This window comes from Nitratireductor lacus, assembly GCF_056431025.1.
On sequence record NZ_JBWKMB010000005.1, the window covers coordinates 138,260 to 193,317 of the forward strand.

58 protein-coding genes, 1 tRNA gene and 1 riboswitch (1 of these 60 cut by a window edge) are annotated in these 55,058 nt (G+C 60.9%); of the genes, 34 read left to right on the top strand and 25 right to left on the bottom strand.

Going from position 1 to position 55,058, the window contains the following annotated elements:
* Positions 1–10, bottom strand: the start of a protein-coding gene (gene gloB / locus AC07E3_RS06090; RefSeq protein WP_478360629.1) for a hydroxyacylglutathione hydrolase. It extends 758 nt beyond the left edge of the window; only the first 10 of its 768 coding nucleotides appear in the window; it begins with the start codon at positions 8–10; its stop codon lies beyond the left edge, outside the window.
* A gap of 104 nt (positions 11–114) precedes the next feature.
* Between gloB and AC07E3_RS06095 the strand changes: the two genes are divergently transcribed.
* From AC07E3_RS06095 to AC07E3_RS06105, 3 genes are all read left to right on the top strand, one after another.
* The gene (locus tag AC07E3_RS06095; RefSeq protein ID WP_007010108.1) at positions 115–879 is read left to right on the top strand and encodes a class I SAM-dependent methyltransferase; all 765 of its coding nucleotides are present in this window, start codon (positions 115–117) and stop codon (positions 877–879) included.
* A 3-nt stretch (positions 880–882) separates the two neighbouring features.
* On the top strand, positions 883–1,950 hold the full coding sequence (locus AC07E3_RS06100) for an NAD(P)H-dependent flavin oxidoreductase (protein ID WP_478360631.1): 1,068 nt from the start codon (positions 883–885) through the stop codon (positions 1,948–1,950).
* An 82-nt stretch (positions 1,951–2,032) separates the two neighbouring features.
* A complete protein-coding gene (locus AC07E3_RS06105) occupies positions 2,033–2,359 on the top strand; it encodes a DUF1330 domain-containing protein (protein WP_478360633.1) in 327 nt (108 codons plus the stop codon).
* Positions 2,360–2,390: 31 nt separating this feature from the next.
* Here the strand turns inward: AC07E3_RS06105 and AC07E3_RS06110 are convergent, their stop codons facing one another.
* On the bottom strand, positions 2,391–3,350 hold the full coding sequence (locus AC07E3_RS06110) for an omptin family outer membrane protease (RefSeq protein WP_336070384.1): 960 nt from the start codon (positions 3,348–3,350) through the stop codon (positions 2,391–2,393).
* A 189-nt stretch (positions 3,351–3,539) separates the two neighbouring features.
* Positions 3,540–4,460, bottom strand: coding sequence for a homoserine O-acetyltransferase MetA (gene metA, locus AC07E3_RS06115; RefSeq protein ID WP_336070386.1), 921 nt, complete (start codon positions 4,458–4,460; stop codon positions 3,540–3,542).
* Positions 4,461–4,513: 53 nt separating this feature from the next.
* Positions 4,514–4,591: riboswitch (SAM riboswitch) on the bottom strand.
* 118 nt (positions 4,592–4,709) lie between these two features.
* On the opposite strand from metA, the gene hisC reads away from it, so the two are divergent.
* Entirely contained in the window at positions 4,710–5,810 is a 1,101-nt protein-coding gene (hisC, locus tag AC07E3_RS06120) for a histidinol-phosphate transaminase (protein WP_478360635.1), read from the top strand.
* Between the two features lie 3 nt (positions 5,811–5,813).
* Complete coding sequence (locus AC07E3_RS06125; RefSeq protein WP_478360637.1) at positions 5,814–6,749, top strand: prephenate/arogenate dehydrogenase family protein; 936 nt, start codon at positions 5,814–5,816, stop codon at positions 6,747–6,749.
* A gap of 3 nt (positions 6,750–6,752) precedes the next feature.
* On the opposite strand, the gene AC07E3_RS06130 is transcribed toward AC07E3_RS06125, so the two are convergent.
* Positions 6,753–7,748, bottom strand: coding sequence for a DUF2125 domain-containing protein (locus AC07E3_RS06130; protein WP_478360639.1), 996 nt, complete (start codon positions 7,746–7,748; stop codon positions 6,753–6,755).
* Positions 7,749–7,823: 75 nt separating this feature from the next.
* On the opposite strand from AC07E3_RS06130, the gene AC07E3_RS06135 reads away from it, so the two are divergent.
* Positions 7,824–8,357, top strand: coding sequence for a gamma-glutamylcyclotransferase (locus tag AC07E3_RS06135; protein WP_336070392.1), 534 nt, complete (start codon positions 7,824–7,826; stop codon positions 8,355–8,357).
* 18 nt (positions 8,358–8,375) lie between these two features.
* Here the strand turns inward: AC07E3_RS06135 and AC07E3_RS06140 are convergent, their stop codons facing one another.
* From AC07E3_RS06140 to ftsE, 4 genes are all read right to left on the bottom strand, one after another.
* Entirely contained in the window at positions 8,376–9,164 is a 789-nt protein-coding gene (locus AC07E3_RS06140) for a lysophospholipid acyltransferase family protein (protein WP_336070393.1), read from the bottom strand.
* Between the two features lie 70 nt (positions 9,165–9,234).
* Entirely contained in the window at positions 9,235–9,882 is a 648-nt protein-coding gene (locus AC07E3_RS06145; RefSeq protein WP_336070395.1) for a YdcF family protein, read from the bottom strand.
* Positions 9,883–10,032: 150 nt separating this feature from the next.
* Complete coding sequence (locus AC07E3_RS06150; protein WP_007010098.1) at positions 10,033–11,022, bottom strand: cell division protein FtsX; 990 nt, start codon at positions 11,020–11,022, stop codon at positions 10,033–10,035.
* Complete coding sequence (gene ftsE, locus AC07E3_RS06155) at positions 11,015–11,674, bottom strand: cell division ATP-binding protein FtsE (protein WP_007010097.1); 660 nt, start codon at positions 11,672–11,674, stop codon at positions 11,015–11,017. Before ftsE ends, AC07E3_RS06150 begins: the two co-directional genes overlap by 8 nt.
* A 152-nt stretch (positions 11,675–11,826) precedes the next feature.
* Here ftsE and AC07E3_RS06160 point away from each other — a divergent pair, with 152 nt between their 5' ends.
* From AC07E3_RS06160 to AC07E3_RS06170, 3 genes are all read left to right on the top strand, one after another.
* Positions 11,827–12,459, top strand: a complete 633-nt coding sequence (locus tag AC07E3_RS06160) for a hypothetical protein (RefSeq protein ID WP_478360642.1) — start codon at positions 11,827–11,829, stop codon at positions 12,457–12,459.
* Between the two features lie 66 nt (positions 12,460–12,525).
* Positions 12,526–13,068 (top strand): hypoxanthine phosphoribosyltransferase, encoded by a 543-nt coding sequence (hpt, locus tag AC07E3_RS06165; protein WP_007010095.1) that lies wholly within the window; start codon positions 12,526–12,528, stop codon positions 13,066–13,068.
* 71 nt (positions 13,069–13,139) lie between these two features.
* Positions 13,140–13,505, top strand: a complete 366-nt coding sequence (locus tag AC07E3_RS06170) for a response regulator (protein WP_336070399.1) — start codon at positions 13,140–13,142, stop codon at positions 13,503–13,505.
* Between the two features lie 23 nt (positions 13,506–13,528).
* Here the strand turns inward: AC07E3_RS06170 and AC07E3_RS06175 are convergent, their stop codons facing one another.
* The 4 genes from AC07E3_RS06175 to argH all read right to left on the bottom strand — a co-directional run bounded on the left by AC07E3_RS06175 (position 13,529) and on the right by argH (position 19,220).
* Positions 13,529–16,090, bottom strand: a complete 2,562-nt coding sequence (locus AC07E3_RS06175; RefSeq protein WP_478360644.1) for a TIGR02302 family protein — start codon at positions 16,088–16,090, stop codon at positions 13,529–13,531.
* A 122-nt stretch (positions 16,091–16,212) separates the two neighbouring features.
* A complete protein-coding gene (gene lysA / locus AC07E3_RS06180; RefSeq protein ID WP_478360646.1) occupies positions 16,213–17,484 on the bottom strand; it encodes a diaminopimelate decarboxylase in 1,272 nt (423 codons plus the stop codon).
* Positions 17,485–17,558: 74 nt separating this feature from the next.
* Complete coding sequence (gene lptM, locus AC07E3_RS06185) at positions 17,559–17,762, bottom strand: LPS translocon maturation chaperone LptM (protein WP_007010092.1); 204 nt, start codon at positions 17,760–17,762, stop codon at positions 17,559–17,561.
* Between the two features lie 36 nt (positions 17,763–17,798).
* Positions 17,799–19,220: an argininosuccinate lyase gene (argH, locus tag AC07E3_RS06190; protein ID WP_336070405.1), complete on the bottom strand. Its 1,422-nt coding sequence runs from the start codon at positions 19,218–19,220 to the stop codon at positions 17,799–17,801.
* A 32-nt stretch (positions 19,221–19,252) separates the two neighbouring features.
* Here argH and tlpA point away from each other — a divergent pair, with 32 nt between their 5' ends.
* On the top strand, positions 19,253–19,933 hold the full coding sequence (gene tlpA / locus AC07E3_RS06195) for a thiol:disulfide interchange protein TlpA (protein WP_478360648.1): 681 nt from the start codon (positions 19,253–19,255) through the stop codon (positions 19,931–19,933).
* Positions 19,934–19,996: 63 nt separating this feature from the next.
* Here the strand turns inward: tlpA and AC07E3_RS06200 are convergent, their stop codons facing one another.
* Positions 19,997–20,353 (bottom strand): 6-pyruvoyl trahydropterin synthase family protein, encoded by a 357-nt coding sequence (locus AC07E3_RS06200; RefSeq protein ID WP_478360650.1) that lies wholly within the window; start codon positions 20,351–20,353, stop codon positions 19,997–19,999.
* Between the two features lie 272 nt (positions 20,354–20,625).
* Here AC07E3_RS06200 and AC07E3_RS06205 point away from each other — a divergent pair, with 272 nt between their 5' ends.
* The gene (locus AC07E3_RS06205; RefSeq protein WP_336070410.1) at positions 20,626–21,153 is read left to right on the top strand and encodes a putative pterin-binding protein; all 528 of its coding nucleotides are present in this window, start codon (positions 20,626–20,628) and stop codon (positions 21,151–21,153) included.
* Between the two features lie 44 nt (positions 21,154–21,197).
* Positions 21,198–23,594, top strand: a complete 2,397-nt coding sequence (locus AC07E3_RS06210; RefSeq protein WP_478360653.1) for a putative bifunctional diguanylate cyclase/phosphodiesterase — start codon at positions 21,198–21,200, stop codon at positions 23,592–23,594.
* Between the two features lie 37 nt (positions 23,595–23,631).
* On the opposite strand, the gene AC07E3_RS06215 is transcribed toward AC07E3_RS06210, so the two are convergent.
* Together AC07E3_RS06215 and AC07E3_RS06220 are read right to left on the bottom strand one after the other, a co-directional pair.
* Positions 23,632–25,257 carry an AMP-binding protein gene (locus AC07E3_RS06215; RefSeq protein WP_478360655.1) on the bottom strand — a complete coding sequence of 542 codons (1,626 nt, stop codon included), beginning with the start codon at positions 25,255–25,257 and terminating at the stop codon, positions 23,632–23,634.
* Positions 25,258–25,306: 49 nt separating this feature from the next.
* Positions 25,307–25,391 (bottom strand) — tRNA-Leu (locus AC07E3_RS06220).
* Positions 25,392–25,548: 157 nt separating this feature from the next.
* Between AC07E3_RS06220 and AC07E3_RS06225 the strand changes: the two genes are divergently transcribed.
* Entirely contained in the window at positions 25,549–26,130 is a 582-nt protein-coding gene (locus tag AC07E3_RS06225; RefSeq protein ID WP_065818218.1) for a YqaA family protein, read from the top strand.
* Between the two features lie 9 nt (positions 26,131–26,139).
* Positions 26,140–26,646, top strand: a complete 507-nt coding sequence (locus tag AC07E3_RS06230; protein WP_336070415.1) for a disulfide bond formation protein B — start codon at positions 26,140–26,142, stop codon at positions 26,644–26,646.
* 156 nt (positions 26,647–26,802) lie between these two features.
* Here the strand turns inward: AC07E3_RS06230 and AC07E3_RS06235 are convergent, their stop codons facing one another.
* Positions 26,803–27,360: an HNH endonuclease gene (locus tag AC07E3_RS06235; protein ID WP_065818220.1), complete on the bottom strand. Its 558-nt coding sequence runs from the start codon at positions 27,358–27,360 to the stop codon at positions 26,803–26,805.
* Between the two features lie 132 nt (positions 27,361–27,492).
* Positions 27,493–28,137 carry a DNA-3-methyladenine glycosylase family protein gene (locus tag AC07E3_RS06240; protein ID WP_478360657.1) on the bottom strand — a complete coding sequence of 215 codons (645 nt, stop codon included), beginning with the start codon at positions 28,135–28,137 and terminating at the stop codon, positions 27,493–27,495.
* A gap of 88 nt (positions 28,138–28,225) precedes the next feature.
* On the opposite strand from AC07E3_RS06240, the gene gluQRS reads away from it, so the two are divergent.
* Positions 28,226–29,104 (top strand): tRNA glutamyl-Q(34) synthetase GluQRS, encoded by an 879-nt coding sequence (gene gluQRS / locus AC07E3_RS06245; protein ID WP_478360659.1) that lies wholly within the window; start codon positions 28,226–28,228, stop codon positions 29,102–29,104.
* Here gluQRS and AC07E3_RS06250 read toward each other — a convergent pair.
* Positions 29,101–29,391, bottom strand: a complete 291-nt coding sequence (locus AC07E3_RS06250) for a hypothetical protein (protein ID WP_065818222.1) — start codon at positions 29,389–29,391, stop codon at positions 29,101–29,103. The genes gluQRS and AC07E3_RS06250 overlap by 4 nt on opposite strands.
* A gap of 133 nt (positions 29,392–29,524) precedes the next feature.
* On the opposite strand from AC07E3_RS06250, the gene AC07E3_RS06255 reads away from it, so the two are divergent.
* Positions 29,525–30,430 (top strand): DMT family transporter, encoded by a 906-nt coding sequence (locus AC07E3_RS06255; RefSeq protein ID WP_478360661.1) that lies wholly within the window; start codon positions 29,525–29,527, stop codon positions 30,428–30,430.
* On the opposite strand, the gene AC07E3_RS06260 is transcribed toward AC07E3_RS06255, so the two are convergent.
* Entirely contained in the window at positions 30,394–31,248 is an 855-nt protein-coding gene (locus AC07E3_RS06260; protein WP_336070421.1) for a YihY/virulence factor BrkB family protein, read from the bottom strand. The genes AC07E3_RS06255 and AC07E3_RS06260 overlap by 37 nt on opposite strands.
* A gap of 99 nt (positions 31,249–31,347) precedes the next feature.
* On the opposite strand from AC07E3_RS06260, the gene AC07E3_RS06265 reads away from it, so the two are divergent.
* The 7 genes from AC07E3_RS06265 to AC07E3_RS06295 all read left to right on the top strand — a co-directional run bounded on the left by AC07E3_RS06265 (position 31,348) and on the right by AC07E3_RS06295 (position 36,769).
* Positions 31,348–32,181: an SDR family oxidoreductase gene (locus AC07E3_RS06265; RefSeq protein ID WP_478360663.1), complete on the top strand. Its 834-nt coding sequence runs from the start codon at positions 31,348–31,350 to the stop codon at positions 32,179–32,181.
* Positions 32,182–32,200: 19 nt separating this feature from the next.
* Positions 32,201–32,401 carry a twin transmembrane helix small protein gene (locus AC07E3_RS06270; RefSeq protein ID WP_007008808.1) on the top strand — a complete coding sequence of 67 codons (201 nt, stop codon included), beginning with the start codon at positions 32,201–32,203 and terminating at the stop codon, positions 32,399–32,401.
* 8 nt (positions 32,402–32,409) lie between these two features.
* Entirely contained in the window at positions 32,410–32,991 is a 582-nt protein-coding gene (locus AC07E3_RS06275; protein ID WP_478360665.1) for a cob(I)yrinic acid a,c-diamide adenosyltransferase, read from the top strand.
* Positions 32,992–33,031: 40 nt separating this feature from the next.
* A complete protein-coding gene (locus AC07E3_RS06280) occupies positions 33,032–33,799 on the top strand; it encodes a rhomboid family intramembrane serine protease (protein ID WP_478360667.1) in 768 nt (255 codons plus the stop codon).
* Between the two features lie 187 nt (positions 33,800–33,986).
* Positions 33,987–34,736 (top strand): electron transfer flavoprotein subunit beta/FixA family protein, encoded by a 750-nt coding sequence (locus AC07E3_RS06285; protein WP_478360669.1) that lies wholly within the window; start codon positions 33,987–33,989, stop codon positions 34,734–34,736.
* A 19-nt stretch (positions 34,737–34,755) separates the two neighbouring features.
* Positions 34,756–35,685 (top strand): electron transfer flavoprotein subunit alpha/FixB family protein, encoded by a 930-nt coding sequence (locus AC07E3_RS06290; protein WP_478360671.1) that lies wholly within the window; start codon positions 34,756–34,758, stop codon positions 35,683–35,685.
* A 202-nt stretch (positions 35,686–35,887) separates the two neighbouring features.
* The gene (locus AC07E3_RS06295; RefSeq protein WP_336070434.1) at positions 35,888–36,769 is read left to right on the top strand and encodes a 3-hydroxybutyryl-CoA dehydrogenase; all 882 of its coding nucleotides are present in this window, start codon (positions 35,888–35,890) and stop codon (positions 36,767–36,769) included.
* 9 nt (positions 36,770–36,778) lie between these two features.
* On the opposite strand, the gene AC07E3_RS06300 is transcribed toward AC07E3_RS06295, so the two are convergent.
* From AC07E3_RS06300 to secA, 4 genes are all read right to left on the bottom strand, one after another.
* Positions 36,779–39,064, bottom strand: a complete 2,286-nt coding sequence (locus AC07E3_RS06300) for an acyl-CoA dehydrogenase (RefSeq protein ID WP_478360673.1) — start codon at positions 39,062–39,064, stop codon at positions 36,779–36,781.
* Positions 39,065–39,150: 86 nt separating this feature from the next.
* On the bottom strand, positions 39,151–40,338 hold the full coding sequence (locus AC07E3_RS06305) for a GNAT family N-acetyltransferase (RefSeq protein ID WP_478360713.1): 1,188 nt from the start codon (positions 40,336–40,338) through the stop codon (positions 39,151–39,153).
* Between the two features lie 74 nt (positions 40,339–40,412).
* Entirely contained in the window at positions 40,413–41,825 is a 1,413-nt protein-coding gene (locus AC07E3_RS06310) for a lipopolysaccharide biosynthesis protein (RefSeq protein ID WP_336070440.1), read from the bottom strand.
* 253 nt (positions 41,826–42,078) lie between these two features.
* The gene (gene secA / locus AC07E3_RS06315) at positions 42,079–44,808 is read right to left on the bottom strand and encodes a preprotein translocase subunit SecA (protein ID WP_478360676.1); all 2,730 of its coding nucleotides are present in this window, start codon (positions 44,806–44,808) and stop codon (positions 42,079–42,081) included.
* A 244-nt stretch (positions 44,809–45,052) separates the two neighbouring features.
* Here secA and AC07E3_RS06320 point away from each other — a divergent pair, with 244 nt between their 5' ends.
* From AC07E3_RS06320 to AC07E3_RS06345, 6 genes are all read left to right on the top strand, one after another.
* Positions 45,053–45,964, top strand: coding sequence for a peptidylprolyl isomerase (locus tag AC07E3_RS06320; RefSeq protein WP_336070442.1), 912 nt, complete (start codon positions 45,053–45,055; stop codon positions 45,962–45,964).
* Positions 45,965–46,144: 180 nt separating this feature from the next.
* Complete coding sequence (gene argJ, locus AC07E3_RS06325; RefSeq protein ID WP_336070443.1) at positions 46,145–47,386, top strand: bifunctional glutamate N-acetyltransferase/amino-acid acetyltransferase ArgJ; 1,242 nt, start codon at positions 46,145–46,147, stop codon at positions 47,384–47,386.
* A gap of 3 nt (positions 47,387–47,389) precedes the next feature.
* Positions 47,390–48,193: a GNAT family N-acetyltransferase gene (locus AC07E3_RS06330; RefSeq protein WP_081784697.1), complete on the top strand. Its 804-nt coding sequence runs from the start codon at positions 47,390–47,392 to the stop codon at positions 48,191–48,193.
* Entirely contained in the window at positions 48,190–48,603 is a 414-nt protein-coding gene (locus AC07E3_RS06335; RefSeq protein ID WP_065818234.1) for a (deoxy)nucleoside triphosphate pyrophosphohydrolase, read from the top strand. Before AC07E3_RS06330 ends, AC07E3_RS06335 begins: the two co-directional genes overlap by 4 nt.
* A gap of 103 nt (positions 48,604–48,706) precedes the next feature.
* Positions 48,707–49,027, top strand: coding sequence for a hypothetical protein (locus AC07E3_RS06340; protein WP_065818235.1), 321 nt, complete (start codon positions 48,707–48,709; stop codon positions 49,025–49,027).
* Between the two features lie 76 nt (positions 49,028–49,103).
* On the top strand, positions 49,104–49,271 hold the full coding sequence (locus AC07E3_RS06345) for a Flp family type IVb pilin (protein ID WP_065818236.1): 168 nt from the start codon (positions 49,104–49,106) through the stop codon (positions 49,269–49,271).
* A 20-nt stretch (positions 49,272–49,291) separates the two neighbouring features.
* Here AC07E3_RS06345 and AC07E3_RS06350 read toward each other — a convergent pair whose 3' ends face one another.
* Positions 49,292–50,161 carry a methyltransferase domain-containing protein gene (locus AC07E3_RS06350; protein ID WP_223005296.1) on the bottom strand — a complete coding sequence of 290 codons (870 nt, stop codon included), beginning with the start codon at positions 50,159–50,161 and terminating at the stop codon, positions 49,292–49,294.
* Positions 50,162–50,286: 125 nt separating this feature from the next.
* Between AC07E3_RS06350 and AC07E3_RS06355 the strand changes: the two genes are divergently transcribed.
* The 4 genes from AC07E3_RS06355 to AC07E3_RS06370 are packed head-to-tail and all read left to right on the top strand — an operon-like array spanning position 50,287 to position 52,606.
* Positions 50,287–51,030, top strand: a complete 744-nt coding sequence (locus AC07E3_RS06355; RefSeq protein ID WP_478360715.1) for a ComF family protein — start codon at positions 50,287–50,289, stop codon at positions 51,028–51,030.
* Positions 51,031–51,057: 27 nt separating this feature from the next.
* On the top strand, positions 51,058–51,324 hold the full coding sequence (gene grxC, locus AC07E3_RS06360; RefSeq protein ID WP_025030550.1) for a glutaredoxin 3: 267 nt from the start codon (positions 51,058–51,060) through the stop codon (positions 51,322–51,324).
* Positions 51,321–52,184, top strand: coding sequence for a carbon-nitrogen hydrolase family protein (locus tag AC07E3_RS06365; protein ID WP_478360681.1), 864 nt, complete (start codon positions 51,321–51,323; stop codon positions 52,182–52,184). Before grxC ends, AC07E3_RS06365 begins: the two co-directional genes overlap by 4 nt.
* On the top strand, positions 52,181–52,606 hold the full coding sequence (locus tag AC07E3_RS06370) for a DUF1178 family protein (protein WP_336070450.1): 426 nt from the start codon (positions 52,181–52,183) through the stop codon (positions 52,604–52,606). Before AC07E3_RS06365 ends, AC07E3_RS06370 begins: the two co-directional genes overlap by 4 nt.
* Before the next feature lie 6 nt (positions 52,607–52,612).
* Here the strand turns inward: AC07E3_RS06370 and ubiG are convergent, their stop codons facing one another.
* The gene (gene ubiG / locus AC07E3_RS06375) at positions 52,613–53,362 is read right to left on the bottom strand and encodes a bifunctional 2-polyprenyl-6-hydroxyphenol methylase/3-demethylubiquinol 3-O-methyltransferase UbiG (RefSeq protein WP_336070451.1); all 750 of its coding nucleotides are present in this window, start codon (positions 53,360–53,362) and stop codon (positions 52,613–52,615) included.
* 396 nt (positions 53,363–53,758) lie between these two features.
* On the opposite strand from ubiG, the gene AC07E3_RS06380 reads away from it, so the two are divergent.
* On the top strand, positions 53,759–55,033 hold the full coding sequence (locus AC07E3_RS06380; RefSeq protein WP_478360684.1) for an aspartate kinase: 1,275 nt from the start codon (positions 53,759–53,761) through the stop codon (positions 55,031–55,033).
* Positions 55,034–55,058 lie beyond the last annotated feature (25 nt).

Consider the following 55,058-nt stretch of genomic DNA (forward strand, 5'->3'; position numbering starts at 1 on the left):
TCAAGGCCATGAATCTCTCCGTTGTCGGCTGGACGATAGGGCGAGGGCGGCGGCTTGTCACGCCGGGTGCGACAATTCTTGCCGGTGTCGTGGAAGGGGGGTACCGTCGCAGCCATGATTTCGGACATTGTTGCGCTTCGCGCTTTCTATTCTTCCCTGCTTGGTCGCCTGGCCGAGCGCTCCCTTGCGATGGCGCTGTCGTCCATCTGGTCGAAGAGCACCAGCGAACGGCTGGTAGGCCTTGGCTACACATTGCCCTGGCTCGACCGTTTCGGCGCAGATGCGGAGCGCGCATTTGCCTTCATGCCGGCCATGCAGGGGGCGGTGCCGTGGCCGGCGGGGCAAGCCTCAACCACAGCACTGGTGTTCGAGGAGGAACTGCCACTCCCCGACTCCTCCGTTGACCGGGTTCTCATGGTTCATGCGCTGGAGCACACGGAAAATCCGCAGCAGGCTCTGCTGGAGATATGGCGTGTTCTTGCGCCCGGTGGCCGCCTCGTGATCGCAGTGCCGAACCGGCGCGGCATGTGGGCGCGTTTCGAAAACACCCCCTTTGGTACCGGCCGGCCCTATTCCCGCACGCAGCTTGCCGAGGCGCTGCGCGAAGCGAACTTTACAGCGACGGCCTGGGGCGATGCCCTGCATTTTCCACCCTCCGAACGCCGTTTTGTCTTACGCCTTCATCAGTTGCTGGAACAGGCCGGACGGCGCTTCTGGCCGATTTTCGCCGGCGTTCTGGTGGTGGAGGCTGAAAAGCGTCTTTACCAGGGGCTGCCGGTGACAGCCCGCGCATCGCGTCGTGTCTTCGTGCCGGTGCTTTCACCGCAGGGCGCAACACGCGTCGGCGCCCTCAGGCGCAATCAGGAAAGGGAGTGCTGATCAATGGCGATGGATACCCGGATTACCGAACTTTTTGGCATTGAGCTTCCGATCCTGCTTGCGCCGATGGCGGGGTCTGCCGGATCGGAACTGGCGATTGCAGTCTGTGAGGCGGGCGGGCTCGGCGCGCTGCCCTGCGCCCTGCTGACGCCGGAAAAGATCCGGACGGAAATGGGCATTATACGTCAGCGCACCGACAGGCCGGTCAATCTGAATTTCTTCTGCCATGTGCCACCCAAGCCCGATGCGGAGCGGGAAGCGGCGTGGCGTGAGCGCCTGCGGCCCTATTATTCCGAGTTTGGAATCGATCCGGATGCCGCACCTCCCGGGGCTGGGCGCAATCCTTTCAACGAAGAAAGCTGTGCCATCGTGGAAGAATTCCGGCCGGAGGTGGTGAGCTTCCATTTTGGCCTGCCGGACGGTGCGCTGATGCAGCGCGTTCATGCGACAGGCGCGAAGATCATAGCTTCCGCAACGACCGTCGCCGAGGCGCGCTTTCTCGAAGAGAATGGCTGCGACGCGATCATCGCCCAGGGGGCGGAAGCCGGCGGGCATCGAGGCGTATTTCTCGAGCCGGACATTGCCACACAGCCCGGCACACTGGCGCTGGTGCCGCAGGTGGTAGATGCCGTTTCCGTACCGGTCATTGCTGCGGGCGGAATCTCGGACGGCCGCGCGGTTGCCGCATGTTTCATGCTTGGGGCATCCGCCGTTCAGGTGGGGACGGCCTATCTGCAATCGCCGGAAGCGCTCACCAGCCCTGGCCACCGGGACGCGCTTGCGCTTGCACGGGACGATCGCACGGTTCTCACCAACGTGTTCACAGGACGTCCGGCTCGGGGGCTCCTCAACCGTTTCGTCAGCGAGGTGGGGCCGATGAGCGACAGGGCTCCAGCATTTCCGCTGGCCACAGCGGCGGTGGGGCCATTGCGTGCCGCTGCCGAGAAGGCGGGGGTGAGTGATTTTTCGCCGCTCTGGGCGGGGCAGGCAGCACCTCTTGCCGTCTCGATGCCGGCGGGTGAACTGACCGTCAAACTGGCCCGTGATGCCGAAACGCTTCTTCGAGGATAGCGTTTACCTCAGAAGTAGTTGGTTTCATTCGGAAGGCGCTGCAATGTGCTCTCAAACAGTGTTTGAGAGAAGGACTTCGCACATGCCAGCCTACGCCATCGGTCATCTTCGCAATGTCGTCGTGGGCCCGGCCATCGTCGAGTATCTGGAGCGTATCGATGAAACGCTCGAGCCGTTCGGCGGGCATTTCATCATCCACGGTGCGCTGCCGGACGTGAAGGAAGGAAACTGGGAGGGCGACCTGATCGTGATCGCCTTTCCAGATCGCGGGAAGGCCGATGCCTGGTATGCCTCGCCGGCCTATCAGACCATCAAGACCCTGCGCAGCGATAACTCAGATGGTGAGATCCTGTTGATCGACGGTGTCGACGCCGACCACAGGGCAAGCGATATTCTGTCTGCAGCATGAGGGCGACGAAGCTCGTCTGCCCGGAAGCGCCTCAGAACTTCATCTTGAAGCCGCCGGAGATCGTGACGGCGCGGAACTCGAGGCCGCCACCATCCTGAAGTGCCCCAACCGGTGCGCCGGAAGAGATTTTGTAGATGCGCATATCGCCGACTTTATCGAAGTGTTGCTCGAAACTTCCGGCGACAAACAGATTGGCGTTTTTGGTGAGATTGTAATCTACCCGGCCGGAGAGAGAAACGAACGGCAGGGTGCCAAAGTCGCCTTCGAAGCGCAGATCGCGTGTCCAGTGATGATCTTCATCTTCGACTTTGAAGTTGAGACCACCACGTGCCTGGAGGGAGAAGGTCCAGCCTTTGTGCCTTGCGGTGGCTTCCGCCCCCAGGAAGACGCCTGGAAACTTCTGCTGATAGGATATGCCACGCTCACTGTCGCGGAAGTTTCCTATATCGTCACGGAAACCATCTTCGCTATAGACAAATGAACCGCCAAAAGCAGTCCATTTGACATCCGTGTATTTGAAGCCTCCATGCAGATTGAGGGTCAGCGAATCCCTGATCTCAAAATCCCGCCCGAGTGCGATATCGCCAGTGAAATAATGGTTTAACTCGGTGTCGGGGTGAACTGAACGATCGCTCCAGTCGTTGAAGGCGTAGCTGGGCGCTGCATCGAGCCAGTCATAGTCCTCCATTCGGCTTTTTCCGGATAAGCCCACTGTTGCGCTTGCTGCAAGCGTCCACGGGCCGGCAAAACGCGCATGCAAACTACCGGTCAGCACAGGCGTTTCGCTCTCCCAGAAAAGCGCGCTGATGCGATTTCCAGCAGGGTCGTACACGATCTCCTCAGCACGGAGAAATGTGTAGCCCACGCCTCCGATGAAGGTGACTTCACGGTCGTGCGATACCAACTCCAACCTGTCCGGAATTGAGAGGTCTGCTGCGAGCGCCAATGTTGGTAGAATTGAAAATATCGCTGAAATGAAAAACTTGCGCATTGGTTGCAATTCACTTTCAAAATTAAGAGCCGCTAAAAAAACGTAAATGAAATCACTTCTATATAATTTTTAGTGCATTCTTGTTTTATGCAATAATAAGTTGTGTTTCGAACTGTCACTCTTTTTCGACCCGCTGTTTTTATCGGGCGTTTGGCAACATGCCTGGCGAAAGGAGCGGATGTGCGTCTACTAGCGTTGACCGATCTGTTCAAGCTCATAAGGCGTCGACTGATAGACCTGGTTGATCCAGTTGCCGAAGAGCAGGTGCGCGTGTGAGCGCCAGCGGTTGAGAGGCGGGCGGCTGGGATCGTTGTCCGGGTAGTAGCCGTGCGGTACGGCAACCTTGGTCCCCGTTGCAACATCGCGGTCGTATTCCTCCTTGAGCGAGGTGGAATCATATTCGATGTGATTGAACATATAGAGCCGATTGCCCGCTTCTTCTGTCAGAAGACAGGGGCCGGTGACATCCGATTCCATGAGCACTTGAAGGCCACGGTCGGCGGGAATGTCTGAAGAGCGAACTTCGGTCCACCGTGACACCGGGATGGCGAAATCGTCTGAGAAACCGGCCAGGAACGGCGAGGCGGGCGCGTTGTTGCGGTGCCGGAAGACACCGAAAGCCTTCTTCTCGAGCGTGTATTTGGGAATGCGGTGGAAATGCCAGGCTGCCGCCATGGCGCCCCAGCAGATATAGAAGGAGGAGTGGACGTTGGTCAGCGTCCAGTCCAGAATCTGCTCCAGTTCCTTCCAGTAGGTGACTTCCTCGAACGGCAGAAGCTCAATCGGCGCACCGGTGATGATGAAGCCGTCGAACTTGCGGTCGCGCACCTCCTCCCAGGTCTGGTAGAAGGATATCAGGTGTTCTTCCGGCGTGTTCCTGGCGCGGTGGTTGCCGATGCGCACGAGGGTCAGTTCCACCTGAAGGGGCGAAGCGCCGATCAGCCGGGCAAATTGTGTCTCGGTGCGGATTTTGTTGGGCATGAGGTTGAGGAGCCCGATCTGTAGCGGGCGGACGTCCTGCCGCAGCGCTGTCTGCTCGTCCATCACGGACACACCTTCACGCACGAGAACATCGCGGGCGGGAAGCTGGTCGGGGATCTTGATCGGCATTGTTTTGCTCCAACAAAAAAGACCGGCGGCGAAATCGCGACCGGTCTCAGCAAATTCTGCTTCGCTCGGCCTTTTAGCGAATTATTTTACGTGGCTGCAAGCCGACCGGCCAAATCACCACGAGTGAAGGTCTTTATTTAGGATGGTGTTTTCTTTGCGTCAATCGCTCTCATGGGCTAAAGCAACGGACGGATTTTCTCCGCAGGGTCGAGGATCCGATTAACCGTTTCCCAAAAACAGGACCATTCAATGAGCACGTCCGTCCGTCCCGAACCGAAGCCCGGTGTCATGGATATCGCCGCCTATGTGCCCGGCCGCGAGAGCACGCCAGGTGCGACGAAGGTGTGGAAGCTCTCCTCGAACGAATCTCCGCTCGGGCCCTCACCCGCGGCTGTCGAGGCGATTTCCAGGGTTATGGGGCATCTGGAACTCTATCCGGACGGATCGGCAACCAAATTGCGTAATGCCATCGCGGAGACGCATGGGCTGAACCCGGCCAACATTCTTTGCTCCAACGGGTCCGATGAGCTTCTTGGCCTGCTCGCGCAGACCTATATCAAGCCCGGCGACGAGGCGATCTTCACGGAACACGGTTTCCTGGTCTACCGCATCCAGACGCTGGCGGCCGGTGGCACGCCGGTGGTGGTGAAGGAAGACAAGGAGCGCGCGGATGTCGATGCGATCCTTGCGGCGGTGACGGAAAAGACGCGCATCGTGTTCCTGGCCAATCCCAACAACCCGACCGGCACCTATCTGCCGGTAGACGAAGTGCGTCGCCTGCAGGCAGGCCTGCCGAAGACCGTGCTTCTGGTGCTGGATGCTGCCTATGCCGAATATGTGCGCCGCAACGATTACGAATCCGGCATCGAGCTGGTCTCCTCCAGTGAGAATGTCGTGATGACGCGCACCTTCTCCAAGATTCACGGCATGGCGGCGCTGCGCATTGGCTGGATGTATGCACCGGTGCATGTGGTTGATGCGGTGAACCGGGTGCGCGGTCCCTTCAACGTAAACGCACTGGCCATCGAGGCAGGTGCGGCGGCGATCCGCGACAAGGCGCATGTGGAACGGGCTGTTGCGCATAACGAGACCTGGAGTGCATGGCTGGTCGAGGAACTTGGCAAGCTCGGCCTCAGGGTCACGCCCAGCGTCGGCAATTTCCTGCTGATCCATTTTCCCGAGAACGGCGGCAAGTCGGCGGCTGATGCGGACGCTTTCCTTGGGACGCGCGGTTATGTTCTGCGCCGGGTCGTGCCCTATGGCTTCCCCAACGCGCTGCGTCTGACCGTCGGCCCCGAAGAGGCCAATCGCGGCGTCGTTGCCGCGCTCAAGGAATTCATGGAAAGCTGAGTTGTGCCTGAACCACTTTTTGACAAGGTCGCGCTGGTCGGCATCGGCCTGATCGGTTCGTCGCTTGCGCGGGCCGTCAGGCATGGCGGTCTTGCGACCACCATAGCCATTTCTAGTCGCAGTGAGAAGACGCTGGCCAGAGCCCGCGAACTCGGGCTGGGCGATGTCTACGAGCAGGATGCGGCCGAAGCTGTGCGGGACGCCGATCTGGTTATCGTTTCGGTTCCCGTCGGTGCTTCGGGCGCGGTGGCAAAGGTCATCGCTGCAGGGTTGAAACCCGGGGCGATCGTCACGGATGTCGGCTCGACCAAGGCGTCTGTGATTGCGCAGATGCAGCCGCATCTGCCTGACAGCGTGCATTTCATCCCGGGGCACCCGATCGCGGGTACCGAAGATTCCGGTCCGGATGCCGGTTTTGCGGATCTGTTCGAGGGGCGCTGGTGCATTCTCACGCCGCTGCCGGATACGGATGTGGACGCGCTGGCGCGTCTGTCAGCCTTCTGGGAAGGCTGTGGCGCGATGGTGGACCGGATGGATCCTGAACATCATGACATGGTGCTGGCCATCGTTTCGCACCTGCCGCACATCATCGCCTACAACATCGTGGGCACGGCGGACGATCTGGAGGCGGTCACCAAGTCGGAAGTCATCAAATACTCGGCCTCCGGTTTCCGCGATTTCACACGTCTGGCAGCCTCCGACCCGACGATGTGGCGCGATGTGTGCCTGCACAACAGCGATGCGATCCTGGAGATGCTGGCGCGCTTTTCCGAAGATCTCTCGGCTCTCCAGCGTGCAATCCGGTGGGGCGACGGGGAGAAGCTCTTCGAAATGTTCACCCGGACACGGGCGATCCGGCGGTCCATCATCGAGGCAGGTCAGGACATCGACGTGCCGGACTTTGGCCGACACGCGCTGGCGCACCCCGAAAAGTCGTAAGCCTCATCTTATGGGCGGAATGCTCCCGAGCGGCAGGAAGCCGACGAAAACGCGACCCTGGCGGATGTTCACCGGCAGGGTCGGTGCCGCACCGAGATTGGCGAGCCCGGCTGTAATTCCGGCGATCTCATCGCGCTTGTCAGGCACGATCTGGCCGACAAGCTGCGCGATTCTCTGAGGCTCGTTGACCGTCACGCGCAGTTCGGCATCGATCAGGCCGTTTTCGGCTATCCTGATCGGCCCCTTGACGGTGAGGCCCGCATTTCCGCCTGCGATCTTGAGGTTGAGGTTTTCAACGGTGCCCGAACGGCCGCGCAGCTCCGGCACGCTGGTGCTGGCCAGTGCCACACCATCATCCAGAGTGACGAGCAATTCACCGTCGATGGCCGGCATCGCGGTGCCATTTGTGAGCCCCGGATCGATGGTCAGGGTCTGCGCAATCAGGGCGATGTCCAGATCGGCCCCGTTTTGACGGGTGTGGGCCTGAATGTTGCCAGCGCGGGCTATGGGCTGACGGTTGTCATCATCAAGCGTCAGAACAACGTTCTTTGCTTCACTGGATAGACGTTCCGGCAGGCTGGCCGTGAGGCGTGCGCTGATGCGCATGTTCTCCCACTCGGCTTCAATGGCAGGGAGGTAGGGCGTTGCGATGCGGGCAGGCGCGTCCAGCTCGCCCACCGTGTGCATTGGCTGATAAACCTGTGCCGCCGAACGGAACGCGCCGGCGCTTACGGACACGCCGTTTTCGGCATCCTCGTAAAAGACGCTGCGGCAGAACAGACCTATGCGGAAAGGATAGCCGCGGGCTGTCGGCTCCTCGCAATTGGCACGCTGGTGGCCGGCGTTCAGGTCCTCGATCGCAGTGATCGTGCGCTGTTCCAGCGTGTCGGCGGCGTAGAACCAGGCGCCCGTATAGGCAAGGATCACCAAAACGATGAAAAGCGCGAAGAGAAAGAAACGGCGGCTGAAACTGCGTTTGGCGCGTTTTCTTGACGGCATGAGGTCCTCCGGTTAACCCGTTCGCCTTCAGTGATGGCGAGACGGCAACACCCTTTCAAGCATTGGGCAGGCGATATGGACGATTTTTGGGTCTTTGGCTATGGATCGCTGATGTGGCGGCCGGGTTTTGCGCATGTGGAGACCCGCAAAGCCAGACTATATGGCTATCGCCGCGCCCTGTGTATCCATTCGCATGTGCATCGTGGGACGCCGGATCGGCCGGGTCTGGTGCTGGGGCTTGACCGGGGCGGGTCGTGCCTTGGCCTTGCTTTCCGTGTGCCGGGCGAACTTGAAACGGAAGTGGTCGACTATCTGCGCGAGCGTGAACTCGTCACGAATGTCTATCTGGAGCGGCGAATCGGTATCCGTCTGGAAGACGGTGCTTCGGTAACGGCGCTGACCTATGTGGTCGACCGCAGTCACGGCCAATATGCGGGCAGCCTCGATGTCGATCATGCCGCGCGGCAGGTCAGCGCATCGGTCGGGCAATCGGGCCCGAATGTGGACTATGTGCGCAACACCGTGGAACACCTGAAAGCACTCGGCATCCGCGACCACTGGCTGGAAGCCGTGGCCGCGCGCATTGGCCAGACGGACAATGCCCTTTAAGTGACCCGGGTTTTTGTCTTAGTCTTGCAGGACGCCCAGCTCTCTCAGGCGCCTGCGGGCGGTCTCGGGAAGGGGCGGCGGGTTGGATGAGGTTGCGGCTTCCACCAGCATCTCGTCGCAGGCGGCCTCGGTTTCACCGACCAGACGTTTCTGAAATTCTTCGCGGGAGAGACCCGGTTCGATGGGCGGCAGGAAGCGGGCGCGGATGACGCCTGGATGGCGCAGGAATTTGCGCCGGGGCCAGAAGAGTCCTGCGGCGTGTGCAACCGGAACCACCGGAACACCAAGCTGGGCATAGAGTTCGACGATGCCGTATTTGTAGGCCGGCTCGGCACCCGGCGGGCGGCGCGTGCCTTCCGGATAGATGATGAGCTGCCGGTTGTTCTTCATCAGTTCATGCGCCGATTTCACGGCCTGTTTCAGCGCTTTGGTGCGGCTGCCGCGATCGATCGGAATCATGCGCATCTTGGCCACATACCAGCCGAAAAACGGAATCCAGACCAGTTCGCGTTTCAGAATGTAGAGCGCGTCGGGAATGTTCGGCAGAAAGGCGATCGTATCCCAGAACGACTGATGCTTCGGGGCAATGATACAGGGTCCGTCTGGCAGATTTTCCAGGCCCGTTATCTCCGAGCGGGCACCCGTGATCACCCTTTGCAGCCACAGGCTGGACGCGGCCCAGAATTTTGGCACGAACCAGGCCTTCTTGCGCGGCAGAAGAAAGAAAACCGGCGTCCAGAACAGCATCTGAAGGATGAGGTTCAGATAGAAGACGGCATTGAAAACGGCGGAGCGGATATAGAGCATGAACCTGGCCCGTTGGGTGTCTTGCGAGGCTCTTACATCAACCGGACGGCGAGGCAAAGCTGTGGAGGGGTCAGTCGCCGTGTGCGCTTGCTTTCGTCAGCTCCGCGGGACCGTTCATGCCAGCGTTGCGGGGAAGCGGGATAACCTCGCGAACGAGCGCACCGACATATTTCGCATACTCGGTTGCGAGCACCCGCAGCGCATCGGGTTTTGCAAGCCAGGCACCATTGTCGAGCGGTGTGTTGACCACGGGATAAGGGTAGACTTTTGAATTCGGTAGAAGGCGCTGCATCTCGAGAAGGCTGCGCGGCATGTGATAGTTGTTCGTCACGAGGATGATGCTGTCATAGGCGTTTGCCTGCACCCATTTGGCGCTTTCCTCGGCATTTCCGATCGTGTCGAGTGCTGCATGATCGATATCGACGCAACAGTCGAAAAGGGCCGCCTCGCTGCCGGTCGCGATGCGGAGGTCGTCGGCCCGCGCGACGGGATTCACGCCGCTTATCAATAGCCGTTTTCCTTTACCGGCCTTGAGCAGGTTCACGGCGGCGTCAATGCGTGACTGACCTCCTGTCAGCACGATGATGCCGTCGGCATCGTCGACATCACGCGGGGCTGAAAGGTGGCCGATATGGTCGGCAAATAACCCGAAGCCGGCAATAAAGATGAAGGCTCCGGCAACACACACCAGCAATGAAAGCCGGGCCAGACGGCGCATGCCAAAATGCCTGCCGCGTCGCGGAGGCTTTCCCGGGCCGTCGAGGCCATGCTGGCGCTCTTGCTTCATGGTGCGATGGTTAGCCGTAAATTACGGCAATGGATAGTCGGCGGGCCGTTGGTGAACAAGACAATAGCCGTTTTTGTATCGTTACATGCTGTCGGGGTGGGTGCTGTCGACACTCTTCAGATAGGACAGAACGGTGACATGCGTGGTCGCTGCCGTCAGTACGGCAATGACGATGACGATGGCACCGACCCCGATGTAACCCGAGGGACCGATGGCGAAGTTGCCGAACAGGGCGGTGGCCTGATCGGCTTCAGGCGTCGCCATGTTGCGGGAAGACCACCAGTAGAAACCAATGAAAACGAGGATCGCTCCGATCCCGCCGGCGGCGGCGCCCTTCATGCCCGCCAGCAGGAAGTGGCGTCGGAACTGAGAGGCGATGAACGGCGCTTCCGCCCCCACGAAATGCAGAACTTCGATGATGTGGCCGTTTCCGGCCATCGCGCCGCGGGTGGCAAAAATAACGGTCAGGGCGGTGGCGGAAAGCATGAGCACCAGCGCCGACATGCCGATGGTGACTGTCGTGCGCGCCATGGCGACCAGCCGGTCAACCCAGGTGCGGTGATCGTCCAGCGTCGCATTGGCGACGGTCTCCTGCAGTTCGGCGCGCATGCCGGCAAAGTCAGGGCGGGACAGAGGATCTATGGTGACGATGACGAGCCGCGGCACGGGCAGGCTGTCAATGTCGAGGCCTGTGCCGAGCCATGGTTCCAGAAGGCGGGCGGTGGCCTGCGCATCGACGATGCTGGCATCGAGCACGCCGGAATAACTGGCCGCGATGTCGCGGGCCTGGGCGAGGGCGGCGGTCATATCGAGCCCTTCCTCGGGCTTGATCTGGATGGTCGCTTCGCGGGCGATCTGCGTCTGCCAGGTTGCCGCCGTGTCGCGCACGAGGGTCACGGCGCCCAGAGTTAGGCAGGACAGGAAGGTCATGATGGCGATGACCAGAACCATGGCGCGGCCAGCCACATTGTCCGGCGGGACGATGGGCATCTGTTTGCGTGAGACAGCATCGCGCGCGCCTGAGCTGAGACGTGCGCCGAGATTTTTCAGAAGGCGCCTGGTTTCAGTCATAGATTTCCAGCCTCCCGCCGGACAACACCATGCGGCGCGCATCCACCTGGTCCATCAGGCCGAGATCGTGGGTGGCGATGACAACGGCGGTGCCAAGCCGGTTCAGTTCGATGAGCAGGCGCAACAGGCGACGGGCAAGCTGCGGATCGACATTGCCGGTCGGTTCATCTGCGAGAAGAATACGCGGCTGTTCTATAAGCGCACGGGCGATGGCTGCACGCTGCTTCTCGCCGCCCGAGAGAATGGGGGGCAGAACATGCATGCGCTCTCCGAGCCCGACCCATTTCAATAATTCGATCACGTCGCTGCGATAGGTGGCTTCCTCACGGCCGCGCACGCGCAACGGGAGTGCGACATTCTCGTAGGTCGTGAGATGGTCGAGCAGGCGGAAATCCTGAAACACGACACCGATGTTGCGGCGCAGGAGCGGCAGCTCCGTACGTGTGATCGCAGAGCGGTCCTTGCCGAAAATCGTGATCAGGCCGCGTGTCGGCTTGAGTGACATGAAGAGCAGGCGCAGCAGTGTTGTCTTGCCCGCACCCGAGGGGCCGCTCAGAAACTGGAACGAACGCTCGGGCAAATGGAAAGAGACATCGCGGAGAATCTCCGGACCCATCCCATATCTGTGGCCGACATTTTCAAATCGAATCACGAGGAACCTGCGTTCTGTGAGTGGCGGACGCTGCCTGGACGCATGCTGCCAGACCATCAACCCGCATGGTTAATAGCAAGTTAACTCTTGCTTGATATGCGTGATGTCCATGTACCCCGGAACGGTGGATCACGAAAGGACAGTCTGCCTGCATGAGGCACTCTGACAGCGCACGCCCCGTTTCGGGCGAAATCATGATGCCTGACCGGGTGCGCGCGGCGCAATCCCGGACCGTCGAGGCGTGCAATGCAGTGGATGCAGACTTCGAGACGGTCGTGTCTGCTGGAGGAGCCACCCCGGCTGCGGGATCGGCACCGGCGGTGGAAAAGGCGCTCACAGGCCTCGACATGCTGAAACCGGGACGTCGCATCCAGCCCGTGAAATCTCCTCGTGCAGGACCGTTGTTCTGGGCGTTCGGAGCGGTGATCACCGCAGGGGCTTTCTGGATATCTGGCGGTCACAGCCTTGTTCGGGGCATGGATGTTTCCAGGGTCGAAAACCCGGAACAGGTTCTCCGGCTTGTCGATGTCACATCGCGGGTGGAGCGGCAGGGGGGCAATGCCCTGCTCATCGTCGACGGTGCTGCGCTCAACGGTGGCGATGGCCTTGTCGCGCTGCCGCCGATCTCGATCAACGTTCTGACGGAAAACGGCTCGACAACACGCTATTTTTTGGGGACAAACGACCAGCATCTCGGTCCCGGCGCACGCTTTCCCTTCTCCAGCCGGCTTGTCGCGCCTAGGGAAGGGGTCAAGTCCGTCTCTGTGACGTTTCACACGTCGTAGGTCATCTGGTTTATGCGTTCCGGACAGCAAGTGCTCCCGGAAGTGCCCTGACAGGAGTTCGCCCCCATGCCTGTTGTTCGCGGCAAGGAAATCGAGGTTTTGTTTTCAGCCTCGACCATCGCCAGGCGCAATCTGGAACTCGCCAAGGATATCGCTTCGCGCGAGTATGATGATCTTCTTGTCATTTCCGTTCTCAAAGGGTCGTTTATCTTTGCGGCGGACCTGATCCGCGCCATGCACGATGTCGGCATTTCGCCGGAAGTGGAGTTCATCATGATCTCCAGTTATGGCGCCGGCACCGAAAGCGGCGAGATCAAGGTGCTGCGTGACATCGACAACGATGTCAGCGGCCGCGACGTGCTGCTCATCGATGATATTCTGGAATCGGGCAAAACCCTGAAGCACACCCGGGAACTGATGCTCTCGCGGGGCGCAAAGTCTGTTTCCATCGCGGTGCTGCTCGACAAGCATTCGCGGCGGCAGACGGAGGTCGATGCCGAGTTCGTTGGCTTCGAGTGCCCTGACTATTTCGTGGTCGGCTATGGAATGGACGTGGCCCATGCCTTTCGCGAATTGCCTTTTGTCGGTGTCGTCAAGGGCGATGCCTGAGCGGCGATATTTTAGACAAGTGAAGGCTCGTTCGTTTACCGAAGCGTAATCGGATGGGGCGAAAACAGGCCATGGCTAAGCTTTTGATCGTCGAGGACGACGAGTCCGTCCGTAATTTTACCGCCCGCGCATTGAGTGCAGCCGGTCATACCGTGGAAACCGCGGGTGACGGCCTTGAGGGGCTTGAGAAGATCAGCGCCACGGCCGGCGACTACGATCTCGTTCTTTCGGACATCCGCATGCCGGCGATGGACGGTATCGAGATGGCGCGTGCCGTGGCCGACGCGTTTCCCGGTCTCCGGCTGCTTCTGATGACCGGCTATGCGGATCAGCGTGAGCGTGCCGTGGAACTGGAAGGCACGGTCTCAGGTGTCGTGAACAAGCCATTCACGCTGAGTGAGCTGCGCCAGCGCGTTGGCGAGGCACTGGCCGCCTGAAATTTCGGGCCCGCTCCCCCGGTTCACTGCATGTCGAGCAGCCGTTCCAGATATTCTTTTTCAAGTGCGGGGCTCAGTGCATCGCCGAGGCGTTTGCGGATTGCCTCGAGAATGCGGCGCGCGCGCTGGGTGTCGATTTCATCGGGGACTTCGACAGAATCGCCGAAATCCGGGCCGGTGGTCGCCTGCGGGCGGCCGAGCGGGTCGCGTCCGTTGTTGCCCTGCCGATACCCCTGATCTCCCCCGCCCTGCTCGCCGCGCATGGCCTGCTGCAACTGGTTCATCATGTCCTGCGCGCCGCGCCGCAGTGCTTCGAGCGCGCGGCCCTGCTCACCGACGGCCTGTTCGCCTTCGCCTTCGCCAAGCGCGCCTTCGGCTTCTCCCATGGCTTCGCCGGCTTCGCCAAAGCCTTCTCCAGGTTGAATGCCGAGCCCCTCAAGTCCCTGCATGAGACTTTCCAGATCCCGCCGCAGCGTGCCCTGACCCTGTTGCAGGCCGCGCATGGCATCGGCGAACTCCTGAGGCGACATGCCCTGTGCCTCGCCAGGTTGCTGACCCTGACCTGGCTGGTCCTGTCCCTGTTCGCCCTGCTCACCCTGTTCTCCACGCTGTCCGCGCTGCATCTGGTCCATGCGGAAGGTCTCGTTCATCAGTTCCTGCTGGCGCCGCATCAGATTGCCGAGCTCGTCCATCTGCTGGCGCATCTCCGATTGCTGGTTGCCGGACTGACCCTGCTGCGAGCGCCCTGCCTGCAGATTGTTCATCATGTTCTCAAGCTGGGAGAGAAGCTCGCGGGCCTGATCGCGCGCGCCGGACTTTGCCAGTTCCTCGATCTGATCGAGCATGCGGTCCAGATCGTTCTGGCTTAGCATCTGGCCGTTCTCCGGCAGTTGCTGGGCCATGTTGGGATTTTGCTGCGCACGCTCGGCAAACTCACGCAGGAACTCCTGCATGGCGCTACGCAATTCGTCCATCAGGCGGGCGATCTCCTCGTCGCTCGCACCTTCCTCAAGCGCCTTCTTCAATGCTTCCTGTGCCTGCCGGAGGCGTTTCTCGGCGGCCGTCAGATCTCCGTCCTCGATGATGAGTGCAATTTCCCACAGGTAGTCGACGACATCGCGGAGCTGGTCGTCGGTCTGGGCTGTCTCAAGCCTTGAATGCGCAGCCGAAACACCGAGAAACTGCGACAGGTCCTTCAGCGTTTCTTCGGGCCATGTCATGACTGCATCCATCATGGCCAGCACGCGCTGTTTTCTGTTTGCGTCGAGTGCCAGTGTGCGACGCTGCTCGATGAGGGCCCTGGCGAGAGGATTGGTGAAGGTTCGCTCGGGCAGGGCGAACACCTTCGCTTCGCTTTTCGCTTCCTGCCCCGCGTCGTCAACGGCGCGCAGGATCATCTTTACCGAACTGCCGGCCCAGGGGTGTTCTGTCAGGTCGCGCGAGGTTTTCGCGGCGATTGTGCGGCCATCGCGGCGGGGCAGTGCCAGGGGCAGGTCGGGCGCTTCGTAAAGGGGGCGGGCGTTCGGGGCTTCATAGGTTTGCTGGAAGATCGCCTGTGCCTCCGCAGGGCCGTAGTCGTCTTCGATTTCATAGGCGAGTTCCAAAGCGCCATTCACAGCGCGTTTCGGCTCCCCGGCAAAGCGGATTTCCGGCGGACTGTCTGGCGTTACGGAGAAGAGCCAGCTTTCGATCTCCTGGCCGTCGCGCCTCAGGACCAGTTTTCCGTCTTCGTTCAATGTGCCGGCGAAGCGCCGGGCGGCGGTGTCTGCCGAGAGTGCCTCACTTTGTGATGCGCCTTCCGGGGCGATCGGGGTCTCCGTATCGCCTGTATCAAGGAAGGACAGGGTTTCGGTTCCCGAGCCGCCGGTCACCCGCAGAGCGAGCATACTGCCCTGCGGGACGGTGAAGCTCTCCGTCTCCCGGTTTGCCTCTGCTGTCAGATAGACCGGCGCACGACGGGTATAGGTTGGCGGGGTGACCCAGGCATCAATGCGCGGTGGGACGATTTCTGCACCGCCATGCGCCCGGAACGCATCCAGGACGCTGCCACCATAGGGGCCGGTGGAGAACGTCGCGGCGATTACCAGGAGCAGGGCGGCGGCGGCGCGCAGGCCCCACGGATCTTTTTCCGGCACCCCGGTTTTGGGCAGGTCGCCATGAAGATTGTCGAGCCTGCCAGCCATGCGTTTCTGGTGCTCTTTCCAGAGCGCTTCGGCAAAACCGTCGCGATTTCCGGCGAGCCGGTCGGACTGGACTGCGACAGGTTCATGCGCCAGCTGATTCGCACGTTCGATGCGTCTGTCGATCTCGGAAGGCCCGGGACGACGGAAACGCCGAAGGGGCCATAATGAAGCAAGGCCAAGCAGCCCAAGAACAGCGATCACGCCGTAACGGGCCGTGTCGGGCATAAGCCGGAAGAGACCCAGCCATGAAATGCTGAGGAACAGGCTGATGAGGACAAGGAGCGGCAGAATGAGCGGCCAGAGGCGCTCCAGCACCATGACGAGGCGCGTGGCAAACCGGGTGCGGGCGAGCCGGGAAAAGCGACTGCCTGTGCGCTCATGCCTTGAAGTTGTTTCAGCCATAGACGCTCTCAGCACGGTGCCGTAGCGCACGTGAATCGCGCGCCCTGTCGTTCACAAGGATAGCAGCAAACCGGGCGAAGGCGAGGCGGCACGCGAAATTGTGATCCGCGCGCCCTGCGATTTCAGTCCGTCAGCCAGTCGGGTATCGAATCAAGTTCGATAAGCTCTTCGTGGCTGGGGCGGGCCCGGATCACATGGAACCGGTCGCCGTTGACGAGCACTTCGGGCACCAGTGGGCGCGAATTATAGGTGCTTGCCTGGACGGCGCCATAGGCACCCGCAGAGCCTATGGCGATGAGATCGCCGGCCTTGAGTGCGGGAAGCCTGCGGTCCAGCGCGAGATAATCACCCGTCTCGCAGACCGGGCCGACGACGTCGGCAACCATGGTTCCCGCATCCTGCCGCGCTTCGGCAACCGGCCTGATCGAATGGAAGGCTTCATAGAGCGTGGGGCGGATGAGGTCGTTCATCGCCGCGTCCACGATGACGAAGTTCTTCGCTTCGCCTTCCTTCACATAAACCACTTCCGACACAAGGATGCCGGCATTGGCGGCGATCAGGCGGCCGGGCTCGAGCATGACCTTCAGGCCGAGTTTCTTCATGTGCTTGCGCACGACCTCGGCATAGGCGTCGGGCAGGGGCGGCTGGTCGCCATCCTCCGCGTAGGGAACGCCAAGGCCGCCGCCGAGGTCCACATGCTCGATGGCGTGGCCGTCGGCGCGCAGGGTTTCGGTCAGCTCCGTCAGCAGAGCGAAAGCATCGTCAAAGGGCTGCAGCTCGGTGATCTGGCTGCCGATATGCATGTCGATGCCGGACACTTTCAGGCCCGGAAGCTCGGCGGCCCGCGCATAGGCGGCGCGGGCGTCCTTCCAGCCGATGCCGAACTTGTTCTCCGCCTTGCCGGTGGAGATTTTCCTGTGCGTTTTTGCGTCGACATCCGGGTTGATGCGCAGCGACACATTGGCCGTCAGCCCCAGCGCGGTGGCGCGGGCCGAAAGCTGCTCGAGCTCGGGCATCGATTCGACGTTGAAGCAGAGGATGCCGGCCTTGAGTGCGAAGTCCATTTCGCGCGCGGTCTTGCCGACACCGGAAAACAGGATCTTGCCGGCCGGGACCCCGGCGGCCAGCGCGCGGCGCAGCTCGCCTTCGGAGACCACATCCATGCCTGCGCCGAGGCGGGCAAGCGTGGTCAGAACGGCCTGGTTGGAGTTCGCCTTCATGGCGTAGCAGACGAGCGCGTCGAGCCCCTCGAAAGCTTCCGAGAAGACACGGTAATGGCGCGTCAGCGTTGCCGTGGAATAGCAGTAGAACGGGGTGCCGACGGCTTCCGCAATGGCGGGCACCGACACGTCTTCGGCGTGCAGGACGCCGTCACGATACTCGAAGTGATTCACGGCAGGATACTTTCGGCTGGGCGATTGGACGCGGGGTTGCGCCGCCGCGCGGCGCAGGCCCTTTTGGCTCTGTTCTAGAGAAGACCATCGAGAATGAATGGACGATCCTCAACCGGTTTCTCCGGTGCCGGGGGCACAGGCTGGTCGTTGCGCTCGGCTTCCTTGCGTGCATCCAATGCCGCCTCGTAGGGCGAATCAAGCGGAGCCTTGCGCCCGCAGGCGGCAAGGCCAAGCGCGAGGCCGAGCATGACAAGGGTGAGCGTGCGGCGGGCCGTCATGAGCGTTCCATTCCTCGAAAGTGCGTGCGCTGCGTTTTAGCGCTTTTTGGCGGGCGTTGCATCCCGTTTCAGGCGTTTCTTCCAGTAACGGATCTGACGGCGCACTTCCGAAGGTGCCGTACCGCCATAGGAGGTGCGGCTTTTCACGGAATTGCCAACCGACAGCACCGAGAAAACGCCATCGTGAATGGCCGGGTTGATCGCCTGGAGGTCTTCCAGCGCAAGCTTCTCAAGTCCGCACTTCTTTTCCTCGGCAAGCGCCACGGCGCGGCCCGTCACGTGATGCGCCTCGCGGAACGGCAGGCCCGCTTCACGCACCAGCCAGTCGGCAAGGTCGGTGGCGGTGGAGAAACCGGCTCCGGCGGCCTTCTTCATGGCGGTCGTGTTGACCTCCATGTCGCCAACCATGCCAGTCATCGCGGCCAGCATCAGGTCGAGCGTCTCGGCAGCGTCGAAGACGGCTTCCTTGTCTTCCTGCATGTCCTTGGAATAGGCGAGCGGCAGGCCCTTCATCACCGTGAGCAGCGCGATCAGGTCACCATTGATGCGGCCGGTCTTGGCGCGGATCAGCTCGGCGGCATCCGGGTTCTTCTTCTGCGGCATGATCGAGGAGCCGGTGGAGAAGGAGTCCGACAGGCGCACGAAGCCGAACTGCGGCGTCGACCAGATGACGATTTCCTCGGCCAGCCGGGAAAGATGCGTGGCGCAGATGGCTGAGATCGACAGGAATTCAAGGGCGAAATCGCGATCCGAGACGGTATCGATCGAGTTGCGCGTCGGCTCGCGGAAGCCGAGCGCCTCCGCCGTCATGTGGCGGTCGACCGGGAAGCCGGTGCCGGCAAGTGCCGCAACGCCGATCGGGCTTTCATCCAGCCGCTCAATGGCATCGCGCACGCGCGAACGGTCGCGGCCAAACATCTCGACATAGGCCATCATGTGATGGCCGAACGTCACCGGCTGCGCCGACTGCAGATGCGTGAAGCCCGGCATCACGCTGGCGGCGTGCTCTTCGGCACGGGTGAGGAAAGCTTCGATCAGGCCGCCAAGCGCGGCATCGATGCGCTGCAGCTCTTCCTTGACCCAGAGACGGAAGTCGAGTGCCACCTGGTCATTGCGCGAGCGTGCGGTGTGCAGGCGCCCGGCAGTGGGTCCGATCAGCTCCGCCAGCCGTGCCTCGACATTCATATGGATGTCTTCAAGCTGCGCCGAGAAGGTGAACCTGCCGGCCTCGATCTCTGACAGGATCGTGTTCAGCCCGTGAACGATCTTTTTTTCGTCTTCCGCCGAAATTATGCCAGTCTTCGCCAGCATTGCGGCATGGGCCAGACTGCCGCGGATGTCCTGGGCGTAGAGCTTCTGGTCGAAACCGATGGATGCATTGATCGCCTCCATGACGGCATCGGGTCCTGAGGCAAAACGTCCACCCCACATGCGGTTGCTGGCTTGGTCTTCGCTCATCATGATAACCGGGCGCTAGTGTGGAAAGAAGAATGTCGAAGCAGAAACAAAAATTCCCGGCACTCCGTCTGGTCGTCCTGGCTGTCGCTGCGGGCGCCATCGCGGGTGCGATTGCGGTATACGTGAAGGGCGGGCTGGATGGCAACACGGCGGCGACGCCGATTGTCGCTGAAGCCGATAGCGCAACCTGCTCTGCGAAGCAGGCAAAAGCCAAAGCGTTAGGCGATGCGGCAACAGGTCATGTTGCGGCGATGCTTGCAGCCGACCCGCCGCGTTCGCTCAAAAATCTGGGCTTCAACGGGCCCGATGGAGAAGCGATGACGGTCGCCGATTTTTCGGGCCGGGTCGTGCTGATGAACCTGTGGGCCACCTGGTGCACGCCATGCCGGGAAGAAATGCCGGCGCTGGATGCACTGCAGTCAGCAAAGGGGGCGGACGCATTCGAGGTCGTGGCGGTGAATGTCGATCGTGGCGATGATGAAAAGCCCACCACCTTTCTTCAGGAGACAGGCATTGAGGCCTTGGGCTACTACCGTGATGCCTCGATGAAGATTTTCAACGATGTTAAAAGCCAGGGGCTGGCGCTCGGTTTGCCGGTCACGCTGCTGATCGATGAAGACGGATGCCTGCTGGCGCACATGAACGGGCCGGCGGAATGGGGCAGCCCGGACGCTGAGCGGCTGATCGATGCTGCTCTTGCAAAACCGGAATAAACTCAATCGGGGAGCCATGGCTCCCCGAAGCAATTTTGACCATGCGAGGACGGCAAGGGCCCGTCAGGCGGCTTTGGCCGGCTGATAAACACAGCCTTCCGCCTGTCCTTCGGCACCGCGCTTCAGCTCAACACGTTGAAGGGTAGGGGATTTCTCGGCCAGCCTGTCGTAAATCCATTTGGCCAGGTTCTCGAGCGACGGCACGGAAAGGCCTTCGATATCGTTCAGATAGGTGTGATCGAGAATCTTGTGAATCTCGTCGATCTGCTTCTCCACTTCGTACAGATTGGCAGCCCAGCCAAAGACCGGATCCGGCTCGCCGACGAGATGGACGGAGACCTTGAAGGAATGGCCGTGGAGGCCGGAATATGGCTCCAGCTTATGCGCTGCCTCGAAGGTGAATTCCTTGTACGTTTCCACTTCCTAAACCCCTAATCTGGAAATATATTTCTTGGTTCTGGGTGTTTTTTCTCCCGCGTTTCATCGCATTGGGAGAGATTTGGACTCACGACCGTTATGCGAGCCGGCCTGTCTGTTGTATAGTCCTTTGAGCATAGAGCTTTGGCACTGGCTGCGGAGCGTGTCAATCGCCAGCAGTATGTGTGTCGAGTGGCCGCGCCGTTAACCTGTTGTTGGTTAGCCGGCACTATTGTGGACTGCGTTGGAGTTTACGCCACTAAAGAGGCTGAAAAATGCACAATAAAAAACTCGCGGGAGGCTGGTTTGCGGCGGTGTCGTTGCTGCTCTTCTCGTTTGTCGCTCCTGCTTTCGCACAGGATGCCACTTTGCCGAAGCCGCAGGGGGATGTCATCCTGACGATTGACGGCAACATCGGTGCAACCAATGGCGATGGAGTTGCCGATTTCGACCTCGCAATGCTCGAGGCCCTGAAGTCCGCAAAGATCCGGACAAGCACCCCATGGTTTGATAATGCGGTCGAATTTGAAGGGGCGCTTCTTTCGGAAGTCATGGCACTGGTCAAGGCCGATGGCGACGAACTGGTCGTGACGGCACTCAACGACTATCAGGCGCCGGTACCGATAGCCGATTTTGCAGAATATGGTGCCATTCTCGCTTACAAGCGAGACGGGAATTACATGCCGATCAGCGACAAGGGGCCTCTGTTCATCATATATCCGTATGATTCCGACCCGAAACTGAACACGCAGAAGTATTTCTCGCGTTCTGTATGGCAGGTTCGACGCTTTACCGTTCGGTAAGCGTCTGACAGGCCTTGCCCATGTCGGACCCGGAGACAAGAAAAATGAGGCGCCGCACGGCATCGCGCGTGGTGCAGATGGTGCTGTCCGTCGGCATGATCGCGCTTGCCGTTGCGGCACTCTACATCTCTGTCCTGATTTTTCAGCGTCAGGAAGCGCTGACGCAGATCTTCCGCTACAACATCGCCTATAGCGCGAGCCAGGGCATGAACGAGCTTCTGCGTTTTCGCCAGAGGCTCACGGCCGTACTGGTCGAGCCACCGCAAGCCAACAGGCAGGATGTGGAACTGCGGTATCAGATCCTGAGGAGCAGGCTTAGTCTGTTCGAGCAGGGTGAGTTCATGAGTTTTGTCTCCGTGATGCCCGAAAACAGGGAAACGGTTGAACAACTGGCTTCGGCATTGCAGCAGATCGGCACGTTCATCGGTGAGATTGACAGGCCCGAGAACGCGCAGATCGCGCTTGATCTCACGGCGCCGCTGGAAAGCAAGATGGTCGCTCTCGCTTCCAAGGCCAATGAATATGGTGCGACAGCCCAGGCAAAGGATCAGGGGGAGCTTCTCAGGCTCCACTGGCTGTTCTCGGCACTGGCGCTTTCGCTTGTCATAACCGGGTTTGTGTTCATAGCCATGCTGAGATGGCAGCACCGGCTGCAGATCAGCGTTCAGCAACGGCTCAAGGCAACCAATGAGGACCTGCTGCGCACGAGTGCGGAACTCAGCGAAAGCGCGCAGGCTGCCCGTCGCGCCAACGATGAACTGATCACTCAGAACCTGCTGTTCAACACGGCCCTGAACAATATGTCTCACGGCCTTTGCATGTTCGATGCACAGGGACGGCTTATTGTCAGCAACCAGAAGATGGAAAGCATCTACGGGCTGACGCAGGAGCAGCTCAGGCTCGGCACCTCCCTGCACCAGCTTATCGGCGATATGGTGGAGGCCGGTGCCAGTGCGGAGGACGAGGCGGAACAAGTCGCGCAACTGCAATCGCGGCTGATCGAGCAGAATCGCTCCGATACGCTGACACAGGAACTGCGCGATGGAAGGACGATCCTGATTTCGCATCAGCCCATGCGCGGCGGCGGCTGGGTTGCAACTTATGAGGACATCACCGAACGCCACAAGGCGCAGGCCCAGGTCGCCTACATGGCGCGCCACGATACGCTTACTGATCTACCGAACCGTCTTATGATGCGCGAGCAGCTGGAGGAAATCCTCGCCAGCAGCAATGAACGCGGTCTTTCCACGGCGGTGATGTGCGTCGACCTGGACAATTTCAAGAGCATCAACGACACGCTTGGGCATCCCGTCGGCGACGCTTTGCTTCGTGCGGTGGCCGGTCGCATTCGAAACACCGTGCGTGAGACGGATGCGGTGGCGCGTCTCGGCGGTGACGAGTTCGTTGTCGTTCAGGGAAATGTCGAGAAGCCGGAACAGGCGAGCAGCCTTGCCAAGCGGCTGATCGATGCGCTCGACGATCCCTACATAATCGAGGGACACCAGGTTCTCACCGGAGCGAGTGTCGGTATTGCCGTTGCCGACCCTGACCACGATGCCGCGGACGATCTTCTGATGCAGGCCGATGTGGCCCTTTATCAGGCGAAAGGGGACGGCCGGGGTGTGTTCCGCTTCTATGAAGAGGGCATGAACAAGCGCCTGCAGCGGCGCAGGGCACTCGAGGCCGAGCTTCGTTCCGCCAATCTGGACGAGCAGTTCCACCTGGTGTTCCAGCCGATCATCGGGCTGGGAACAAACAAGGTCACGACGTTCGAAGCCCTGTTGCGGTGGACGCATCCTGTTCACGGGCCTGTCTCTCCGGACGAATTCATCGGGATCGCAGAAGATACGGGTGCCATCGTTCAACTGGGCGAATGGGTGCTGCGACAGGTCTGCATGGAGATGAAGTCGCTGCCCGACGACATCAGCATTGCCGCCAATCTGTCTCCCATGCAGTTCAAGCGGGATGACATTGTGGAGACCGTTGCGCGCGTTCTTGTGGAAACCGATACACCGGCGAACCGGCTGGAACTGGAGATCACGGAAACACTTCTGCTTGAAGACAACCGGAAACTGCATGCGGATCTTCGGCGTTTGCGGCAGCTTGGCACACGAATATCGCTTGACGATTTCGGCACTGGCTATTCATCGCTCAGCTACCTGCAGAAATTTGCCTTCGACAAGGTCAAGATCGACCGTCTTTTCATCAAGGAAATCACCAAGAGTGCGGACCAGGCAGCCATCGTTCAGACCATCGTCAATCTGGCTTTTACGCTTGGCATGACCACCGTCGTGGAGGGTGTCGAGATGGAGGAGCAGTTGCGCATCATTCGCGCGATGGGATGCGACGAGGCGCAGGGCAATCTCTTCAGCAAGCCCATCCTTGCCAGGGACATCCCCGGTTTCCTCGACGAGCACAAGCGCAGACGCTACGCTGCCTGACTGCCGATGCCGGTATTGTGACGCCAGACGTGTCGGCCTATTCGTTTCTCGCGCGTTCCCGGAATATGCGGCGGATCACCTTGCCGGTCGTCGTTAACGGCATGGATTCAACGAAGGCAATCTCACGGGGGTATTCGTGGGCCGAGAGGCGCTCGCGGACCCACAGGCGGATTTCTTCCGCCAGCGCTTCGCTGGGTTGCGTTCCTTCGCGAAGAACAATGTAGGCCTTCACGATCTCCGTGCGCACCGGATCGGGTTTGCCCACGGCAGCAGCGAGCGAAACTTTGGGATGGCCGGTCAGGCAGTCTTCGATCTCGGTCGGTCCGATGCGATAGCCAGCCGAGGTGATGACATCGTCATCGCGCCCGACGAAGTGGATATAGCCTTCTTCGTCACGGATGCCCTGGTCGCCCGTGGTCATCCAGTCGCCGATGAATTTCTCGCGGGTTGCCGCGTCGTTTTCCCAGTATCCGAGGAACATCACGGGATCGGGTCGCAGGACGGCAATGTCGCCGGGCTCGCCGTCGCGCACGGGGCTGCCTTCACCATTGATGACCGCAACGCGATGGCCGGGAACGGGAAGGCCGATGGCGCCGGGCTTGCCGACTTTCAGTGCGTGACAGGAAGAGAGGACCAGATTGCATTCGGTCTGGCCGTAGAACTCGTTGATGTGAAGGCCCAGCTCGCCCCGCGCCCACTCGAATGTTTCGCGGCCGAGGGCTTCTCCGCCAGAGCCTATGGTGCGTAATGAGAGATCGAACCGCTTCTGAATGCCCGATACCGCCTTCAGCATGCGTAACGCCGTCGGCGGGATAAATGCGTTGCGCACCTTCATCTTTTCCATGAGGCCGAGCGCTGTTTCGGGGTCGAATTTCTCAAACCGCCCGGCGACGACCGGTGTCCCGAGATAAAGCCCGGGTAAGAGAACGTTGAGAAGGCCGCCCGCCCAGGCCCAGTCGGCCGGTGTCCATAAGAGGTCGCGATCCTGCGGCAGGAACTCGTGGTGGAATTGCACGCCAGGCAGGTGTCCGAGCAGAACCCTGTGCCCGTGCAGAGCGCCTTTGGGTGGACCTGTCGTGCCGGACGTGAAGATCATCATGGCCGGATCGTCGGGGCCGGTGTCGGCTGGCGTGAAAGGGCCGTGATTGTCGGCGACGATCCTGTGGAAATCCTGGGCAGCACCATCTGCGCCATCAACACAGATGGCGAGCTTCAGCGCCGGCAGGCGGTCGCGGATATGCGCGACCTTTGCAAGGCCGCTTCCCGTGGTGATGACAGCTGCCGCGCTGGCCGTAAAAAGCCTGTATTCGAGGGCCTCCGAGCCGAAGAGGAGGGCGAGCGGCACGGCCACCGCCCCAAGCTTGTAGATCGCGGCATGGGCGATTGCGGTCTCGAACGACTGCGGCAACAGCAACGCCACCCTGTCCCCCCGCCCCAACCCTGCCCTGGCAAGTCCGGAGGCGAGCGCGTCCGATCGCGCGGAAAATTCGCCATAGGTCAGCGTTGCAGGGTTGCCGTCGGGGCGGTGCTCAAGGAGTGCAATGCGATCGCGCGCGCGCGCGGCCCATGCGTTAGAGATTGCGACGCCGATGTTGAAGGTTTTGGGAATGTTCCAGCGGAACCCGTCGTAAAGCTGCCGATAGCTCTCGCGCCGTTCAAGCATTGCCGTGCCAATCCTCCCCCTGTCCCGCACCGCGATGCTCCGGGGAAAGTGGTGCCCCTGGCCGGGATCGAACCAGCACTCCTTGCGGAACTCGATTTTGAGTCGAGCGCGTCTACCAATTCCGCCACAGGGGCCCGCCGCGAACGGCCGGACAGGTTGCGGACTATACGGGGAAGCGGGCTTCCGTCAACACTTCGCATGGTAAATCGTCGGACCTGCCACGTCTTTCACCATCGCCGTTGCGCCGGCGCGCCGCAGCGGCTAGACAAAACCCCTCATTGAGGGCCTTCCATGCTTCGCAAACTTTACGACTGGACCATGTCACTCGCTGCCACACGGCATGCGGAAAAGGCCCTGGGTTCCGTGTCTTTCATCGAGAGTTCGGTATTTCCCATTCCGCCGGACGTTCTCTTGATCCCGATGGTTCTCTCCGAACGTGCCAAGTGGCTGCGCTATGCATTCATCTGCACCATAAGCTCCGTTCTTGGCGCGCTTCTCGGCTACGCCATCGGGGCCTTTCTGTACGAGACAGTCGGGCAGCCGATCCTGGCCTTCTATGGCAAGGAGAATGCATTTGAACAGGTGGCCGGCTGGTACAATGAATGGGGTGGCTGGGGTGTGCTTTTCGCTGCGGTCACACCGTTTCCCTACAAGGTTCTGACGATCTTTTCGGGCGCCACCGGGCTCAATCTCCTGGTCTTCGTCGTCGTTTCGGTGATCGGGCGGGGCCTGCGCTTTTTCCTCGTTTCCTGGCTGCTATACCGGTTCGGCCCCCCGATCCGGGTGTTCATCGAGAAGAACCTCGGCCTTCTTTTCACCCTTTTCATGGTTTTGCTGATCGGCGGCTTCGTTGCCATCCGATACGTTTTCTAGAGGCCCTTCATGTCCCTTACCGCTCCCACCGGTGCCACCCAGACCCTGAGCGCCGGACTGCTTACCGTCGGCCTGGCTGCAACCGTGGGCATAGCGCTCGGTTTCGAGCATATCGGAGGGTACATTCCGTGCATGCTGTGTCTTGAGCAGCGCACGCCCTATTATATCGGTGTGCCGCTGATGCTGCTTGCACTCCTGGCTTCATGGCTGAAAGCGCCGCCGCCTGTCACCCGGGGACTGCTGCTCGTCGGCGCCGCGCTGATGCTCTATGGCATGGCCCTTGGCATTTATCATTCGGGCGTCGAATGGAAATGGTGGGAAGGTCCGGCCGACTGCGGCGCCGGTGCGGCCGGCCAGAACCTGGGCGGCAATCTGCTCGACCAGCTTAACGCGGTGATCCCGCCATCATGCAGTGAGGCCGCGGGGCGTTTCCTGGGGCTTTCATTCGCCGGTTGGAACGTTCTCGCGAGCGCCCTGTGGGCGTTCATCGCCCTGAGGGCTGCTTTCAAGCGCTAGACCGTCATGCGTCCATCCGGACGCACCAAAGACGATCTAAATTATTGATGGCGCATCGGAATAATCCGACAACCGGATTCCGCCTTTCGGTCCGATGCTCCGGGGGCAGGAAGGGAATGCGGTTCCGCTCTTCCGCGTGAAACAACGACCGGCGCGTTACGGCTCCAGCTCGACATCCCAGTAGAGGTAATCCATCCAGCTTTCATGCAGGTAGTTGGGCGGAAAAAGGCGTCCATTGTTGTGCAGGTCGTGAACGGTCGGGCGATAGGGTTTTTGCTGCGGCCACATCTTTGCGCGGGCGGGCATGACACCGCCCTTCTTCAAATTGCAGGGCGAGCAGGCCGCGACCACATTTTCCCAGGAGGTAACGCCGCCAAGACGGCGGGGAATGACATGGTCGAAGGTCAGGTCTTCGCGGGTGCCGCAATACTGGCACTGGAAACGGTCGCGCAGGAACACGTTGAAACGCGTAAAGGCGGGGTAGCGCGACGGTTTTACATAGGTTTTCAGGCTGATAACGCTCGGCAGTCTCATCGCGAATGACGGGGATGAGACCTGCTGGTCGTATTCGGCAACAATATTGACCCGGTCGAGGAAGACTGCCTTGATGGCATCCTGCCACGACCACAGTGACAAGGGATAGTAACTGAGCGGTCTGTAGTCCGCATTCAGCACCAGAGCAGGCATGCTGTCTGGCGAAGCCGCGATCGTCACGTCCTTGAAGCTCCTTCAACTGACCAAGTCGATCGATGCGGATACTGTAAGCCCGCCGTGACAGGAATGTGAAGCGCATATTTTGCTTTATGACACCTCAAACAACTGGATTTTCGCAGTTTTTTGTTCCCGTCATGGCAACGGAGCCGCTTCTGCGCCCTTCATCTCGCGGTAATAGGCCCAAAACAGGCGTGCGGCGACGGCCCGAAGCGGTGCCCATGATTCGGCCAGACCTGCGAGGCTCTTTGCATTGGGCCGCTCAGGCAGCCCCAGGGCATCGGCCACGGCCGCCTGCAGGGCCACGTCGCCGGCTGGAAAAACATCGGGATGACCGGCGGAGACAAGAAGATAGACCTGCGCTGTCCAGGGGCCGATCCCGTGGATCGCCGTCAGGCTGGTGATGGCGTCACCGGCGTCGCGTGCGCACAGGGTCTCAAGGTTGAAACCATCTTCCACGATCGCCCGAGCGAGTGCCAGGACTGTGCGCTGCTTGGCGCGCGACAGGCCGGCGGCGATCAGCGGTTCCTCGCCCGCGGCAAGAATGGCACTGGGCGTGAGCGGATTGATAAGCCCGATCAGCCGGGCTTCAATGGCATTGGCGCTGGCACGCGAAACCTGCTGCGACAGGATGATGGAAACAAGGCTTGCAAAGCCGGGCGCGCTGCGCCTCAGAGGAATGTCGCCGGCGCAGTCGCGCACGGCCTGAAGACGGACATCGATTGCGACCAGAGCCTCGAGTGCCTGCAGAATGTCCGCGTCCGTGTCTATGCGTTTCATCGGGTTGGTGTGGCCTGTTCTTGCCGAGCGCAGAAGAAAGCCGTAGCAATCGTCCCATGCCGACTGCAACCCGATTCACGCATCACTCATGACACGCCCGGTCTTCCGGTTCGCACCGAGCCCGAACGGTCAGCTTCATCTGGGTCACGCCTATTCGGCGCTTTTGAACCAGCGGATGGCGCGGGAGGCGGGAGGGTGCTTTCTGTTGCGCATGGAAGATATCGACGTGACCCGCTGCACGCCCGAACTGGAGCGTGGCGTGCTGCGCGACCTCGCATGGATTGGCCTTCGATGGGAGGAGCCGGTGCGTCGCCAGTCGGATCATTTTGACGATTACCGTGCGGCTCTTGAAAGGCTGATCGACGCGGACCTTGTTTATCCGGCTTTCATGAGCCGGGGGGAGGTGCGGGTGCGCATAGCCGAGCACGAGGCGGGTGGCGAGCGCTGGCCGCGCGACCCGGATGGTGCGCCGGTCTACCCAGGAGAAGACCGCCATATGAGTGCACGGGAGCGTCAGGCGCTGATCGATGAGGGCGCGCCCTTTGCATGGCGGCTCGACATGGCCTCGGCCATCGCCCATGTCGGGAACACGCTCGACTGGGGCGAGACAGGGCAGGGGCCGGAAGGGGAAACGGGCCGTGTGCGGGCAATGCCGGAGAGCTGGGGTGACGTCGTGATCGCGCGAAAGGAAATCCCGGCAAGCTATCATCTATCGGTGGTGGTCGACGATGCGCTGCAGGGCATCACGCATGTGGTGCGTGGGCGCGATCTTTTCCACGCGACTGCCGTGCACCGCGTGCTTCAGGAACTGCTGGGTCTGTCGGTGCCGCAATATCATCATCATGACCTTGTTCTGGACGGTGATGGCCGCAAGCTCTCCAAGAGCCGGGGCGATACCAGCCTTGCCGCGTTGCGCGAGAGCGGTGCGACGCCGGGCGACATAGCCCGGATGGTTGGAGTCCCCTAGCTCAGCCGTCTGAGAACCGCCTTGACCACGACAAGGACAAGAAGCGCTGCAAAAGCGCCGCCGAGGCCGGCGGTTGCTCCTTCGGTAAGGCTCGAAAACCGAATTCCCCGCTGGTTGGCCAGATGGATGGTGCCGAAGAATGCGGCGGTGATGATCACGGCATTGCCCACCGCGCCGAACCCGTCGTCCTTCATGGCGGCGTCGAGACCGAGCGAGAGGATGTAGGCAATCATCGTGACGGCGACGAGCGCGAAAATCAGCCAGCTCGTATCCAGTTTCATCAGCATCTGCGCATCCCCCGGCGGCGCCTTGGATCACTTCCATTGAGCCTACGATGGAAATGTTTCGCTTTCCTTGCCGGGGGTGAGGCTGATAAAGCCGCGGTTGATCACCGCGCTGTCATATTCAGGGACACATCCGATGAACGATCTCACAAGGGCGATCCCGGCCCTGTTCGTCCTGCTCTGGGCGACCGGTTTCATCGGTGCGCGCTACGCAATGCCATGGGCCGAGCCCTTCACCTTTTTGTGGGTGCGTTTTGCACTGACCTTTGGCGTCCTGCTGCTGATCGTTCCGATGGTGAATGCGAAGGCAATCGGCCCGCGCAACGCGTTTCATGCCGCGATAGCGGGTGTGCTGATGCACGGGGTCTATCTGGGCGGTGTCTTCTGGGCGGTGCGCAACGGGCTGCCGGCGGGGTTCGCCGGGCTCATCGTGGGACTCCAGCCCATGCTGACCGCAGTCATCGCGGGACTGTTCCTGGGTGAGAAAGTGACTGGAAAGCATTGGCTCGGCCTGGTGGTGGGGTTGGCCGGCGTCATCACAGTTCTTTCACCGAAATTCGGTTCCATCAGCGGCGGTGTTACGGTGGCGACCATTGGCGCGGCTGTTGTGGCGGTAATCGCCATGAGCGTCGGTACCGTCTGGCAGAAGCGCTTTGTTGCGACCGCCGATCTGGTGACCGTTACACTTTATCAATATGTCGGTGGCTGGGCGGTGACGTTTCTCGTCTCGCTGACGATCGAGACACAGGAGTTCGTACTCAACGGTGAGCTGGTCTTCGCCATGGCGTGGCTGGTGTTCGTGCTCTCGCTGGGCGCGATCTTCCTGTTGATGATCCTCATCCGTGAAGGCGAAGTGGCGCGGGTCGCCTCGCTCTTCTATCTCGTACCGGCGGTGACGGCGCTTATGGCATGGCTCCTCTTCGATGAGACCCTGACGCCGGTGCAGCTTGTCGGCATGGCGGTCACGACGTTCGGCGTGGCGCTTGCCACGCGCCGTACGCCGCGTCAGCCGGCTCCGGCCACGGCGCGCGCTTCCCGGTAGCGCTTGATCGAGGCATTCAGTTCTCCGCCGAGAATGAACACGGCCGAGATGATGTAGAGAAACACCACCGCGATCATGATCGATGCGAGGCCGGCGTAGGTGCTGGCGTAGCTGCCGAAGCGCCCGAGATAGGCGGCGAAAAGGCTGGATCCGATGAATGATCCGAAAAGCGTGAAGACGACGCCCGGCAGCACATCCCAGAGACTGCGCCGGCCGGCGGGCAGCCAGAGGTGAACCGAAATCAGGGCGAGTATAAGCACGGTCAGCGCGATGACGTAGCGCCAGAAGGTGATGGTGCCGACATAGGGGGCGATCCATTCGAGATTGCTGGCGGCGATGCGCAGCGCCACGGGTGCGATGACGAGCAGAAGACTGATCGCAAGAAAGCCGAGCGTTGCGACGAGCACGAAGAACAGGCTTTGCGCACGCAGGCGGAAGATCGAGCGCTTTTCACTGACCCGGTAGGCACGGTTGAGGGACAGACGCAGCGCCTCTACGCCGTTGGATGCGAACACACCGGCCAGCACCACACCGAAGGTCAGAACGTCGCTGCGGCGCACACCGAGCACATTATGGACTTCCCGTGCAATTGGCTCTGCGACCTCTTTCGGCCACGTATCGAATATGAGGTCGACGGCCTGCTGTGAAAAAGTGTCTGCGCCGAGAAAGCTTGCCAGCGCGGTGGCGAATATGAGGAATGGAAACAGGGCCATAAGCGCCGAAATGGCGACGTGACTGGCCATGGCCCAGCCGTCGTCGGTGTTGAAGTGCCCGAGCGCATCGGCGATGATGCGTCTGGTGGCTTTCAGTCCGCGCACGGTTCTTCCCTTCGCTGTTCTCGATGCTTCTTCTTGTTGTTTCACATCGGCCAATATGTGAAACCGTGACACTTATAGACAAGTGCTGACAGGAAATTCATGGGCGCGGACCGTACGATTCTCATCACCGGCGCTTCCTCCGGTATAGGTGCATGGTGTGCTGGCGCGCTGCGCAGGGACGGCTGGCGTGTGTTCGCAACGGTGCGGCGGCCGGAGGACCGGACGCTCCTTGAACAGGAAGGTATCGAGCCGTTCTATCTCGATTATGCGGAGCCCGAATCAATCGCCACGCTTGTGGAGAACGTGCTGGAGCGCACCGACGGCTCACTCGATGCACTTTTCAACAATGGCGCCTATGCTCAGGCCGGCGCCGTCGAGGATCTTCCGGTGGAAGCGTTGCGCCATCAGTTCGAGGTCAATGTTTTCGGTTGGCACGACCTCACGCAGCGCCTGGTTCCGGTGATGCGGCGGCAGGGGCAGGGCCGCATCGTTCATTGCTCCTCGATCCTGGGCCTCATCCCCATCAAATACCGTGGTGCCTACGCGGCCTCGAAACATGCGCTCGAAGGTCTGATGCTGTGCCAGCGCGCCGAGCTTGAGGGCTCGGGCATCCACGTTTCCCTGATTGAACCGGGACCCATCGAGTCCAAAATCGCCAGCAATGGGCTCCCATGGTTCGAGCGCTACATCGACCATGAAAACTCTGTGCATCGGGAGGCCTACAAGACGCAACTCGCCCGTCTGCGGCAGGGTGGCGTGAAATCACGCTTCAAGCTCGGACCGGAGGCGGTTTATGCGCGGCTTTCTCATGCGCTCCTTTCCCCGAACCCAAGGCCGCACTATGTGGTAACCACACCGGCGCGTGTCGGTGTCGCATTGAAACGGCTCCTTCCGGCGCGCATGTTGTACCGCTTCCTGTCGAACCAGGGCTGAAACCGAGAAGAAAGCCGCCATGTCCACAGTCTTCAACATCCTTTCCATCCTTGTGATGATGGCGGTCGTGATCGTCCTCATTCGCGGTCTCATGAACATGATGCGCGGCGGCTCGGCCAACACGTCGAACAAGCTCATGCAGGCCCGGGTTATCCTGCAGGCGGTCGCCATCGTCTTCGTCGTGCTTGCGCTTTACTATGCGCGTTCAAAGGGTGGCTGAGGGATTTCGTGGTCAAGCTGAACAAGATCTATACCCGCACGGGTGACGACGGGACGACGGGCCTCGGCTCGCGAGAGCGCCGCCTGAAATCCGATCTCAGGGTCGCGTCCTATGGCACGGTCGATGAGGCGAACGCCTGTATCGGCATGGCGCGTGTTCATCTGGCGGAAACGGAGCCGCGCATCGACGCGATGCTTGCGCGCATCCAGAACGATCTCTTCGATCTGGGAGCCGATCTCGCCACGCCGGATACCGGCGAGGTGCTGAAATACGAGCCCCTGCGGATCGTGCAGAGCCAGGTCGACCGGCTGGAAGCGGATATCGATGCATTGAACGCCGGGCTGGCGCCGCTGCGGTCGTTCGTCCTGCCGGGCGGCAAACCGGCTGCGGCTGCGCTGCATCTCGCGCGTACCGTTTCACGGCGGGCCGAACGCCTGATGGTGGAACTTCGAACCATCGAAGGTGAAATCGTCAGCGACGCGGCGATGCGTTATATCAATCGCGTCTCCGATTTCCTGTTCGTTGCCTCACGCGCCGTGAATGACAATGGCGCGCTCGACGTGCTATGGGTGCCCGGGCAGAACCGCTGAGATATTCGGGCCGGGATCGGGGCCCGCAAAGAGGGCTCCGATGTTCATACCGCTGTACGATGCCAACAGCCTGCGGCACATCAAACGGCAATATGTCACGCTGGCAATCATTGCGGTCAACGTGATCGCCTATCTGGTGACGGCGGTGGGCGGCACGGATTTCGCGTTCGCCGCCGCGCTCGGTCTTGGCTATATCCCGTCCGTTTCCAACGATCTGGCGGTGCTGCCGCCGGAACTCGATCTGGTTCCGGAACCGCTCACCTATATCACCTATTCATTCCTGCATGGCGACCTGATGCATCTGGGTGGCAACATGCTGTTTCTGTGGGTGTTCGGCGACAATGTGGAAGATGCGCTGGGGCATTTCCGGTATCTGATTTTCTACCTCGCCTGCGCTGTTGCTGGCGCCTATGTGCATGGTTTCATCGCGCCGGATTCCAATGCTCCCCTCATTGGCGCGTCCGGTTCCATCGCCGGCATCGTCGCTGCCTATCTGATCCTGCATCCAAGGGTTAAGGTCTGGGTGCTGGCCTTTGCGCGCATTCCCATTCGTATCCCCGCCTTCATTCTTCTCGCGCTCTGGATCGGGTTCCAGTTTCTGATGCTGGTGATTGATACGGAGAACCAGATTTCCTGGGCCGCTCATGCGGGCGGTATTCTTGCCGGGGCTGCTCTGGTGTTCATTCTGAAGCGCGGCGATGTCCCCCTTTTCGACCGGCGGCTGGAAAAACCGCGTGCGGTGGAGCTTGAAAAACCGGATGCCGCGCGCCCGCTTGAAACCGAACAACCGCGCTGGGGGCGGCAATAGGACATTTCTGCATATTGACGTGAACGTCAGGCCTCTCTACGGTCCCGCCAACTCCGGCGGCACGCCGCATGAGGGGGAGGAGGAGTGTTCTGAATTTCCCTGCGCATGTCGGCATTCAGCCACCCGGCGGGTCCATCTGCTGGTATCCAGCATCAGAACCGAAGTCCACCATGGAAGGTGATTGCGCATGAAAGTCCTTGTTCCGGTCAAGCGGGTCATCGACGCCAATGTGAAGCCCCGCGTGAAGGCGGATGGCTCGGGTGTCGAGCTGACGAACGTCAAGATGGCGATGAACCCGTTCTGTGAAATAGCGGTCGAAGAAGCGATCCGCATGAAGGAAGCCGGCAAGGTCGAAGAAATCGTCGCCGTGTCGATCGGCCCGGACAAGGCTCAGGAAACGCTGCGTACCGCGCTCGCCATGGGCGCTGACCGCGCCATCCTGGTGAAAACCGACGATGCGGTCGAGCCGCTCGACGTCGCCAAAATCCTCAAGGGCGTGGCCGACGAAGAAAAGCCGGAGATCGTGATCCTCGGCAAGCAGGCGATCGATGACGATTCCAACCAGACCGGCCAGATGCTCGCGGCCCTGCTCGGCTGGAGCCAGGGTACCTTCGCTTCGGATGTACAACTCGCCGACGGCAGGGCCAGGGTCACCCGCGAGGTGGACGGTGGCCTTCAGGTGGTCGAGCTCAAACTGCCGGCCATCGTGACGACGGACCTGCGCCTGAACGAGCCGCGCTACGCTTCTCTGCCAAACATCATGAAGGCCAAGAAGAAACCGCTCGACACCAAGGCACCTGGCGATTACGGCGTCGAGGTCAAAGCACGTCTGAAGGTGCTCAAGACCGAGGAACCGGCTGGCCGCAAGGCAGGCATCAAGGTGGGTTCGGTGGCCGAACTGGTCGACAAGCTCAAAAACGAAGCCGGCGTGCTTTAAGCGGAGAGGGAGAGACAAGATGGCCATTCTTCTGGTTGCCGAACACGACAACGAAACCCTGTCCGACCAGACCGCCAAGGCGCTCGCCGCCGCGAGCCAGATCGGCTCCGATGTGGACGTTCTGGTCGCCGGCAAGGGGGCGAAAGCCGCCGCCGATGCTGCTGCGAAGCTTGCCGGTGTGCGAAAGGTCCTGCTCGCGGAAAGCGATGCGCTTGCGGAACGCCTTGCCGAACCGCTTGCCGATCTCGTGGTATCCCTGGCTGACGGATACGACACCTTCGTCGCCCCTGCGACAACCACGGGCAAGAACGTGATGCCGCGCGTGGCAGCCCTGCTTGACGTCATGCAGGTGTCCGACGTGATCGAGGTTGTCGACGCCAAGACCTTCAAACGTCCGATCTATGCCGGCAATGCGATCCAGACCGTTGAAGCAACGGACAGCAAGCGCGTTGTCACCGTCCGCACGGCCTCCTTCCAGGCGGCGGGCGAGGACGGCTCGGCCGCGGTGGAGAGCGTCGACGCGCCCGCCGATGCCGGCCTCTCGGCATTCGTGGAAAACCGCATCGCTGAAAGCGACCGGCCGGAGCTGACCTCGGCCAGGATCATCATTTCAGGCGGCCGTGCGCTGGGCTCGGAAGAGAAGTTCAACCAGGTCATCCTGCCCGTCGCAGACAAGCTGGGAGCTGCTGTTGGTGCTTCGCGTGCGGCGGTCGACGCGGGCTATGCCCCGAACGACTGGCAGGTGGGTCAGACGGGCAAGGTGGTCGCGCCCGATCTCTACATCGCCTGCGGCATTTCCGGAGCGATCCAGCATCTGGCCGGAATGAAGGACTCCAAGGTGATCGTTGCGATCAACAAGGATGAAGAAGCCCCGATCTTCCAGGTCGCCGATTACGGCCTGGTTGCAGACCTTTTCGACGTGCTTCCGGAGCTCGAAAAGGCGCTTTAAGCCAAACAAGAACACCGGAATCTCAGGCAACAGCCCCGCTTTCGAGCGGGGCTTTTTTTGTTCTCGTTCAAAGGCGGCGGCGCCGGGCGAATGTCGGAGAAGGATTTTAACCGCAGGGGTAGACGCCATTGCGCCGCCCATTTAGTTTGCAGCGCAACAACAGCGACGAAGGATGCACATCGCATCTCACGGGGTTTTCGACATGACAGGAAAGATTGAGAAAGTGGGCGTGATCGGCGCGGGTCAGATGGGCAGCGGGATTGCCCATGTCGCCGCGCTGGCGGGCTATAACGTAAAACTCTACGATCTTTCCGCCGAGCGGATCGAGGCGGGTATTGCGACCATCTCCGGAAATATGGCGCGTCAGGTTTCGTCGGGAAAACTTGAAGACAAGGTTCGACAGGATGCGTTGGCGCGCATTGCACCGGCTACAACCATGGAGGCGCTCGCCGACATGGATCTGGTGATCGAAGCCGCCACCGAGGATGAAACAGTCAAGCGCAAGATCTTTGCGCAGCTCTGTCCGGTACTCAATCCCGAAGCCATTGTCGCCACCAACACCTCGTCGATCTCCATCACGCGCCTTGCCGCACAAACTGATCGGGCCGAGCGTTTCATCGGCATTCACTTCATGAATCCGGTTCCGGTTATGAAGCTGGTGGAACTGGTCCGCGGCATCGCCACGGAGGACGATACGTTCGAGAAGGCGCGCAGCTTTGTTGAAAGCCTCGAAAAGACCATCACGGTTGCCGAAGACTTTCCAGCCTTCATCGTCAACCGCATCCTTTTACCGATGATCAACGAAGCGATCTACACGCTTTATGAGGGCGTCGGCTCCGTGGAAGCCATCGATACGGCGATGAAGCTTGGCGCCAACCATCCCATGGGACCGCTGCAGCTTGCCGATTTCATCGGGCTCGACACCTGCCTTTCGATCATGCAGGTGCTTTATGAGGGGTTGGCGGACTCCAAATACCGTCCATGCCCGCTACTGGTGAAGTATGTCGAGGCCGGATGGCTTGGGCGCAAAACAGGTCGCGGCTTCTACGACTATCGCGGCGAGACGCCCGTCCCGACTCGTTAACACCGGCTCTTACTCAGCGGCCTGCCGCCGCGGTGCTTTACGCCGCGCGGCGGGCTTTTTTGTCTTGTGCTGCGCGGTCGTTGCCGAAATCTCCTCCATGGGGAAGGCGTCGACAGCGATAACCTTCTCGACGGCTTCCCGCGCTTCGCGCAGCTGTGTGAATTCGGCATCGCTGATGAGGTCCATATCGTGGGCCTCCCGGGCGTCGCTGACATGCTTCGCGCGCATCTTCTTTTCAATGGGGGCGGCGTCGACGACAAGCTGGAAAGCGCGTTCCAGATCCTTGAGCGGGTGTACGTCATGCCCCTGCCCGAGATAGAGGTCAGGCGTCAGCCGGTCCCGCTGCCCTGATGGTTTCAGTAGAATTTCGGCAAGCTTTGTGATGAGCCTGTCGGAAGGCGCCGGGTTGGGAACGCCCGCAGGAAAGGCGATCAGGCGCACCAGCCAGGCAGCCGGCCTGGCGGGAAGATTGTCGAGAACACCACGGAAGGCAATGCCGATGCGCGCCTCACCAGCCTGCATGAGGTAATCGACGATTGGTTTGTCCTCAGCGAAACGTCCCTCGCTTTCATAGCGTTTGAGAACGGCCCCCAGCAGATAGAGTTCAGCGAGGATATCGCCCAGCCGTGCCGAGAGCATCTCTCTGCGCTTGAGCGACCCGCCAAGTGTCAGCAATGCGAAGTCCGACAGCAGCGCGAAGGCGGCCGAATGGCGCGAGAGCGTTTTCCAGTGGTGGGGCATTGCCGCACCTTTTGGCGCAGGGCTGAGGAAGCCGCCCGTCCAGCCGCGCAGGAAGGCGCGACCGGCAGTCTTGAAAGCATGGCCGACATGCTTCCAGAAGGTTTCGTCGAAGCGATCGAGCCCTTCATCCCTGTCTTCGTGCGAGAGCGCCAGCAATTCTTCGAGCATATAGGGGTGGGAACGAATGGCACCCTGGCCGAAAATCATCAGATTTCGGGTGAGAATGTTGGCGCCCTCCACGGTGATGCCGACCGGCACCGCCCGATAGGCCGCTCCCATGTAGTTGTTCGGGCCGTCTATGATTGCCTTGCCGCCGTGAATGTCCATGGCATGCTCGACGGAACGGCGCATGCGCTCTGTCGCGTGGTACTTCATGATGGCCGAGATGACTGAGGGTTTGTGGCCCTCGTCCAGCGCCGCAAGTGTCGTGCGCCGTGCAGCGTCGATGAGATAGGCATTGCCGCACAGCTCGGCCAGCGGCTCCTGAATGCCCTCAAACATGCCGATGGGCACGTTGAACTGCGTGCGTACCCGGGCATAGGCGCCGGTGGCGCGCGCGCACATGGCGGCGGATGCGGCCGATTGAGAGGGAAGCGAGATGCTGCGTCCGGCGGCGAGCGCCGTCATCAGCATGGTCCAGCCCTGACCGATCTGTTCCTCACCGCCCAGAATGTGGTCGAGCGGCACGAAGACATCCTCGCCGTAGAGCGGTCCGTTCTGGAAGAAGGTGTACTGTGGAATATGTCGGTCGCCGTGACGGACGCCCTTTGTACTGGTCGGCAGCAGCGCGACGGTGATGCCCAGATCCTCGCCGCGGCCCAGATGATTTTCCGGGTCCTGCATCTTGAAGGCGAGACCCATCACGGTGGCCACGGGCCCGAGCGTGATATAGCGTTTGTGAAAGTTGAGGCGCAGGCCGAGCACCTTCTTGCCCTTCCAGGTGCCGTATTCCACCACGCCGGTGTCTGTCATGGCTGCGGCATCGGAGCCGGCATGAGGGGAGGTGAGCCCGAAGCAGGGGATTTCGCGCCCGTCGGCCAGCCGCGGCAGCCAGTATTTGCGCTGCTCATCGGTGCCGAAATGCATGAGCAGTTCGCCCGGGCCAAGCGAGTTGGGCACCATGACCGTTACGCCGGCGACGATGCTGGCGGAGGAGAGCGTGCGCACCACCTCCGAATGGGCGGTGTTGGAGAAGCCGAGGCCGCCAAATTCTTTCGGGATGATCATGCCGAAGAATTTGTTCCTGCGCATGAAATCCCACACGGCGGGCGAGAGATCGCGGTCCCGCCAGTTGAGCGTCCAGTCCTCGACCATGGCGCAGAGCTCGCGCACCGGACCGTCCATGAAGGCCTGTTCCTCTTCGGAAAGGCGCGCCGGCGGCATGGCCAGAAACTGCTCCCAGTTGGGGTTTCCGGTGAAAAGTTCGCCGTCCCACCACACCGTTCCTGCATCGATCGCCTCCCGTTCCGTCTCCGAAATCGGCGGCATGATCTTGCGGGCCCAGTTGTAGATGGGCTTCGAAACGCGGTCTCGGCGAAAGGTCTTGAAACGCATGGCCGGCCTCCAGTGTTGTGGCAATATATCAGGCTTGCCCCTGTGAGGCGAACGGGCGGCGCAGCCTGATGGTTCCCGTTGCCGGTTCAGCCGCGCAGGCGGTTTCGCAGAATGCGCAGACGATTGCGCATACGGCGTACCAGGCCCAGCTGGGCCGCTGCCTTGCGCACATGGCGATCCGCATCCGGGGTGAGCCCGACCACCATGGTTCCCAATGGGCGGCGTTCGCTCCACAGACGGCTCATGACCGGGTGATCGGGCACCGCGCAGGAGTCCGTCATCACGATGTTGGGATCGTCAAGGTGCGTTTTTGTAACCTCAATCATGAGAAGCGTGCCTGGCGAGTAGGTGGCGAAGCTTTCATCATAGGCCGTTTTCCACGTATAGGCCGTGCCGTTCTCAATGAAGACGATCAGGCAGGCGATGACCGTATCGTCGAGCGTCAGCATGTGGATGCGGCACATGTCGCGTTCACAGAGCCGGTGAACCGCTTCGCGGGCAAAGGCAGCCCGATAGCGGTCGATCGCCATGGCCGAGCGCTCTCGCCCCTTCCAGCCGGACGCCTCGAGAGTGAGAAAGGCCTCGATGCCATGCCGCACCTCATCCGGGTGGCGGGCGATTTTGTACTCGAGATTGCCCAGTTCTCCGAGGCGCCGCTTGAGGCGTCGGAACTCGCGATAGTGATGCGCGCGCAGCGAATCGCGCAGATATGTGTCGCCGTCCAGCACGCTTTCGAGGGTTGGGCGTTCGACCCGGTTGGTGATCTGGAAAGGCAGGTTGCGCGCGTCCACCACCGTGCGCAGGATCGCAGCAAAGGCTCCGTCGAGGCCGACATCCGGGAGGACGAAAACCCCGGGAAGGTCGAGATGCGGACGGGCCAGCATGGCGAAGAAGTCTTCGATCACGCCGGCCGGATCGTCATAGTCGACAAGCGGTGTACCGAGCGGGCCGAACGGGTTGGCCCAGGTGCGCAGAACGGGGACGCTGAAGGGCAGAACCGGGCGCTCGACTGTGAAGGGCACGAGAAGGCGCAAACGGCTGCGGTCCTCCGTTCCGTCACGAATCACGGCAAGCCGGACCTCGCGGTCTTCCAGCCGGGGCATGGCCGGTGCCAGGAACCGGGGATTGAAGAAGATGTTCGTCTCGATCGAGCGCGCTGCCAGATAATCCAGCTCATCCACGAGTTCGAAGCCGGCTGACGCAGGATAGACGGCGAGCTTGCGCTTGTGGTCTTCCGTTGCCATGGAAGCGAGGTGCGTTGCTTCGGGTTCCAGCGTGGCGTTGCGGGGGTTGTCGCCTGCAGGGCCCGATGCGCCGCCGCTTGTCTCTTCAAGGAGAGGGGGGATGCTCAAGGGGTGAGCTCCTTTCGAATGCCCGGGAGAAAGACCAGCATGCGGATACCGAGCTTCTGCCAGGCTGTGAATGAGAGCGTGGCTGCTTCGAACAGAATGGCGATACCCGTGGCGATCGCTGCACCCCACAGGCCGTAGAGCGGTATCAGGATCATGTTGAGCCCGATATTGATGCCAAGTGTTACGGCATAGATGGCGGCGCAGATCTTCTGGTGGCCGCTCATGGTGAGCAGGCTTTCAGCGGGGCCGACGGCGGCGCGGGCGACGACACAGGAAACGAGCAGGAATAGGAGAGGATAGCCGGCGGTAAAACCGCTGCCGAAAAGCATCAGCATCGGTTTGCCGATAACGAGCACGACGACACCCATGGCGAGCGACGGCCAGAATGTCCAGCTGACGGTTTCCGCAGCGAAGGTTGCAAGTCCGGTCCGATCTCCGGCATGCATAAATGCTGAATAGCGCTGTGCAACGCTCGCCTTCACCGCGAAATAGACGAAATGCACCAGTGCCAGCGTCTTCACGGTGGCAAAATAGACGGCCACGTCGGTTGGAGCCATATAGCGGCCGACCATGAGCACGTCCGCATTGGTGAGCAGGAAATAGAAGCTTTCGACGAGGAAAATCGGCAGCGACACACTCACCCAGTGCTTCATCGCAAAGCGGGGCTTGCCGGCGGGCAGGTTTCTGTCGACGCGGGTGGTGATGCTTACGAACTGTATGAGTGTCGTGACGTAGGTTGCAATGATGGCCGTGACGATGGCGGTTTTCGCGTCGGGCGCGTAGCCCGTCAGCACGGCAATCGCCATGAAGAGCAGAATGAGCACGGGGCGTATGAAATAGGCCGGCAGCAGCGCCCAGATAACCCATGCATTGGCGCGCGAAACACCCTGCAGAAGGTCGCTGAGCGCCAGCATCGGCAGGCAGATCAGGCCGAGATAGAAGGGCACGATGTAGTAGGACTCGATCACGGGCTCGAGGAAACGAAGCCCCACAAGACCAGCAAGCATGAAAAGCGTTGACGTGCCAAGCACGAAAAGCCTGCCGGCAATATTCACGCCGCGCAGTTCCGCAGCAGCCCCTTTTGTCCGGTATTCGGGGATGAAGCGTATGATCGCCGTGTGAAAGCCGAGGCAGGAAATGTTGCCGAGGATGATCATCGTCACCCAGACGAGCACATAGATGCCGTATTCGAAACCGCCCATCCAGCGCGCCAGAAGCACCTGGCTGAAGAAGGCGATCACGGCGTTGATGATGCGGATGGCAAAAGCGATGAGCGCGTTGCGGCCGGCCTCTCCGCGTGCATCGCGGGCGCTGAACAGGCTGTCGACCTTTGAAAGCCAAGGGCGCGCGCGCTCGGCGAGCTGCGTCGGCAGCAAGCGATCACCGGTTGCCGTGGCTGAAAAACGCACCACCCCACTCCTCTCAAAACAGCTGCTGCCCGCTTTAACGCAAACTGTTTAAGAATAAAGAAAGGCCCACTCCTAATGCATGTCGCTTTCAAATGAATTCATTTGAAAGACAACGAACATGCATCATTTAAAAGTGTTACAGCGTCCTTTGCGCGTCTTATAAGACGCGCGGCGCTGGAGCCGGCTTTCGAGTGCACAGACGAAAAAAGCCGGGCGTAACCCGGCTTTTGACTGCATTTCCTGTGCAGCTACCTCAGGCGAAAGCGCCGTGGCAGTGCTTGTATTTCTTGCCGGAACCGCAGGGGCACGCCTCATTGCGGCCGACCTTGCCCCAGGTCGCGGGATCGTTCGGGTCGCGTTCCTCAGCAGGTACGACACTGCTTTCGTTGCGTGAAAGGGTCATCGTGTCGCCACCGGCAAATTCGTCCTCACCCGTGGAACCATCAATATGATGGGCCTGCATGTCGGGTGCTTCAGGCGGCGGGGCATCGGCGGCCTCGCGGACCAGTTCGACACGCATGAGCTGCGAAGTGACCACCTGACGCAGATTGCTCAACATGGCCTGAAACAGCTCGAAGGCTTCGGTCTTGTATTCGTTGAGAGGGTCACGCTGGGCGTAACCGCGGAAGCCGACAACCGAGCGCAGATGATCGAGATTGACCAGATGCTCGCGCCACAGATGGTCGAGGGTCTGCAGGAGGATCGACTTCTCGACATAAGTCATGATGTCGGGCCCGAAGCGCTCTGCGCGATCTTTCGCGGCAGCCTCTGTCGCCTCGGTGATACGCTCACGGATGTCGTCCTCGGCAATGCCCTCTTCCTGTGCCCATTCCTCGATGGGCAGATCCAGGTTGAGCGAGGCCTGCACGGCCTCACGGAGCTCTTTGGTCTCCCATTGCTCGGCATAGGCCTTCTCGGGGATATGCCGGGCCACCAGATCGTCGACCGTGTCCTGGCGCATTTCGGCGACGGTCTCGGAGAGATTCTCACCGTCCATGAGCTCGAGGCGCTGCTCGAAGACGACCTTGCGCTGGTCGTTCATCACGTCGTCGAACTTGAGCAGGTTCTTGCGGATGTCGAAGTTGCGCGCCTCGACCTTCTTCTGCGCCTTTTCAAGCGCCTTGTTGATCCAGGGATGGACGATGGCTTCGTCTTCCTTGAGACCAAGTTTCTGCAGCATCCCGTCCATCCGGTCGGAGCCGAAGATGCGCATCAGATCGTCCTGAAGCGACAGGAAGAACTTTGAACGGCCGGGATCGCCCTGACGGCCTGAACGCCCGCGCAACTGATTGTCGATGCGGCGGCTTTCATGGCGTTCCGTCGCCAGAACATAGAGGCCGCCTGCGGCGAGCGCCTGCTCTTTCAGTTTTTTCACATCCTCGCGGATGGCCTGCTCTTTCGCGTCACGCTCCGGGCCGGCTTCCATGTCGCCCAGTTCTTCGGCAATCCGCATGTCCGGGTTGCCGCCGAGCTGGATGTCGGTGCCGCGGCCGGCCATGTTGGTGGCGATGGTGATCGCTCCGGGCTTGCCTGCCTGCGCAACGATGAAGGCCTCGCGCTCGTGATGGCGGGCATTCAGCACTTCGAAATCCTTGACGCCTTCCTGACGCAGGCGTTCGGCGAGAAACTCGGATTTCTCAATCGAGGTCGTGCCGACGAGGATCGGCTGCCCCTTGGCGCTGGCTTCCTTGATTTCCCGTACGATGGCCTTGAATTTCTCTTCGACGGTCCGGTAGACCTCGTCGTCTTCGTCAAGGCGCTGGATCGGCAGGTTTGTCGGGATCTCGATGACTTCGAGGCCGTAAATATTGCCGAACTCCTCCGCTTCCGTCGATGCCGTGCCGGTCATGCCGGCCAGCTTGTCGTACATGCGGAAATAGTTCTGGAAGGTGATCGAGGCGAGCGTCTGGTTTTCCGGCTGGATCGCCACGTTTTCCTTGGCTTCGAGTGACTGGTGGAGGCCTTCGGAGAAGCGGCGGCCGGGCATCATGCGGCCGGTGAACTCGTCAATGATGACGATCTCGCCATTGCGGACGATGTAATCTTTGTCGCGCTGGAACAGCTTGTGGGCCTTAAGCGCATTGTTGAGGTGGTGGACGATGGCGACATTCTCGATGTCGTAAAGCGAATCACCTTTGAACAGGCCGGCTTCGCGCAGCATGTTCTCCATCTTTTCCGTGCCTTCTTCCGTGAAGGTCGCGGTGCGCTGCTTCTCGTCGACTTCGTAATCGTCTTCCACGAGATGCGGAATGAAGGTGTCGATCTTGTTGTAAAGTTCGGAGCGGTCGTCCAGCGGACCGGAAATGATGAGCGGCGTGCGCGCCTCGTCGATAAGGATCGAGTCCACCTCGTCGACGATGGCGAAGGAATGCCCGCGCTGTACCATCTGGTCGCGCTCATACTTCATGTTGTCGCGCAGATAATCGAAGCCAAGCTCGTTGTTGGTGCCGTAAGTGACGTCGCAGGCATAGGCCGCGCGGCGCTCCTCATCCGACATGCCATGCACGATGACGCCCGTCGTCAGGCCGAGAAAGCCATAGAGCCGTGCCATCCATTCGGAGTCGCGCCTGGCCAGGTAATCGTTCACCGTCACCACATGCACGCCCTTGCCGGACAATGCGTTGAGATAGACGGGAAGGGTGGCAACCAGCGTCTTGCCTTCACCGGTCTTCATCTCGGCGATGCAGCCATCATGGAGCACCATGCCGCCGATGAGCTGTACGTCGAAGGGGCGCATGCCCAAAGCACGCTGCGAAGCCTCTCGCGCCACCGCAAAGGCGGGAACAAGAATGTCGTCGAGCGATTTTCCTGCGGCAAGTTCCTTGCGGAACTCTTCGGTTTTTCCGCGCAATGCCTCGTCGGACAGCGCCTTCATTTCGTCTTCGAGCGCGTTGATCGCGGCGACGCGCGGGCGGAAGCCCTTGACGCGGCGATCGTTTGAGGAGCCGAAAACCTTGCGGGCGAGACCGCCGAGACTGACCATCCAGTGGTCCTTTCACTTCCTGACAGACGGCACGCGTGGAGCGGGGTTCAAACCCCGCTCGTGCCGAGCGAGAGCAATTATATAACAATCAGCGCCCGGAAAACGGTTCTGGACGCAGGACATCAGGACAGATAAGAGGGGCCAAGAGTGATGTCAACGCCGCGTTAAACATGCGCTCTTGCGCAAAATTCCGCCATATTCATAGGCGGTTTGGGCAAATTCTGAATCACGAACGGAGAGTTTCATGCTGAAATCGTTTCGCCGTTTCCTGGCCGTTCAGGTTGGGGCCGGTCTGACGCTGGCCGCCGTGGGCTTCATGCCCGCCCACGCTGCCGATGCCGATGTCGTCGCCACCGTCAACGGTATGGAGATCACGGAGGGCGATTTGGCCGTCGCTGGCGAGGAGTATGGTGCACAGTTCGGCAATCTGCCGGAACCGCAGCGCCGCGCCGCGCTGCTCTCGGCATTGATCGAGATTCGGCTTCTGGCTTCGCAGGCTGAAGAAAAGGGCCTCGCGGAAGGCGAGGATTTTGCCAAGCGTCTTGCCTTCCTGCGTCAGCAGGCGCTCCATGCGGCGTTTATCGAAAAAGTGGTGGATGGTGCGGTCTCCGAGGATGAGGTGCGCGCCAGCTATGACAAGCAGATTGCTGATGCCCCTGCCGTAAACGAGGTGCGGGCACGTCACATTCTGGTGAAGACCAAGGAAGAAGCCGAAGCGATCATCAAGCAGCTCGAGGAGGGCGGCAATTTCGAGGAGATCGCCAAGGAGAAATCCACCGATGGTGCTGCCGCCAATGGCGGTGATCTCGGTTATTTCACATCAGGCCAGATGGTGCCGGAGTTCGAAAAGGCCGCCTTCGCGCTCAATCCGGGCGAATATTCCAAGGAGCCGACCGAGACGCAGTTCGGCTTCCATGTGATCAAGGTCGAAGACAAGCGGGCCAAGCAGCCGCCTGCATTCGACGCCGTGAAGGACCGGGTGCGGTCCATACTGGTGCGTGAGAAATATGTCGAGGAAGTTTCTGCCCTCCGCGACGCGGCCGAGGTCGATGTGAAGGACCCGGCGCTCAAGGAGTTCATCGATGGCATTGAGAAGCAGCGCGAAGGCGCGGCTTCGGAGAGCGGTAAGGCCGAAGAGCCAGCCAAATCCGAATAAGATGTCCGACAGCCTGAATGGAAAGCGGCGGGTGCCTGGCGCCCGCCGCTTTCTGTTTTATCCGATGATTGCAGGCAGCCGGGTTCCGCGGTCGTGAGACACTGGTTTCGGCTTGCGTCGGAAAAAAAACTCGGGCAGACCGACAGGCACCAAAAGTCGCAACCTCGGTAAGTCTGGCCAATGTCCGCTGCAATCTCTCCCCTTGCTCCGAAAAAATATCCCTCCATGCCGATTGTGGACGGTGTGCGCATCGCAACGGCTGAGGCAGGCGTGAAATACAGGGGGCGAACCGATCTTCTTGCGATGGTGTTCGATGAAGGTACGACGGTTGCCGGTGTTTTCACCCGCTCCAAATGTCCTTCCGCCCCCGTCGAGTTCTGCCGTGAAAACCTGGCCGGTGGAGCCGCGCGCATTCTCGTCGTGAATTCCGGGAACGCCAATGCCTTTACCGGGAAAAAGGGCCGCGCGACAACGGCTGCCGTCGGCGAGGCCGCAGCCGGGGCGGTTGGCGCGGGCAGGGATACGGTTTTCATGGCATCCACCGGGGTGATCGGAGAACCGCTTCCCGCTGAACGTATCACCGGCTTTCTGGAGGGTATGGCGCGCGATGCGAAGCCCGAGGGCTGGCTGGAGGCGGCCCGAGCCATCATGACCACGGACACTTATCCGAAAGTGGCGACGGCCATTGCCAGCGTCGGCGACGTGGATGTTGTCATTAACGGTATCGCCAAGGGCGCCGGCATGATTGCGCCGGACATGGCGACGATGCTGTCTTTCGTGGCAACCGATGCGCCGATTGCGGCACCCGTTCTGCAGGAACTCCTCTCCAAAGGGACAGGCAAGACCTTCAATGCCGTTACGGTCGACAGCGATACATCCACCAGTGACACGCTTATGATGTTTGCAACGGGCGCTGCGGCCAGGAGGGGCGCGCCGGTGATCACCGATGCCAGAGACCCGAGACTTGCCGGGTTCCGTCGGGCATTGAACCGCATCCTGAAGAACCTCGCCCTGCAGGTGGTGCGTGATGGCGAGGGTGCACGCAAGCAGCTTGAGATCACCGTGACCGGGGCGAAGTCGTCCCGTTCGGCAAAGAAGATTGCACTCTCCATTGCCAATTCACCACTCGTCAAAACGGCCGTGGCGGGCGAGGACGCCAATTGGGGGCGGGTCGTGATGGCCGTGGGGAAGGCGGGTGAGCCGGCAGAACGCGACCTTCTGTCGATCTGGTTCGGCGACATTCGCGTTGCCCATGAGGGCGAGCGTGACCCTGGCTATTCCGAAGAGGCGACATCCGCTTATATGAAAAAGGATGAGATCGCGTTGCGCGTGGATCTTGGTATCGGGCGTGGCAAGGCCACCGTGTGGACCTGCGACCTGACCAAGGAATATGTCGCCATTAATGGCGACTACCGGAGCTAGGGTGTGCCAGGCCAGGTGAGGCAGGACGCAAAAAAAGACTTCGCGATCATCCGCCGCTTTGAAGCGGCGGGGTTGCGCGCGTGGCCGGCAGAGACCGTTGCCTATGACGGCACCTGGGTTCTGCGATTGACGGCGGGCCATCCGGCCAAGCGGCTGAATTCCATCAACCCGCTCGATCCCGGAGACTACCGCAATCTCGAGACGCGGATCGAACGGGCGGCAGAGCAGTTCAGCGCTTATGGGCGGCCGGTAACCTTTCGGCTTTCCCCGCTCGCAGCACCGGAAATCTCCAGTTATCTCGATCAGCGGGGCTGGGCGACGCTTGGGCATTCGCTGGTGATGGCGCTCGATCTGCGCGAGGCGGACCTTGCCGAGGCGATGGATCAGATTCCGCTCAAGGACCGGCGACGCTTCGTCAATGCCACGCTGAAGGTTCACGGTTACGAGGAGCTTCATCGTGCCGGGCTTTCCCGGGTCATTGGTGCGATCCGGCCCGAGACGGGGCTTTTCGTTCTGGAAGAGGGCGAAGAACCGGTTGCGACGGCCATCTGCGTGCATGACAGCGATCTGGCAGGCCTGTTCGAGATCGCGACAAGGCCTTCCTGGCGTGGGAAAGGCTACGGGCGCCGTGTCCTGCTTTCAGCACTCAAATGGGCGCGGTCGCATGGTGCCGAACGGGCCTGGCTGCAGGTTGAGGCCGATAATGCGGTGGCACTGCGTCTCTATCGAGCGCTCGGTTTCCGTGAAATCTATACATATCATTATCGCCAGCCGGGGCCGGCGGGCGAGACGGAGCGCGCCGTATGAACGATCAATCCAAACGGATCCTCCTCGTGGCAGCCTGCGCGCTGGTCGACCCGGACGGACGGGTGCTCCTCGCCAAACGGCCGGAGGGCAAGGCCCTGGCCGGGCTGTGGGAATTTCCCGGCGGCAAGGTGGAGGCCGGTGAAACGCCTGAGAACACGCTTGTTCGTGAACTTCACGAAGAACTGGCGATCGAGACGAAAACGGCCTGTCTCGCACCGCTTACTTTTGCCAGCCACACCTACGAGGATTTTCACCTCCTGATGCCGCTCTATGTCTGCCGCCGCTTCTGGGGCACGCCACGGGCCCAGGAGGGGCAGGGACTGAAATGGGTGAGGCCGCGTGACATGCGCGACTATCCCATGCCGCCGGCGGATGCGCCGCTCATACCCTTCCTGATCGATCTGCTTTGATCTGCCCGCCAGGGTTAATCCTTCGTTTACGCAACAATGCCAATTTGATTGTGGGGACGCGCCGCATTCGCGGCTGGGTTTAACCTTCTGGTGAGGGGCTGTGATGACGTTCGGCGAGACAGGCGACATGGAGCGCGCGGGCTGGACCGTGCGCGCTGGTCATATGGGCATGGGGGCGCTTCGGGTTGCATTGCTGTTTGGCACGGCAGGTGTTGCGCTGGCGCTTGTCCTGACACCGATTGCCGAAAAGCGCACACGCTCAAATGTTGCGCAGATTGGCGCGCCGTTTGGCATAGATCCCATAACGACCGCTTCCACCAAACGCGACAGCCGAAACTATACGATCCGGCGCAGCGTGCTTCAGCCCTCGCGGAACTCCGTGTGTGTCATCCACCAGAGCGGCCGTCACAGCGGAGATTGCTGACAAACCTCCCGGCGGCTCTCAGGGTTTCTTAAGGCTTTCATCCTACGGTCGCACTTCAATCAGGGGAGTCCCGCGGATGGGAAGGCACTTTCTCAAGGACACGTCAGGCGCAACCGCGATCGAGTACGCTTTGATCGCCGGGCTGATTTCGCTGGCCATTATCGTCGGTGCCCGACAGACCGGAAATGAACTCAGGGCATCTTATAACAACGTCGCCGACCAGGTAAGTGCCACCAATCCCTGAGGTCTCCGTGAGCGCTGCGCTTACTTTCTGTTGCTCTTTTCCAGCGCCTCTTTCAGAGACATTTTGGCACTGCCGGGAGCCAGCGGCTTCTGTTGCGATTCGTGCGGTGCCCAGCCCGACATCCACACAATGTTGAAGGTCGCCCTGATCCGGCCGTCGGGATCGGAAAACCGTTCCGCATAGATCTGCGCGGCACGCATGAACAGCGCGCGGGTTGCGGGTCTGCGCGAGCGGGCGGCAAGGGTGCTGGTCGCGCCCATGGAACGCAGATCGCGCATCAGGTCGAACATGGTCGCATAGCGGACGGTGACGGTTTCGAGGTCGGCCACCGGCAGGGCAAAACCCGCACGCTGGAGAAGGCCGCCCACGTCACGGACATCGGCAAAGGGACTGACACGCGGCGCGGCACCCTGGGAGAGCTCCGTCTCGGCCGCCAGAAGGGCTTCCCGCAACTCCTGGAGCGTGCCCGCGCCGGCCATGGCTCCCAGAAACAGTCCATCCGGCTTCAGTGCGCGTCGAATCTGCGAAAGCATTCCCGGAATGTCGTTCACTTCGTGCAGGCTGAGCAGTGAGACGACGAGGTCGAAACTGCCGGGTTCGGCCGGCAACGTCTCGACATCTGCGATTATGCCGTTCTTCTCGAGAAAAGCCGGATCTGCCTCAATGCGGGTGATGTCGTCTGTCTTGCCGCTCGTGCGGATGGCGCGCGCAGCGTCGTCTGTCAGGCAGAACGCAGCGGCGGCACGCTCGAACTGCCGTTCGACGGTCGCCAGCCGGTCTTCGAGGTCGTCCGCGGCCCGCTGCATCAGGAAGCGTGCGCCCGGATCGCCCTGCATCAGGGCCCGTTTCTTGCGCAGAAGGGCGAGTTCGCTGTCGAAGAGCTGTTCCATGCAGGGTCCTCTGTTTGAGGATGCGCCATCGCATAAAATCGCTATGCTGGCAAAGAGCAATGCCTTTTGGGGAAATGGCGGCTTGGGGGAACCTGGTGACTGGCGTCTCGCGATTTTCAGGCGTGATGACGGGTTGGCTGCAGCGTGTGCTGTTTCCGCCAACGTGTCTTGGTTGTTCGAATCTCGTGACTGAACCTGGAACGCTTTGTCCATCCTGCTGGGGGCGGTTGCGGTTTCTGGAGCGGCCATGGTGCCCGGTAATGGGCACGCCGTTCTCCATCGATCTCGGTGAAAACATGCTTTCTGCCGAGGCGATTGCGAACCCGCCGCCGTTTGCGCGGGCACGCTCGGCGGTCGTCTATCAGGGCGTCGCGCGCAGATTGGTGCAGGGGCTGAAATTCCGCGATCGCACGGACCTTGCCCCCTGGATGGCCCGGTGGATGCTGCGCGCCGGAGGCGAACTCATGCCCGAAGGCGATCTGGTCATCCCCGTGCCGCTGCATCGCGCCCGCTTTTTGGCGCGGCGCTTCAACCAGTCGGCGGAACTGGCACGTGCGGTTGCGCGTGGTGGCGGGCTCGATTATGCGCCCGAGGCGCTTGTCCGCGTCAGGCGCACGCGCCAGCAGGTCGGGCTGGGTGCCCGCGAGCGCGAAGCCAATGTGCGCGGGGCTTTTCGTGTGCCTGATGCGTCGCTGCCGCAGATCAAATCACGCAGCATCATTCTGGTGGACGATGTCTACACCACAGGCGCTACGGTTGCCGCGGCAGCGCGTGTTCTGAAACGGGCCGGCGCGCGCCGTGTCGATGTCCTGACCTTCGCGCGCGTTCTGCTGGGGGACTTCCGGGCCGACGATCAAGGCCCTATATAAGCCTGCAAGAAGAGTATGGAGCCGACTATGGCCGATGTGACGATCTATACCCGGATGATGTGTGGTTTCTGCAGTGCTGCGAAGCGCCTGCTCGACAGCAAGGGCGTCTCTTATACAGAGCATGATGCAAGCTTTTCCAATGAGCTGCGCCAGGAGATGATCCAGCGCGCAAACGGCCGCTCTACATTCCCGCAGATTTTCATCGGCGATACCCATGTGGGCGGCTGCGACGAACTGCACGCGCTTGAGCGTGCTGGAAAACTCGACGCGATGCTGACGGAGGCCCGGGCATGAGCAAGCTGGTCGCCGCCGCCCTTCAGATGCGCTCCGGCACGGAGCCGGAGGCGAATGCCGACGCTTTCGAGGCTCTGGTGCGTGAGGCAGCGGGTCAGGGGGCACAGTATGTGCAGAGCCCGGAAATGACCGGCGTTCTGGTGCGTGGCCGCGAAGACCTGGCCTCGCGGATCGCCGGAGGGCGTGGGGCGCTTGTGGTCGACCGGGCGCAGGCGCTTGCGCGGGAACTGTCGATCTTTGTGCATCTCGGCTCCACCGCTGTTGCGCTGGACAATGGCCGTGTGGCGAACCGCGCCTTTCTTTTTGCGCCCGACGGTGAGCTCGTCACCACCTATGACAAGCTCCACATGTTCGATGTGGATCTCGACAATGGCGAGAGCTGGCGCGAATCAGCCACCTACGCGCCCGGTGAACGGGCCGTGGTGGCCGATCTTCCCTTTGGACGGCTTGGCTTCGCCATCTGCTACGATCTGCGTTTCCCGCAGCTCTTCCGCGCGCTCGCAAGGGCAGAAGCCCAGGTGTTGACCGCGCCGGCGGCGTTTACGCGCCAGACCGGTGAAGCGCACTGGCATGTGCTGGTGCGGTCTCGCGCCATTGAAAATGGCGCATTCATGATCAGTGCTGCACAGGGCGGCCTGCATGAGGACGGACGAGAGACCTATGGCCATTCGCTGATCGTCGATCCATGGGGCCGGGTGCTGGCCGAAGTGGACGGGGACGCACCGGGCATTGCCATTGCCGAACTCGATCTCGATCAGGTGGCGGCCGCGCGCGCGAAGATTCCAAATCTGAAAAATGCGCGCGATTTTTCGGTCGCGCGGGTTTCGGGTGGCGCCTCGGCTGAAAGGAAGGCCTCATGATCAGTTTCAATCTGATCTGTGAGCACGACCACGCGTTCGAGGCATGGTTTCGCAACAATGCGGATTTCGATGGTCAGAAGGAGCGCGGTCTCGTTTCATGCCCGCATTGCGGCTCCGGCAACGTGGAAAAGGCTCTGATGGCGCCGGCGGTTTCCACCGGAAAGCGGCGCGAACAGATAGCCCTTGCCATGGGCGAGCAGCAAAAGAAGGCGCTGGCCCAGCTCAAGGAACTTTCAAACAAGGTGCGGGAGAACGCGGACTATGTCGGCGACAGGTTCGCTGAAGAAGCGCGCAAAATCCATTTCGGCGAAACCGAGGCCCGTGGCATTTACGGCGAGGCGACGTCCGAAGAAGCCGCGTCGCTCCTGGAAGACGGCGTCGAGTTCATGCCGCTGCCACTTTTCCCGGAAGAACAGAACTGACGCTGCTCAGGCGACGGGCTTTGTTGCCGCGACCATGTAGTTGACATCCATGTCGCGTGAGCGCTGCCAGCGGTCGCCGATAGGATTGTAAACCACGCCGCTGCGGTCGATGATCTCGATGCCAGCGCTGGCGAGGCCCTTTTCCAGTTCGCTCGGGCGCACGAGCTTCTCATACTGGTGTGTGCCGCGGGGCAGCCATCCAAGCACATATTCAGCGCCAATGATCGCCAGCCCCCAGGCTTTCAGCGTGCGGTTGATCGTGGCGACGAACATAAGGCCACCGGGCTTCAGCATGGCGCCGCACTTGGACAGGAACAGGTCCACGTCGGAAACATGTTCCACCACTTCCATGTTGAGGATGATGTCGAAACGTTCACCGGCGTCGGCCAGGGCTTCCGCTGTCGTGGCGCGATAGTCGATGGAGAGCCCGCTCTGCCCGGCATGAATTTTCGCCACCTCGATGTTGGTTTCGGACGCGTCCGCGCCAACCACATCTGCACCGAGACGCGCCATGGGCTCGCACAAAAGTCCGCCGCCGCAACCGATATCGAGCATGCGCAATCCAGCAAAGGGTTTCGCTGCATGCGGGTCGCGGCCGAAATGGGCGGCCACATGGTCGCGTATATAGGCCAGACGTACGGGATTGAACTTGTGCAGTACACCCATTTTGCCAGCCGGATTCCACCATTCCGTCGCCAGCGCCGAGAAATGCTCGATTTCACGCGTGTCGATCGTCGTTTGCCGTGCCTCGGACATCGAAAACCCCTCGCTGGGTGTTGATCTAGAGCATCGGACCGAAAAGTGGAATCCGGTTTTCGGGCTACTCCGATGCTCCATTCATAGTTTGGATCGTCCTTTGCGCGCCCGGATGGACGCACGGCGATCTAAGCCAGGCCCATGAAGTCGGGGTGCGGAGCCTGATTGTCAAGGCGGGAATTGTCTCGACGGCCCCGGCTGATCCGATGGCATACCTGGAGCGAATGGTTTTCGGGCGTTTTCCTGGCGCTTTAGAAGCGCTCTGTTACCTTGCTTGCAGATAACCGATCTTTTGGGTATGGAGTGCGCGGCGCAGGGCGGGGCTCCGTCGCTGCGTCGTGTTGTGTTCGCCCCTTTCGGGCGGTTGGAATTCCCGAGCAAAGGCACTCCGTTCCCATGGCGCGCATCGTGATGAAGTTCGGCGGAACCTCCGTCGCCGATATCGACCGCATCCATAATGTGGCACGTCACGTCAAACGCGAAACGGATGCAGGGCATGAAGTGGCTGTTGTCGTTTCGGCAATGTCCGGCAAGACCAACGAACTGGTCGGCTGGGCGCAGGCCATGCCAAGGGCCACCGGTGCAGAATCCCCTTTCTTTGATGCCCGCGAATATGACGCCATCGTTGCCTCGGGCGAGCAGGTCACCAGCGGTTTGCTGGCGATTGCCCTTCAGTCCATGGGGGTCGATGCGCGCTCCTGGCAGGGCTGGCAGATTCCGATTCGCACCGACAGCGCGCATGGCGCGGCGCGCATCGAGGATATTGACGGCAGCGAGATCGTCCGTCGCATGGGCACCGGTCAGGTCGCGGTGGTTGCGGGTTTTCAGGGCATCGGTCCCGACAACCGCATCGCCACACTGGGGCGCGGTGGCTCCGACACCAGCGCCGTCGCGGTCGCCGCCGCGGTGAAGGCCGATCGCTGCGACATCTACACCGATGTCGATGGCGTCTATACGACCGATCCGCGCATCGAGCCCAAGGCACGCCGCCTGCCGAAAATTTCGTTTGAAGAAATGCTCGAAATGGCCTCGCTTGGCGCCAAGGTGCTGCAAGTGCGGTCAGTGGAGCTGGCCATGGTGCACAAGGTCAGAACCTTTGTCAGATCGTCTTTCGAGGATCCGGATGCGCCGGGTATGGGTGATCTCGTAAACCCGCCCGGCACGCTCATTTGCGATGAGGATGAAATCGTGGAACAGCAAGTCGTCACCGGCATCGCCTACGCCAAGGACGAGGCGCAGATATCGCTTCGTCGCGTCGCGGATCGTCCCGGCGTGTCTGCCGGCATTTTCGGTCCGCTCGCCGAGGCCAACATCAATGTCGACATGATCGTGCAGAACATCTCGGAAGATGGCTCGCGCACCGACATGACCTTCACCGTGCCTTCGGGCGACCTCGAAAAGGCCGTTTCGGTGCTTGAGAAAGTGCGCGAGACGATCGGCTTCGACGCGATTCAGTCGGAGGCGGGCCTGGTAAAGGTCTCCGTTATCGGCATCGGTATGCGCAGCCATGCCGGCGTTGCCGCGATTGCCTTCAAGGCCCTGGCAGAGAAGGGCATCAATATTCGTGCAATCACCACATCGGAGATCAAGATTTCGATCCTGATCGACGGTCCTTATGCAGAATTGGCCGTCCGCACTTTGCATTCTGTCTACGGTCTCGATAAGCAGTAGAAAACAACAACCCGAAAACCGGCTT

Excerpts from the sequence above, each read along its gene's own strand:
- AC07E3_RS06160 (WP_478360642.1), top strand. The coding sequence starts at position 11,827 with ATGAGGCACTCTGACAGCGCACGCCCCGTTTCGGGCGAAATCATGATG.
- tlpA (WP_478360648.1), top strand. The coding sequence starts at position 19,253 with ATGTCGAAGCAGAAACAAAAATTCCCGGCACTCCGTCTGGTCGTCCTG.
- AC07E3_RS06225 (WP_065818218.1), top strand. The coding sequence starts at position 25,549 with ATGCTTCGCAAACTTTACGACTGGACCATGTCACTCGCTGCCACACGG.
- AC07E3_RS06300 (WP_478360673.1), bottom strand. The coding sequence starts at position 39,064 with ATGCGTTTCAAGACCTTTCGCCGAGACCGCGTTTCGAAGCCCATCTAC.
- ubiG (WP_336070451.1), bottom strand. The coding sequence starts at position 53,362 with ATGTCCGAGGCACGGCAAACGACGATCGACACGCGTGAAATCGAGCAT.
- AC07E3_RS06285 (WP_478360669.1), top strand. The coding sequence starts at position 33,987 with ATGAAAGTCCTTGTTCCGGTCAAGCGGGTCATCGACGCCAATGTGAAG.
- lptM (WP_007010092.1), bottom strand. The coding sequence starts at position 17,762 with ATGACGGCCCGCCGCACGCTCACCCTTGTCATGCTCGGCCTCGCGCTT.
- AC07E3_RS06320 (WP_336070442.1), top strand. The coding sequence starts at position 45,053 with ATGCTGAAATCGTTTCGCCGTTTCCTGGCCGTTCAGGTTGGGGCCGGT.
- AC07E3_RS06295 (WP_336070434.1), top strand. The coding sequence starts at position 35,888 with ATGACAGGAAAGATTGAGAAAGTGGGCGTGATCGGCGCGGGTCAGATG.
- AC07E3_RS06290 (WP_478360671.1), top strand. The coding sequence starts at position 34,756 with ATGGCCATTCTTCTGGTTGCCGAACACGACAACGAAACCCTGTCCGAC.
- AC07E3_RS06335 (WP_065818234.1), top strand. The coding sequence starts at position 48,190 with ATGAACGATCAATCCAAACGGATCCTCCTCGTGGCAGCCTGCGCGCTG.
- AC07E3_RS06110 (WP_336070384.1), bottom strand. The coding sequence starts at position 3,350 with ATGCGCAAGTTTTTCATTTCAGCGATATTTTCAATTCTACCAACATTG.
- AC07E3_RS06145 (WP_336070395.1), bottom strand. The coding sequence starts at position 9,882 with ATGCGCCGTCTGGCCCGGCTTTCATTGCTGGTGTGTGTTGCCGGAGCC.
- argJ (WP_336070443.1), top strand. The coding sequence starts at position 46,145 with ATGTCCGCTGCAATCTCTCCCCTTGCTCCGAAAAAATATCCCTCCATG.
- AC07E3_RS06255 (WP_478360661.1), top strand. The coding sequence starts at position 29,525 with ATGAACGATCTCACAAGGGCGATCCCGGCCCTGTTCGTCCTGCTCTGG.
- AC07E3_RS06230 (WP_336070415.1), top strand. The coding sequence starts at position 26,140 with ATGTCCCTTACCGCTCCCACCGGTGCCACCCAGACCCTGAGCGCCGGA.
- metA (WP_336070386.1), bottom strand. The coding sequence starts at position 4,460 with ATGCCGATCAAGATCCCCGACCAGCTTCCCGCCCGCGATGTTCTCGTG.
- AC07E3_RS06130 (WP_478360639.1), bottom strand. The coding sequence starts at position 7,748 with ATGCCGTCAAGAAAACGCGCCAAACGCAGTTTCAGCCGCCGTTTCTTT.
- AC07E3_RS06150 (WP_007010098.1), bottom strand. The coding sequence starts at position 11,022 with ATGACTGAAACCAGGCGCCTTCTGAAAAATCTCGGCGCACGTCTCAGC.
- AC07E3_RS06170 (WP_336070399.1), top strand. The coding sequence starts at position 13,140 with ATGGCTAAGCTTTTGATCGTCGAGGACGACGAGTCCGTCCGTAATTTT.
- AC07E3_RS06365 (WP_478360681.1), top strand. The coding sequence starts at position 51,321 with ATGAGCAAGCTGGTCGCCGCCGCCCTTCAGATGCGCTCCGGCACGGAG.
- hpt (WP_007010095.1), top strand. The coding sequence starts at position 12,526 with ATGCCTGTTGTTCGCGGCAAGGAAATCGAGGTTTTGTTTTCAGCCTCG.
- argH (WP_336070405.1), bottom strand. The coding sequence starts at position 19,220 with ATGAGCGAAGACCAAGCCAGCAACCGCATGTGGGGTGGACGTTTTGCC.
- AC07E3_RS06345 (WP_065818236.1), top strand. The coding sequence starts at position 49,104 with ATGGGAAGGCACTTTCTCAAGGACACGTCAGGCGCAACCGCGATCGAG.
- AC07E3_RS06215 (WP_478360655.1), bottom strand. The coding sequence starts at position 25,257 with ATGCTTGAACGGCGCGAGAGCTATCGGCAGCTTTACGACGGGTTCCGC.
- AC07E3_RS06210 (WP_478360653.1), top strand. The coding sequence starts at position 21,198 with ATGAGGCGCCGCACGGCATCGCGCGTGGTGCAGATGGTGCTGTCCGTC.
- secA (WP_478360676.1), bottom strand. The coding sequence starts at position 44,808 with ATGGTCAGTCTCGGCGGTCTCGCCCGCAAGGTTTTCGGCTCCTCAAAC.
- gluQRS (WP_478360659.1), top strand. The coding sequence starts at position 28,226 with ATGACACGCCCGGTCTTCCGGTTCGCACCGAGCCCGAACGGTCAGCTT.
- AC07E3_RS06355 (WP_478360715.1), top strand. The coding sequence starts at position 50,287 with ATGACGGGTTGGCTGCAGCGTGTGCTGTTTCCGCCAACGTGTCTTGGT.
- AC07E3_RS06140 (WP_336070393.1), bottom strand. The coding sequence starts at position 9,164 with ATGCTCTATATCCGCTCCGCCGTTTTCAATGCCGTCTTCTATCTGAAC.
- AC07E3_RS06270 (WP_007008808.1), top strand. The coding sequence starts at position 32,201 with ATGTCCACAGTCTTCAACATCCTTTCCATCCTTGTGATGATGGCGGTC.
- AC07E3_RS06340 (WP_065818235.1), top strand. The coding sequence starts at position 48,707 with ATGACGTTCGGCGAGACAGGCGACATGGAGCGCGCGGGCTGGACCGTG.
- grxC (WP_025030550.1), top strand. The coding sequence starts at position 51,058 with ATGGCCGATGTGACGATCTATACCCGGATGATGTGTGGTTTCTGCAGT.
- AC07E3_RS06265 (WP_478360663.1), top strand. The coding sequence starts at position 31,348 with ATGGGCGCGGACCGTACGATTCTCATCACCGGCGCTTCCTCCGGTATA.
- AC07E3_RS06280 (WP_478360667.1), top strand. The coding sequence starts at position 33,032 with ATGTTCATACCGCTGTACGATGCCAACAGCCTGCGGCACATCAAACGG.
- AC07E3_RS06175 (WP_478360644.1), bottom strand. The coding sequence starts at position 16,090 with ATGGCTGAAACAACTTCAAGGCATGAGCGCACAGGCAGTCGCTTTTCC.
- AC07E3_RS06105 (WP_478360633.1), top strand. The coding sequence starts at position 2,033 with ATGCCAGCCTACGCCATCGGTCATCTTCGCAATGTCGTCGTGGGCCCG.
- AC07E3_RS06205 (WP_336070410.1), top strand. The coding sequence starts at position 20,626 with ATGCACAATAAAAAACTCGCGGGAGGCTGGTTTGCGGCGGTGTCGTTG.
- AC07E3_RS06370 (WP_336070450.1), top strand. The coding sequence starts at position 52,181 with ATGATCAGTTTCAATCTGATCTGTGAGCACGACCACGCGTTCGAGGCA.
- AC07E3_RS06240 (WP_478360657.1), bottom strand. The coding sequence starts at position 28,137 with ATGAAACGCATAGACACGGACGCGGACATTCTGCAGGCACTCGAGGCT.
- AC07E3_RS06135 (WP_336070392.1), top strand. The coding sequence starts at position 7,824 with ATGGACGATTTTTGGGTCTTTGGCTATGGATCGCTGATGTGGCGGCCG.
- AC07E3_RS06095 (WP_007010108.1), top strand. The coding sequence starts at position 115 with ATGATTTCGGACATTGTTGCGCTTCGCGCTTTCTATTCTTCCCTGCTT.
- hisC (WP_478360635.1), top strand. The coding sequence starts at position 4,710 with ATGAGCACGTCCGTCCGTCCCGAACCGAAGCCCGGTGTCATGGATATC.
- AC07E3_RS06250 (WP_065818222.1), bottom strand. The coding sequence starts at position 29,391 with ATGCTGATGAAACTGGATACGAGCTGGCTGATTTTCGCGCTCGTCGCC.
- AC07E3_RS06380 (WP_478360684.1), top strand. The coding sequence starts at position 53,759 with ATGGCGCGCATCGTGATGAAGTTCGGCGGAACCTCCGTCGCCGATATC.
- AC07E3_RS06350 (WP_223005296.1), bottom strand. The coding sequence starts at position 50,161 with ATGGAACAGCTCTTCGACAGCGAACTCGCCCTTCTGCGCAAGAAACGG.
- AC07E3_RS06100 (WP_478360631.1), top strand. The coding sequence starts at position 883 with ATGGCGATGGATACCCGGATTACCGAACTTTTTGGCATTGAGCTTCCG.